Genomic DNA, 57,671 nt, shown 5'->3' with positions numbered 1-57,671 from the left:
TCTTGAACTGGCCCAACAACCTGGCCGGTATGACAAGAATGGCGCGTGACTCTCTGACAGCATTCGCCGAAATGCGCGCGTCGCGGCGTACAACGCAGGATGCGACTCCTTCTACAGAAGGAAACTCCAATACCGGTTTAGACAGCCTGATAAAAACCGGATCGTCTATGTTGAACGATCCCCTCGCCGCATTTCAATCGCTTAGAGAGGCATTCCCAAAGCTTTATTCCAATACGATCAATCTTAAACAATTCCGCGACGCGGAAGACGCAGAGATGACATGCTATCAGGCAATTACAGCTGCCAAAATGCCCATTCACCGCATAGGAAGCGGAGGCGTTCTTGGAAGCGAAAACCTTTTCGCTGGCCAGTTGAGCGGCGGCTACCAGATCCACATGGTCAACACTGCAACGGTTCCGGTCCTGCAAACTCTTGGCCTTCAGGCGATTTCAACCCGCGACGTCCAAAGTGGAACGATTTCTACCCTTAGCCCAGTCATGCCATTCTGGATCAAGATCGACATGCTTTACGGCAAGGGCCAAACCCTAGCCTGGCGCTCCCGACATGGGGATTGGAAAACAACGAGAGGCGTTCAGGGCGTTGCAAAAGAAGCGACTTTTCAACCGACACGTTTGGTGACACCACCAGAGACGGGTCAGAGCACAAAGCCCCTCCTCTCCAAGACACCTGAGATGCGCCAGATTGGCAGAACCAATCCTTTCAACACAACACGCGGCGCAAGTGAAGCGATAGGTGGCACTCTGCGTATGCCGGGTGCCAAGATCCGTGTGCTGCCCATTCTCGCGAATGAAAAGGTACTACAGAAATTCGTAGAGGATTACATGGATGTGCCGGATCAAATGCGCGTGGAGGCCTGGGGCCGATATGTCTATCTGGTCATCGCAAATTACCAACAAATCTCGGCCGACTTGAATCCTTCGGCGACGACATCCGGCAACGAAGTCACTTTCTCGATCCCCGTCAAATATTACGACGCCACGCCCGGAAAAGACGATGCGCTGGACGATGACATGCCGACCTTCCTGCTTGCTTCCAAGATGGGACCTCAACATCTCACACAGGAGGAAAGACAGGAAAAATGGCGCAAGGGCGCCAATAGGCTGATAGGAACGGGTTTAATTTCGCCTTTTAGTTACGTCGACGATATTCGTCTGGCTGTCGCGGAAAGCGAAGTCTTCGGCGTACCGACGCTTCGTTCAAGCATTTCAACGCCGCCCTCAGGTTGGACCGCCAAAGGCCCGGACCGGGGCATCCTAGCGGAAGTCAAAGCAATCATGGTGCCTTCGCTGGGCACCGACGCGCAGGGACTGCAACATTCACTTGTTCAAGTGCGTGACAGTCCGCTTCTGCCGGAATGGGATGTCGACGGCTGGCGCAACATTGCAGGCAGTTGGGGACCGCTCATCAAAGACGATCTGGCCCGTAAGTTCGACGAAACTGGTGTCAGTCCTCGTGCAGAGGGCGCTGATCCGACTGCAGGTGATCACTTGCCTTTCGAGGGCGCAAGAAGTCTCGCATTAAACATACTCGGCGGCGAACGAGGCATAAATACCCTGTCGCTGAAGCAGTTCAGGGATGCAGGCTATCCCGACAAGGCATGTTATCAGGGTATCGTTCGTGAAACCACGCGTATTGATCGGCTCTACGACCTCAGCGAAATCGAACGCAGCCTATCAGTATCCATCGCGCGGTTTCCTACCCAACCGGTAAGCAAAATCCTCGGATTGATACCTAAGCGCACGGTCGCAACTGACCACGGAATGATCGACGAGTTTGAACCGCTTCGACCGTTCGAGATCAATGCCGATCTGGTCCGCGAAGGCGGCTGCACCTTGTTCGAGCGCGTAGGAGACGAACCGTGGACGTCAGTATCGGTCCCGGAAGGCCTGTTTGGATGGAACACAGAAAATCCGGCCGAGCTCGATCGCTTGTCGAAATCGAAACCGGAGATTGCATTCTCATATGTTTGTTCCGAACGGAACGGTGACACGCAAATCGTCCATGCGCCCCGACGTCTTACCGAGGAAAACATGGCAGCCTTCCGATCCGACATTGAGAGGACCGGCCTCGTTGCGATCAAGACCCTGAACCGCGCGCGGCCAATTGATACGCTTTGTGTCGCGGACGTGGTCGACGGTATGGATAACGGCCAAATTCCAGACATTTCTACATTGGTAAGGACACTGAAATCTCAAAACGGCGACATGTCAGGCAGCTTACCGTTACTCAAGTTGGCTGGCGCATTGGAACTGGTAAGCCCGGCAACAATCATCGATTCACTTCTAAACCGACATTGGGGCAAAGCTGATAGACCGCATCCCGAAATCTGGATCCCGCGTTCAGACTTCCGGATACGCGCAGAGTCCTTCGGCCCATCAATTTCCCAGCAACTCTTTCCCGGATTGGAAACCCAGGATGGCTTCTGGCCTCCTTCCGACGCACATGAATTGCAGACAATCCGGCTCCGTGTGGGCCATATGATGCTGCTCAGGTTCGAGTTCTGGTCAGTCATCAACCTGTTCTGCGGCTCAGATGATGAAAGCTCCGATACTGCTCAGGGTTTCGGGCGCTATGGTGATTATCTAAAGGAATGCGCTGAAGACAAAATGCCCGATTGGTTTAAACCAGTCGCCGAAGGCGTCGTAAGGGAACTCGTTCCGATGAAAGGTCATGTTGGCGAATATTGGGATCTCGACATGTTGACCGACCTTAAGGAAAGTCTCCTATCTTTTTTCGATGAACTGGAAAAACAGGACATGTTCGATGACGATTTTCGCGTTTGGAAAACCGCGTGGCTCCGCACTGTAGAACGCCTGAAGCACGACTATAATCCGCACATCGGCCACAATGAGTGGCCAACTGGCCTGACCGCAGTAGAACTTCTTGGAGAACGCCTGACAGGCCTTTCGCTGGATACCGAGGATCATATCTCAGGTTAGGTCGCGGCCACGATACCAGTCGATCTCGTCTCTTATCGTGGCTTCCAGGGGCCTCAGGTCGACACCCAAAGCCCGCTGACGGGTGCTTTGTGCAACAGCACGACTCGCTAGTGTCAAAAGAACGGGAAGGCTGGGAAAGCGAGTTTCACGGCCCAATACAGACATCCCGTTTTCCAGTGCGTATAACACCATCGCTCCCATTGCCAAACCTCGCCATCGTGGAGGAGATTCCACCTGTCCCAGATTGGCAATCATTTGGGTCAAATCATGTACAGAAATGTTATGGCCGCTCAACCAAACCGGCATACCAAATATGCCAGCGTCGAGCGTGCGCAAGGTCGCCTCGGCCGCATCGCGAACGTCCATGACGTTTATAATATCCGGAAAGCTCGCCGGCATTTTCCCATACAGCACCGAGGCGACAAAACAGTGCTCGACGATCCGCAGGTTACCAGGTCCCAATAGTGAAGTCGGATTGACGATTATCATCGGATCGCCTCGCTTGGCGGCTTTTTTTGCGAGTCTCTCAAGCTCGAGTTTCATTCTGAAGTAGGGATGACTGGCGAAGATAAACCGAAGCCGCCGGTCGTTATTTTCGGCCATCAAGTATCGCGTCAGAAATGATCCGATGTAGACGACAACCGATCCACTGGCTCGGGCTGCGAAAATCAAGCTCTCCATTCGATCCTTGGCAGCTGTCAGCCTTTGCGAATGGCTCTGCCTGGCGTCATGCAGGTCCAGAGCATAGGGCGCGGCGGCATCTATTATCAATTCATGCCCCCGAACGAGGTGCCGCATCGCGCCGGTTTCGCAATCGTTGCAAATTACCCGTTCGACCGAGAGGTTCTGCAATCCGGCACGTCTGCCACCGGTTCGTGTGACAGCAGAAACAACCCAACCACGCTCGAGCAAACCTGCACATAATGCCGCCCCGAAATGACCGCCCCCGCCCAGAACAACTGCGCGCCGCATCCGTGATCAGGCCGAGTTCGGGTAAGACGATAGTATCTCGTCTGCCTCGTTGAGAACCGCAAAAGGCTGCGGTGCGCGTATCTTAGCTCTGGCTTCCCTAAGCCTAACTAGGGCCTCTTCTTCGCACGTCCCTCCCGCTTGAGCGCGGCAAAGGCTGACGGAGCTGCGCAACTCAAAGAATGCCATCGAATTTGACCGGGCAAGCGCGTGCGCTTCGTTCAGCAGATCGACAGCGCTTTGATCATCGTCACCCATCAATGTTTCCGCCTTGAGACGCAGCAACTCTGGCAGGTATAATGTATCAAGCTCTGACCCACAGGTTTGGATAGCCTCGTTCAACATCGAAAAGGCCTGCTCTCTAGCTCCGGCCGCAATCAGGGCTTCGGCATGGTAAGTCCGTATAAGAGACATCGGCGTGCGCTGACCGATGGCGTCAAAGAAAGCCAGGGCTCCATCGAACTTGGCAAATCCTTCTTCGGGTCGTCCCGTATGACATAGCACCCAGCTCTTGCCGACTTCTCCAACCGCCTGCCAATAAGGATAGCATTGCTCAACGGCCTTTGCGATCACCTGATCCGCCAATGCCTCGGTCGCTTCTAGTTCGCCAAGCATCTGGAAACCGCTCATGGCAAATGCCAGTGTCCTGATTTCAACCTGTCGGTCTCCAAGTTCCTTCGTCAGCGCTGCACTGCGCTGGCTATACTCGAGAGATTTTTCGAAATCTCCCCGAAGGGCATGAATCCACAGCAAGTAAATCAGCGCATAAGAGCCAAGGTCATCTCCATAAACCTGCAAGGAATAGCCATGCAGCGCTGGAGAATAATAGCCCAGCGCCCTTTCAAGAGCTGCTTCGGCCTCATCCAGTGATCCTTCGAAGATATGCAGCAGTCCATTGGTAAAATGACTCCCCATCGCAAACAGCGGAACGTCACTTTCGCCGAACAAGCGAATAGATTCCTCTGCCAGCTCGCGCGTTTTTTCCCGCTCCCCACGTGATGCGGCCACAACCGATACGCCATAAAGAGAGGAGACAAGCAGTGGAATCTCGCCAATTTCAGCACTGAGGTGGCGAGCACGATCAAAGGCTTCTCCAACTTCCGGCGCGGCAAAACCGACAGTGGCCAACAGAGACTGACCAAGCAAGGCGTTCACGGTCGCCTCGAACCGCGTTGTTATCTCACCGACAGGTGCCTTTTTCAGTAAGTCCAATGCAGAACGGAAATGATTATTAGCTTCGATCTGAGCTGCGCGCGACGTTGCATTCTGGCCCGCTTCAATCAGCTTTCCCACGGCTTCCAAGTGCATTTCAGCGCCAGCTAGATGACGCGCCAAAGTTTCCGGTTCAATGATTGCTTCATGCTGGTTTTCTTCCGCCAGAATGTCCGCAATCCGGGCGTGCAATTTCTTTCGTTCGCTGCGCAAGAGCGACCCATATGCGGCGTCCTGTATCAACGCATGGCGAAAGATGTATGAATCCGGATCGTTCTTGACGGGCTCAAGAATCCGGTCGTCCGTAAGTTGTCGGATTAACTGCGCAAGCGTGTCCGGATCCTTCTTGGCAACAGCCGAAAGCGTTGAACCTCGGAACTTCCGACCGATCGTCGCAGCGATCTGCGCGATCGACTTTGCTGCAGTATTCCGATCGAGACGCGCCATAAGCGACGCTTCAAGCGTTTCCGGCACCCTGATGGCACCACCGATTTCATTGCCCTCCAAAACAGCCACCGTTTGGGTCAGTTCTTCGACAAACAGGGGCACGCCATCGGCCTTCGCGATAATGTCGCGCAACCTCGCCTCCGGGATGGAGTGGGTGCCATCCGCCAAACGAGCAATCTCGATGCTTTCGCCAAGCGACAAGCGGTTGAGCCCGACATGTGTAAGCCAAGGCAGAGCTGGCCAGTTCAACTCAAACTCAGGCCTGTGCGTCGTGACCAGCATGACAGGGAGTTTCGGAGGATCCGTCACCAGTCGTGAGAGAAATTCTAACGTCGTCGGATCGGCCCAGTGGATATCTTCAATTTCGATCAACACGGGTCCCGCACCTGCACGCTTCTTCAGCATTTCGTTCAGCAACGCAAACATCGCGAGCTTTTGCTGCGCCGCATTCAATGCCAGAGGCGTCTCGGTATCCTGCACGCCAAACTGCGCCGCCAGTAATGCAGATGCATTACTGATCTCGATATCTTTCAGGTCGGGCCAGTCTTTGATGCGCTGACGGGTCTGCGCGGCGCTTTCAGCACCCACGATACCGATAGACCTGGCAATCTCCGCCAAAAATGGATGCAACGCGCTGTTTGTCTTGAAACTTACGCAGAAATAGCGAAACCGGCGCATCTCTTCATTGGCAACCATGGCGCGCTGGGCAAAGGCAGAAAGCAACCAAGACTTACCCAAGCCCGCTTCACCAGACACGGTCACGATCTGCATCGAACCCGTAAGCGCCTTTTCCCATTGCACCTGCAACAGTTCCAGTTCGTCCCGGCGTCCCACAAAGTGATGATCGCTTCCAAGTCCGGTTACACGATCCGACTCGTCTTTCGCCGCCGTAACTGTCCAGGCCTCTACCGGTTGGTCGTACCCTTTCAATTTATGCGCGCCACGACCGTCGAGATCGAAGGCGGATTTAACAAGGTTCATCGTGGATTCAGCGATAACCACTGTCCCGGGCTTCGCTATGTCCTGAAGTCGCGCCGCGAGGTTCGGCGTTTCGCCAGCTACGGCGTTGGGGTCTGAACCACCGGTCACGTCACCGATGACCACCCGGCCCGTTGCAATGGCGATCCGGCAATTCAGCGAAACGCCCGGCGCAAACTTTGCATCCGGTACTGCAGTCGCCAGTTCAAGCCCGGCCCGCACCGCACGTTCGGCATCGTTCTCATGGACGTTGGGATGGCCAAATACCAGCATGCAGCCATCGCCATATTGAGCAAGCATCCTGCCGCCCCAGCGGTTGGCTATCTGCGAACAAAGCTCGTGATAAGCCTGCTGCACGGACGCAAGATCTTCTGCATCCATTTTCTGGCTAATCACTGTGGAATCCACCAAATCGCAGAAAAGAAAACTCAACTGTCGCCGTTCAGCGCGTGATGTCACCGAGCCGGACTGGCCGCCTGATCGTAATGACTCAATCCCCTTCTGGAGCCGTTTCCGCTGCCCCAAAGACAATCCAAGCTCACGCAGGTCTTCCTCGGTCAGGTCAACCAGCAACTCCATGTCGATATCCGCGTTCTGAAGAATGTCGAAGCATTCGGCGGCATTTATCGATTGCAGCCAGTCGTATAGTTTCCCCGCAAACGTAGTGCTCATTGCAATTTCCGTTCTTGCATGCCGAAGTTTCTCGCCTTCAGGCCTCAGACAACCATTCCCAACTCGCTATCAAACTAAACTGCCCGGATACCCGCGATCCGGCAAATTCACAGGTATGATCAATGCGATCTCGACAAAGACCAACAGGCCAGGCTCGACAGGAAAGCCTTGTCCCGGGATTGGGGAAGATGCCCGAACGTCAAATCAAACTCATGCTGCGCGGCTCCGGCCATCCCTCGCGCTGCTGATCGCGCCCTGTTCAGACAACCAAGGTCGATGATCTTCTCTCGAACCCAACCTATTTCATCCTCCGCCAACTCCGATCTCTTTCTGGAAAGAAATGTCACAAGCCGATGTAGCTCGTCGCCCCGTAAAAGATTAAGAAGGTCGATCAACATTAGCGTCCGTTTTCCCTCCAGCAGGTCCCCGCAGGCTTCCTTGCCATAGATCGCTTCGGCTTCGATGTTCAGCGTATCGTCACTGATCTGAAAGGCTGCGCCAACGAAAAAGCCAAAGCGCATGAAAGCATCCTCGGCAATCGACGATCTCGACCCCAGCAACGCTCCCGCCCGGCATGGAAAGATTGTCGCCAGCCAGCATGTCTTCTTGAGCACCATCACGAGGTAATCCTCGGGGGCCAGTTTCAGCGTATTGTCGTGCCGCCATGCGAGTTCCATAGCCTGACCTTCAGCGGTTTCACGGGCCATGCGTTCCATATCTTCGATAAGTTTCAGACCCATCCACGGTCCGATCCGGGGAAAAACATGGATCAAAGGTCGAAGACTCGAAAGCGCCAAAGCATCGCCAACGTTCAATGCAATTGGTATTCCGTGCTTCATGTGAAGCGTCGGCTGACCCCGGCGGGTTTCGCTTTCGTCTTCGATGTCATCGTGGATCAGTAAGGCGTTGTGCAGCAATTCAATACTGACGGCGACCTTGAGTGAATCTTCAAGAGAAGCGCCGAACAAGCGAGCCGTCGCGATACATATGCTGGGCCGCATCATCTTTCCGCCTCGCAACGGGTAATCCGCCGCTGGACCGTAAAGGTAGTGATCTGATTCAGGCGTCGGCAAGTAATGCGCCATGAGATCGCGAGTCATGGCGCCGTATTCTTCCAATGTTTCCTGGATGGCCGGCGCGCTCATTTCAATCCCCACCAACCGTCACGGTCAGTGAACCGGCTGGCTCATCCGCCCCCTGCTCTAGAAGTATACCATAGTATGTCCCGTGTTTCGCATCACTCGGGACGTCGATGTGGACGCAATACCCCGGTTCAACGCTAACACTTCGAATTTCCTCTCCGTCCGGGCCGGCGCCGCGCAGAGGCAAAGCGTTAAGTGTTCCTGTCACCGAGCGGTATAACCGGGCGCGAGCCGTCACTGAACAAGATGCTCGGACCTGCACACCGACGCCAACGTCGTCTCGAAGGCTAGCAGTTGTTTCGGGCGCACTGGCCACTTTTGGCTGATCTCTTTCGGTGGCCGCGACCAACAATTCTACCCAGACCGAGCCAATATCCGAGTATGTGCGAATCAGGCGCTCCAAGATTTCAGGCATGCCCCGCAATTGGCCGCCTCTATCCGGGCTGGCGAAGCGTGCAGCGGTTGCTTTTCCTTCCTCGATCTGGCGGTTTATCACATCGTACCCGGCCCGCACACTCTCGGAAACGCCATCCCAAAGCGGACCCGGTCTCCATGATGACCCGTTCGACGGCTCAGCTTCTTCGGCATTACCACTCTGGAAGCTTCGCCAGACTTTTTCGTCTCCAAATACGTCCTGTTTCCGACCATCGCTTTGCCGGAACGCATTGAAAATGTTTCTGTGCGGGTCGGTTCGATCAAGGGTCGGACGTCGGAGGAACTCGTCCACATGGCCGCTCAGGGAGTCCGTTATGCCATTTTCATCATGGGTGGTCATATCCGACAATCTCCTCAAGCGGCGGGTGCAAAGACATGGCATGGGCGGCGAGACGTCCCGACATCACAGCCGCTTCGACGCACCCAGCCTGATGCCCGCAACGGGTCCAGTCCCCGGCAACAGTCACGTTATCAAAATGTTGATCCAATGGCGAAATTCTATACTTTAGACTGCCCGGCAGGGACAGAATGTAACGATCGGTCGGATTGATATTTGCCGTCCAGAATTGCGACGAGAAACGTACAGGCCCATCGGACGATTTGTCAGGCCCGGACAAAAGCGACCAGTCAAACCCGTCCTTCCGCACGGCACCCGGCCAAAAATGCGCGACATCCTTGTCGAGGAAGCGAATGGCATTTTCTTTCACTCTGTCCCGAGCAGAAGACAGAGGGTTATCCGACGTGGGGATCTCACTGTCGGGCAGGACGGAACAGAAATACGCAATCGCTTTCGGATCGACTTCCCAATCTTCCAGCGCGATCAGTTGTGGCATGTCGGCCCAGGTATCAAAAGGTTCGACATAACCCGAAATGTTCGGCGACGGCTTTGACCACCCCAGTTCGTCAACCGGCTTGTCCAGCCAGATCTGAAATGCCTGCGTGGCGACAGTTTTGACCTCTTCGACCATACGGCGCCATGGTGGCGACGCCGCGATCAATTCGGCAGCGACGTTAGGCACTTCGCCCAAACCCACTGCAAGTACAAGGAAATCGAAATCTTTCCCTATCTTCAGCGTCCGTGTCCCGGCCGAATGTTCATCCCAACGGGACTCCGCATCCCAGCCACTTTTTTTCAGCTTGTCGCCGCCCGTGAGCTGGGAAAAATCCGGTTCAGAGGGCCAGCTTGGCAGACCCTTCACATTGACGAGCGGCTCGTAATCCAGGCCGCGTTTGACCTTCGCCTGCACATTGAAAATGGCCTGCCCTACCAGCTTTCCCGAACCATCAAGCTTCAGGTCTTCCAGACGATGAAAGAATTCGAACTTTACCCCGCGCCGCTTCAGCACCTCGTAAAATGGCGCAAAGACGATATCCCCCATACCGGCCTGCATCTTCCAGAAAAGGGCGCCTCGATAGGTAAAGAACATGCGTAACGCACCGCGCAATGCCTGCCCCGCAGCAAGTCGCGGTCTGTCGATGTCCCCATCCTCATAAGCAAAAAGCAGGTCATAGGAGGCTCTGACAAAAGCGCTGTTGACGGAAAGCTCCGATGCGCCGTGCAAACGCAACCATTCTCGCCAATCCAGATCGTCGATGGCATCGAACCCGCGCGGGTTAAAGATCAGCCCGTCACGAAGGATACCGCGTATGATCGCTAGCACCACATCGGCGATTTCCCAAACGCGACGCAATTCCGGGTCTAAGGCTGTGAGTTGCTCTATCTGGCTATGGATAACGACCGACAATTTTGTCATCAGTGATTGAGCCGCATGCAAATCGTCGTCTGGCTTCCATGACTGAGGTCGGCGATCGAATATGCGTCTCAAGATATCCAGCGCCTCGGCAATCACCACTCCGATGGCAAGCTGTCCATAAGAAGCAAGACGCTCTGCGGATTTCAATGGTTCAGCCACGACTCCCCGTGCCGTACTGCGTGCAAGAGCTGCCACGGCACTGACGAGATCACTACCGCCTTTCACTTCTGCCTGCGGCACGCGGTCTTGCACTGAAGTGATCAACGTTCTCAGCAACAAAACGCAACGTGTAAGATAGGCAGGAATGGAAAAAGGATCGGCCGTTTTCAGCGGATCGCCAGGATTGCCGGACGCAGGCGGAAAAAGAGCCATCCAGTTGGCCCACCCATCGGCCAGATCCTCGGTCACACCAACGTAGTTATCCGGCTTGAAGGCCTGATCCCATGTGGCGATCGGGCAGATCTCGGGATTCCTGCCAAGTTCTTCGTAGCAGGCTCGCATCATGCCAAAGGCATTCTCGTAAAAGCCCATCCAGAGATGAAGCCCGTGTTCCTCAATCCGCTGCGACGGCAAAGCCCGACCGGACGCACCTTTGCCACCCAGCCGCCAGCCCTGCTGGTAGATGGTAACTTCGAACTCTCCGTTGCGTTGTGGCTGGGTCAATTCGAAAGCCGTTGCGACAGCCGCACAGCCTCCCCCCACTATACAGACTTTCTTAGTGCTCATTTCCCGTCACCCGAAGCCAGTCGCTCTCAGGTTGACCGCTAAATTGCATTCACGCAACGAATCTCTTGGCTAGACACGCGAAAGACCACTGTTCTCGCAGCAGAAAAGCGCAAATCAGGCAACGTTTCCTACGCATTTTCCGGTGCCTCCAGATAAGTCCGAACCGCCTGCTGAACATGCCGAAACCGGTCGCCGCCCAGGTGTTTCCCACCATACCAGCGCGTCACCACCACGACATGATCGTGCAAACCGGCGGTCTCCAACTGCCGCAGAATCACCAATCCGGCGCCACTTTCGCCGTCGTCATTCTTAAGTTGCGCACCGTCACCGGTGAGCAATCCCCATGTATTGTGGGTCGCCTTCGCGAATTTCTTTCGGCGTGTCAGTTCGCGAACAAATGCACGCGCTGCCTCTGCGGTATCGGCGGGACCACCCGACACGGCATACCTGGAACCCTGGTCGGACAGAATGTTTTCAAGGACAAGCATACTTGGCGGATTAAAAGCTTCGACGTGAAGAATCAACAAGCCGGTCCAAGCTGGCGAGAGCCCTGATACTCCAGTAACCGCGACAATCGGGGCCTTGCAGCGTTGGCTTTACTGACACATAAAAGAGCCAAGAAATCCAGCTCAGAAGGATACCAGAGACCATGACCATCGAAGCGCCTGAAACCAAGGTGGTGGACAGCTATCGCATTGCATGTGACGGCGGCGAAGGTGCCCTCGGTCATCCACGTGTCTGGTTGAGCATCCCGCGGGATACAGGCTGGGTCGAATGCCCCTATTGCGATTGCAAGTTCATCCACATGGAGCATCAAGCTAAAGCAGGCTAAACCTGTTCCGCTAGATTTATTCCAGTCATTTCAGACTGTCACTTACAAAAAAGGCGCCCAAACTGGGCGCCTTTTCTTTCAAGCAATATGCTCGATCAGTTCTTGGCCTTGTCGACCATCTTGCCTGCGGAAATCCACGGCATCATGGCCCGCAGCTTTTCACCGATCTGTTCGATTTGGTGTTCATCATTCAGGCGGCGCGTTGCCTTGAACATGGGCTGACCAACAGCGTTTTCCTGCATGAAATCACGGACGAATTTGCCGTTCTGAATGTCGGTCAGAACCGCCTTCATGCGTGCCTTTGTTTCGTCGTAAGGAAGAATACGCGGACCCGAGACATATTCGCCGTATTCGGCAGTGTTCGAGATCGAGTAGTTCATGTTGGCGATGCCACCTTCGTAGATCAGGTCGACGATCAGCTTCACTTCGTGCAGACACTCGAAATAGGCCATTTCGGGCTCGTACCCGGCTTCGACCAGCGTTTCGAAGCCCATGCGGATCAGCTCGACCAGACCACCGCAGAGAACGGCCTGCTCGCCGAACAGGTCGGTTTCACATTCCTGGCGGAAATTGGTTTCGATGATACCGGAACGACCACCGCCAATGGCGGAACAGTAGGACAGGCCCAGTTCCAGCGCCTTGCCGGAGGCATCGTTGTGTACGGCCACGAGACAGGGAACACCGCCGCCTTTGGTGTATTCGCCGCGCACCGTGTGACCCGGGCCCTTTGGTGCCATCATGATGACATCGACACCGGGCTTGGGCTCGATGAGACCGAAATGCACGTTCAGACCATGTGCAAATGCGATTGCCGAACCTTCCTTGAGGTTGTCATGCACGTATTTCTTGTAGGTCTCGGCCTGCAGTTCATCGGGCATGGTAAACATGATCAGGTCGCACCATGCCGCTGCTTCGGCGATCCCCATAACCGTAAGACCTTCACCCTCAGCCTTCTTTGCCGAAGGCGAACCTTCGCGGAGAGCGACGACAAGATTCTTGGCGCCAGAGTCGCGCAGGTTCAGCGCATGGGCATGGCCCTGCGACCCGTAACCCAGAATGGCAACTTTCTTGTCCTTGATCAGGTTAATATCGCAATCACGATCATAATACACACGCATCGGTAGCTCCTTTTCCGCAGCGTCTCAGATGTCGCCCTGTCTACGCCGCCGATATCGTTGTTGCGATATCAGTTTCCTTGAGTATTTAAGAGCAAGAGGAAGTATCATTCGTAGATCATTAGATTTTCGGTATATTCATGCTAGATGACATCGACCGCCGCATTCTCCGCCAGTTCCAGGCTGAACCGAGTCTTTCTGTCTCCGAACTGGCAGACAGGGCGCGAGTAACGCCTGCAATGTGTTGGCGACGGCTCGAAAAGATGGAAAGCAACGGGATCATCCTTGGCCAGGAAGCAATCATCGACTGGGCGGCTCTTGACTATACGGTCGAAGTAAGCCTTCGATTCACCTTGGAAAAAGCGGAACCTCGCGCGTTTGACGAATTTCTTGCAGAGGCACGGAAGGTCCCGGAAGTTCTCGAGATCCAGACTTTTTTGGGTCGGGTCGACGTCAGACTCTCTGTGATCGCAAAAGATCTGGCTCATTATCAGTCGTTGTATCGTGACAGGATTCTCACCCTGCCCCATGTCGCCGACATAGAAGCCCTTATGCATATCGCGCGGATCAAATCCGACAAGGTTCTGCCAGTATGACGGAAATTGACGATATCGATCGCAAACTGCTGAGTGCGCTGGTTCAGGACGCCACGCAAACCGCGAGCGCGTTGGGTCGCAAATTCGGCCTTTCGCAACCGGCAACGTGGCGGCGCATTCGCCGGCTGGAAGACGCTGGCATCCTGAAGGGGCGCCAGCTTCGCCTCAACGCCGAGGCGCTTGGTTTTGGCGTCACTGTTTTCGTGGGCATCAAACTCGCCCGCAAGGCACAGCCCAGTCTTGCCGATTTCGAAAGAGCGGTCAGCGCGATTCCCGAGGTGCAGACAGTCGAGCACGTGCTCGGTCTCTACGATTTCCGTCTTCGGGTCGTGGCCCGCGATCTGTCTGACTTCGAGCGCATCCTCAGGCGCAGGATAATGACACTTCCCGGTGCCGGCGATCTTGAGGCGAATGTTCTGCTGAGCGAAGAAAGGCTGCCCGGCCCCCTCGGGTGATCACAGAGGTTTTGCCAATCGTCTCGCTGATCGCTATCAGATGAGGCAGGTTCAGAAAGGACATTCCATGCCAGCTTTGCTTGAGACTGTAGATCCTGACGGATTGGAAGAATTCTCGGTCGTTTTTACGGACCGATCGCTGAACCACATGTCCATGAAATTCCAGAAAGTCATGCGGGATCTTTCCGATGGGCTGAAGGAAGTCTATCAGGCCGACGGCGTGGCTATCGTCCCCGGTGGCGGTACGTATGCAATGGAAGCCGTGGCGCGCCAGTTCGTACGGGGGCAGGACGTGCTGGTTGTGCGCAATGGATGGTTTTCCTATCGCTGGAGCCAGATCATCGAAACAGGTGGCCTGACATCTTCGGCCACGGTCATGAAGGCGCGGCCGGTTGGCAACGTTTCCCCCTCACCTTTCGCACCAGCCCCGATCGATGAGGTTGTTGAAACGATACACAGGGAAAAGCCCTCGGTTGTCTTCGCGCCTCATGTGGAAACTTCGGCAGGTGTCATCCTGCCGGACGATTATGTCTCGTCACTCGCGGATGCCGCGCATGAGGTCGGTGCACTGGTGGTGCTGGATTGCATTGCGTCCGGCTGTGCGTGGGTAGACATGAAATCAACAGGCGTCGACGTATTGATCAGCGCGCCGCAAAAGGGGTGGAGTTCATCTCCTTCGGCGGGTCTCGTGATGATGTCTGCAGAGGCACTGGCACGGCTGGAAGAGACAAGATCCGACAGCTTTGCCATTGATCTCAAAAAGTGGCGGCAGATCATGGCCGCCTATGAAAACGGCGGGCACGCCTATCATGCCACGATGCCGACTGACGCGCTCTGCGATTTTCGGGACACCATGATGGAATCGCGTGGCTATGGTTTCGACCGTCTGCGGGAAGCGCAGTGGAAACTGGGCGAAGGCGTTCGCGCTATGCTCGCTGACAAAGGCCTTGTCTCTGTGGCAGCCGATGGATTTGGCGCGCCGGGTGTCGTCGTCAGCTACACCGACTCGCCCGACATACAATCCGGACGCGCCTTCGCCGCGAAGGGAATGCAGATCGCCGCCGGTGTGCCGCTTCAATGCGACGAGCCCGAAAACTTCCAGACCTTCAGACTTGGCCTCTTTGGTCTCGACAAGCTTTACGATGTCGATGCTACTCTGGCCCGGCTCAAGAAGGTTCTCGACCAGGTGATCTAAGCAACGCCAAGCCCCATGCGCATAAGCATGTGCCGGATCTGGGGGAGTGCATAAAGGGCGCTTAACCCGGCGGCCCTGACATCCCGCAGAGCTCGGGCATCCGCCATTGATGCCCGGTTCAGCAGATCGATCCCTTGAACGCGCAACCGGATATCGCTCATGCGTGCCTTGTCGTAGGCCGTTAGCATGTCGGCACATCCAAGATCGTCCGGGTATTTCTCGGCCAGTTCCGTCAGGCAGCGCAAATCGGCAAGTGACATGTTAAGTCCCTGAGCGCCGATGGGCGGAACGACATGGGCGGCCTCGGCCATCAGGGCGACTCGTTCTGCCTGCATGGTTTCTGCGTGCTGACTCGTAATTGGCCAAAGCGCCCGGCCGGTGGCCAGATGAATTTCACCCATCAGACCGCAGGCTCTTTCATTCACGGCAACTTCAAAGGCATCGTCAGAAAGCGCATGCAGTTCCTGCGCCTTTGGTCCGGTCTCCATCCAGACGACAGCAGAGGATGGTTTTCCTTCGTGATCCGGCAGTGGGACCAGTGTAAAAGGTCCGCCGCTTCGATGGATTTCGGTCGAAACGCTTTCGTGTGGCAGAGTGTGCGTCACAGCAAAGGCCAGCGCCTTCTGGCCATAGTGCCTTTTAGTAATAGCAATTCCCGCGGCCTCACGGGTAAACGAATTTCGTCCATCGGCAGCAATGACAAGACGCGTGGAAACCTTTGAACCGTCGCTTAATCCGACACGCGCTTCGCCGGATCGGGTAAAGAGCGAATTCGTACTGACTCCGGGTCGGAAACTGACGGAAGGCAGATCCGCAAACTGGGAAAGGAATTCTCGCCGCAGCAACCAGTTCGGCAGATTCCATCCGAATGGCTGATCAGAAATCTCGTCAGCTCGAAATTCCCGGACCACTCTCGGCTCGGAAGCCTCACCGCCGGCATCGACAATTCGCATGACGCGCAGTGGCATGGCATGAGGGGCCAAACACTGCCACAGCCCGAATTTCTCAAGCAAAGCTTTGGCAGGTTGCAGGATCGCCGTGGTGCGAAGGTCTGAGCCCGACGCATCGCGCGACGTTATCGGTGGAGCCGGATCGACGCATATCACGTCATAGCCCATTGCCCCGAAAACGGCTGCAGCGGTCAAGCCAGCGATACCTCCACCCGAAACGAGAACGTCGCTTTGTTCCGGCATGGCTATCCTCTCTCCATGTTATCGAGACGGCTTTCACCGTTGCTATGTCACATTAGATAAGTCTGGCAACGAATGATGCCAGATCGTCGGTATGGTGATGTATGTGGTCCGCCTCCAGACGATCAGGTGCAACGTGAACAGTTTGCATGCCCATCGCATGCGGCGCCACAAGATTGCGGGCATCATCTTCGAACATCGCCGCCCGCGCTGGGTTCAGACCGTCGAGAGCAAACACCATTTCAAAGGCCTCGCGTTCAGGTTTTGGAAGAAACTGCGCATGCTCGACGCCATAGATACCATCGAATACCTCGCTCAGGCCGCGCGCCTTTAGTACGTTTTCCGCGTATGGCCGTGTACCGTTTGTGTACACGATGCGCCTTCCGGGTAATGCGGCAATTGCTGCTGCTAAGGCTTGGTCTTCTTCGAGACAATCAAAGGAGATTTCATGCACCTTGGTCAGATACGGCCCTGGATCGACCCCGTGAACCCTCATAAGCCCTGCAAGAGTGGTTCCGTAGGTGCGCCAGTATTCCGAGCGCAACTTGTCAGCCTCCTCAGCGTCCACGGAAAGCGTATCCATGACATATTTGGTCATGTGGACTTCGATCTGGTCAAAGAGGCGCGCAGAGGGCGGATAAAGAGTGTTGTCGAGATCAAAGACCCAAGTCTCGACATGGCTGAATGACGTTTTGATCATTGGGAGGCTCTAGCTCAGCACCAACGGGTTTTCAACGGCAGGCTTGATCCGGTCACGGCGCCGCGAGTAGACACTAGGGATGAAATCTTCCGGTGGCCACATGAAAGAAACCAAACCGGCGCAGACGGATGCGTACAGCCTGATCCTCGAAGCGATTGACATGGGTGACTACAAGCCCGGCGATCGGCTGGTCGAGAGCGACCTTGCAGAGCGGCTGGGCGTCTCGCGCACACCCGTCCGCGAAGCCTTGCAGCGGCTCGAAACGCAATCACTCTTGGCCCGAGACGGCCGTTCGCTCATCGTGGCTTCACTGGATCACAACCAGATGGCCGAACTCTATGTCGTGCGCCGCGAATTGGAAGGCTTGGCCGCCCGCCTTGCTGCCCGCCACGCGAATGAAGAAGAGATTACAGTTCTGCGTGAGATGGTAGAGGCGGACGACGCCCTGATCCACGACCCGCCTGCGCTTGCACGGTCCAACCGGCGCTTTCACAAGCAGATACAGCTTGCCTCGCACAACAGATATTTGGTGCAACAACTGGATCTGGTGCACCGGACGATGGCCTTGATGGCGACAACTTCCTTGGCAGCGGAAGGTCGCGGTGAAATCGCTCAGGCGGAACATCGCAAAATTGTAGCGGCAATAGAAAAACGCGATGAGGATTCCGCGGAACATGCCTTACAGAACCATATCTCGGTCGCCTTCAAAACAAGATTGAAACAGGATGCCGACAGGCGCGGTTGACGATCAAACACATTCGTCAGCCAAGACAACGCCGTGCTGGGTCTTGTCCCAATAATACGGCGCCACCATCAGCTCTACCAATGCCTTGATCGCGGCGACTGTACCTAATGGAAAATACAACAGCATCGCTGGCACCCATATCATCAGAAAACGCCTGTCGGATTTCGATACAGCAAGCATTGCGATGATGAACCCCATCAACTCGATGCAGAAAAAGAACAGCATCACGCCTAGGAGATACTCATAGGGTGCGAATCCCTCCAAGGGGTGCGGAATGCCAAATAGAAAGAGCCAGAAGGTCCAGATGAAAGGGGCCAACAGGAACTGGCTGAGAGTGCCGAGAAAGAACGCCTGAAAGCTTAGGAACTTGAGGGGACCAATGTCGCGGTAGAGCTTCAAAGGACGCCGCATGTGAACGACATATGTGACCATGAATCCCTTTAGCCATCGCGATCTCTGTTTTATCCATGGCCAGACCCGGCAGTTCGCTTCCTCATAGGTCACGGTATCGATCATTTCCGTGCGGTATCCGCACCGGGAAAGCCGTACGCCAAGATCAGCATCTTCGGTCACGTTGTGAGCGTCCCATCCTCCAAGCTCTTCCAGCTTGTCCCTGCGAAAAAAAAGTGTTGTACCGCCGAGCGGAACGATCAGACCGAGGCGTGCGAGTCCCGGCAGGATGACACGAAACCAGGCGGCGTATTCGATAGTAAAGCAGCGTGAAATCCAGTTGGTCCGTGGATTGTAATAATCCAGCACCCCCTGAAGACAGACAACATCATCGGGCGCCGATGCAAACCTTTCGACGACGCGCTCGATTTGGTCAAAAGCCGGTGCATCCTCGGCATCCCAAACTCCCACGATTTCGCCCCCGCAGAAGTCCAGCGCATAGTTCATCGCGCGTGGCTTCGTTTTGATGCCGCCGATTGCGGGAACCTCCACGACACGCATCCATCTGGGCAAGGTTGTTTCGGCCAGTGTACGCCGGGTCACATCATCCCGTTCTTCCAGGACCAAAAGCACCTCAAGAACCGCCTTTGGGTACGTCAGACGACTAAGCCGGGCCACCAGCGTTTTTACGATTTCTTTTTCCCGATAAAGGGGAACAAGGACTGAAACTTTTGGTTTGCGCAGGTTCTCTGCCTGCACCACGGTCCGGCCACGCGGCACGGCAAGAAGGTCGTTGTCAGTCATATGAGCTATGAACGCCGTGAACCTGAGACAAGCAAACAGAACGAGAGCAGAAAGCGCGACAAGAGTGGCCAAGAAATATCCGAGTGTCGGAAAGTTATAGAAGCCTGTTCCGACAGCCACGAGGAGAAGAGGTAAAATCAGGCGCGCGCTCCAATGCCAGCTCCGGCAACTGAATTCAGCCGCAACCCGTTCATTGGCTTCGAGGGCCAGGTGGCGCCCGAACAACAAGCCGATAGTTCTTGTAATATCGTCGGATTCGCCAAGCGCCGGTGCGAGAGATCCGAAATTCGCTTCAAGACTGCCGCGAAGGTCATCGAATCGATCAGGGCGTTCCGTGGCAATCAGGACGCGTTCGCCGTCATTCTTCCAAGGCAGAAGACGGTTTCGAACCCAGAAACGCGGCGGTCGAGACTTGCACAGTTCCGTGTCTATTGGTTCTTTATCAAAGTCCGCTTTAGGCAGCGCGAACTGCTGCGCAAGGCCTTTTTCGACATCCTGCGTCTTCGCGATGCCTTCGGCGACAAGGATTTCACCCAAGGGTGCGTTGATTGTTGTCTGAAGCTGAAGCGCGGCTACCAGTTGCGAAGAGGTGATCGATCCGTTTTCGACCAAGTGGCGGCCAATTGGCATCCGTTCGGCAGTATTGGCACCACCATCGTGAACCAAGGGACCTCTTTCCATGGGTAACCTGCCTCCCGAGCCGGATAGGGCAGAGTTGGCTGGTTAACCTTAAAGAGAGGTAAATTTTTCCTTGGTTATCCGTCGGTATTTCTCTCAGGCGGACGCGCGTTCTTTCATTGCCTCCGCGAACCTTTCGAAAAGATAGAAGCTGTCCTGCGGCCCCGGACTTGCCTCGGGGTGGTATTGAACGGACCAGACCGGTCGATCAGTCATGCGAATACCGCAGTTGGAACCATCGAACAGCGAACGATGAGTCTCACGAACGCCATTCGGTAGCGTCTGGGCATCAACAGCAAAACCATGGTTCATGGAGGTGATTTCCACCTTACCGGTTTCAAGATCCTTTACGGGGTGGTTGGCACCATGATGACCGTGGTTCATTTTGACCGTCTTGGCACCGAGTGCGAGCGCCAGCATCTGGTGCCCAAGGCAAATGCCGAACACTGGAAGTTCCGTTTTTCCGATCACTTCCTGAATCATGGGTACGGCGTACTCACCGGTCGCCGCAGGATCCCCGGGCCCATTGGACAGGAACAATCCATCAGGATTGTGCGCAAGTACGTCTTCCGCTGTCGCCGAAGCCGGGAGAACCGTCACGTCACAGCCAACACTGGCAAGGCAGCGCAGGATGTTGCGTTTTGCGCCATAGTCGACGGCAACGACTTTGTACTTCGGGTCTGTTTGCGCGGCGTAGCCTTCCGGCCATGCCCAACGCATTTCATTCCAACGGTAGGACTGCGCGCAGGTCACATCCTTCGCCAGATCCATGCCCTCCAGCCCGCGGAAAGCGCGCGCGGCAGCAACAAGAGCCTCAATGTCGAAGTTGCCTTCGGGATCGTGCGCCAGTGCAACGTGCGGTGCTCCTTGCTGGCGGATCGCGCGGGTCAGACGTCTCGTGTCAACGCCCCCCATTGCAATCCGACCGCGTCTTTCAAGCCAGACTTTCAGTTCGTCAGCGCTTCTCCAGTTGCTAGCGACTGTTGGGTCCCACTTGACGATCATGCCTGCGGCGACCGGATCGCCGGTTTCGTCATCATCCGGGTTCACGCCCACATTACCGATATGCGGGAAGGTAAAAGTCACGATCTGACCTGCATAAGAAGGGTCAGTCATGATTTCCTGGTACCCGGTCATCGCCGTGTTAAAGCAAAGCTCGGCCACTGTCTGACCGACTGCTCCGAAACCGACACCGTAAAAGATTGTCCCATCGGCAAGTGCGAGACATGCAGTAGGCTTCGCGGGGGCTGTGGCGACCATGATACGACTCCGATTTCGGCAAATTCATGGAGTACTATGAGGCGGCGCAGCCGTGGTCAACCCGCAGTCGCCGTGCCGGGTTAAAGTTAAGGAAAAAGTTACGTCGCGAAAGCGATATTGTCAGAACTACACGCTTTTAGTAAAGTGAGAGACTTCATGATCCATGGGGATGGGACAAAAGATGGACTTGCGGTCTAGGGTGAATGATGCCCTGAAACAGGCAATGCGGGACAAGGCAGCGACCCGGCTTTCTACGCTCCGGCTCATTAACGCGGCGATCAAAGATCAAGACATTGCCGCGCGGAGCGATGACAGCGAAGCTAATGGGGTCGGCGACGCGGAAGTGCTTTCAATCCTCGGAAAGATGATGAAGCAACGCCATGAAAGCGCGATTGCTTACGAGGAAGGCGGCCGCCTCGATCTGTCTGACCGTGAACTGGCAGAGATGAAGGTTATCGAAGAATTCCTGCCACCGCAGCTTGACGAAGGTCAGATGACCCAGGCCGTGGATAAGGCCATTGATACCACCGGAGCAGAAAGCATCCGGGACATGGGTAAGGTCATGGCGGAATTGAAATCCCGCTACACGGGTCAGATGGATTTCGGAAAAGTAGGTCCGTTGGTTAAGGACCGGCTCTGCTCGGGGTGAGATAAACCCAAACAAGCGCCATATGTCTAGGCTCTGCTCGGCAGGATCCGGCATAGGTCATCGAAAAGCGCCCGACGTTCGTCTTCGGACAGAAACGCACCGATTTCCACTTCTCGGCCCGCTCCCTTTAGCGTCACGTAGTATGGTACCGGGCCGTCCTTTCCATGCATCTGCGGGCGGGCCCAGTACCGGTTGCATTCCCACTCTTTAACGTCCTTTTTGGGCGTGTGTCTTTCGAGACGTACCAAGTCATCTGTAAGCGTCAGGATTTCCAGAATCCGCGCGTTCTTTCGGTTCTTTCCAATCGCGAACCATATTCCGAAAACGGCTGCTGCAAGGAATGGAAGCAATAGCCAAAGCAGTACGCTTCCCAACAATGCTAAAAGCGGCAAAAGAAGCATCCCGCAGGTAGCGCCGATGAATATGACGAACCCCCTTGGCTGCAGGCTTTGATGCGGCCAAAGCTTGAGGGTCCGGACGGGTTCTTCCTGACTTTCCCATTGGTATGGCATCGAGAGCGCCTTGTCTGAATGCATAGGGCCAGTTCAGTTCTCTTGGCCGATAAAACCTGAACTTTCGATGGCCGAATATGAAAAAAAGCCCCGGCAAATGCCGGGGCTCCTGATTTTTTGTGCGTCCCCAGCGCTTAGTGCGCGTGGTGCTTGTCCCAGTCTTCCTGCTTCGGAAGAATCTCGAACGTATGCTCGGGCGGCGGGCTCGGCAGAGTCCATTCCAGCGTATCCGCATATTCGTTCCACGGGTTGGCTTCGGTCACCTTGGCGCCTGCCCGCAGGCTGTAGATGATGACGCCGAAGAAAAAGAGGAACGACGCGAAGGACAGGAAAGCACCCCAGCTCGACCAAGCGTTCCAGTAGGCAAACGCCTCGGGATAGTCGATATAGCGGCGCGGCATGCCCTGACGGCCAAGGAAGTGCTGCGGGAAGAAAGTCAGGTTGGCACCGATGAACATCGTCCAGAAGTGCACCTTACCTGCCCATTCCGGGTACATGCGTCCGGTCATCTTGGGGAAATAGAAGTAGATACCCGCAAAGATCGCGAACACGGCACCAAGGCTCATAACGTAGTGGAAGTGCGCCACGACATAGTAGGTGTCGTGATAATAACGGTCGACAGCAGCCTGGCTGAGCACGATCCCGGTCACACCGCCAACGGTGAAGAGGAACAGGAAGCCGAACGCCCAGAGCATTGGAGTCTTGAACTCGATGGAACCGCCCCACATGGTGGCAATCCAGCTGAACACCTTGACCCCTGTTGGCACCGCAATGACCATCGTCGCAAGCATGAAATAGGCCTGCTGATGAAGCGACATACCGACAGTGTACATGTGGTGCGCCCAGACAACGAAGCCCAGCGCGCCGATCGCGATCAGAGCCCAGACCATCGGCAGGTAACCGAACACCGGCTTCCGGCTGAACGTTGCGATCACGTGGCTGATGATACCAAATCCGGGAAGGATGATGATGTACACCTCGGGGTGACCGAAGAACCAGAGAATGTGCTGGTACAGAATCGGGTCACCGCCACCGGCCGGATCGAAGAAGGTGAAGCCAAAGTTACGATCCATCAGCAGCATGGTGATCGCGCCCGCCAGAACCGGCAGCGACAGAAGGATCAGCCAAGCCGTTACAAAGATCGACCAGGCGAACAGCGGCACCTTGAACAGGGTCATGCCGGGGGCACGCATGTTCAGGAAGGTGGTGATGATGTTGATCGCACCAAGAATCGAAGACGCACCGGAAAGGTGAACCGCGAAGATGGCGAAGTCCATCGCCATACCGCCTTCACGGACAGAGAGCGGGGGATAAAGCACCCAGCCCACGCCAGCACCAAGCTGATCGTTGCCACCCGGCGACAGAACCGAACAGACCGCAAGGCTTGTACCGGCAACATACATCCAGAAGGAGAGGTTATTCATCCGCGGGAATGCCATGTCCGGCGCGCCGATTTGCAGCGGCATGAAATAGTTGCCGAATCCGCCGAAGAGCGCAGGAATCACCACGAAGAACATCATCAGGATGCCGTGGCCCGTAATCAGAACGTTCCAGAGATGACCGTTCGGCGTACATTCGCGCGCCGCATCACTGAACAGACGTGCGCCTTCGAGACACATGTGCTGAACGCCGGGCTCCAAAAGCTCGAGCCGCATGAAAACGGTAAAGCCTACTGAAATGAAACCAACAATTGCGGCCACTATGAGGTAGAGTACCCCGATGTCCTTGTGGTTTGTGGACATGAACCAGCGCGTGAAAAACCCGCGTGTGTCCTCGTGTTCGTGGCCGTGAATGGCTGCGTCTGCCATCGGGCACCTCCTGGTTAGCTATGGGCTATGGGCGCGCAGCCCTGTTCCGGCCGCTTGCATATTCATGCAGGTTTTAGAATGACCTGACTGGTGCTTCAATGGCGTAAATCGTCCCAGAGTAAGATATATTGACGCGCCCCCTTGATGGGTTTTGCCGCTTGACCCGCTCGTCACGACCAATAGAAACGGGTTGAGACACGTGATTTCTTGCAGGGGAAAACGAGATGGCCGATTATCAGGACGACAATATCTTTGCAAAAATCCTGCGGGACGAGCTGCCGGCGACACGCGTTTTCGAAGATGACGACACGCTTGTTTTCATGGATATCATACCAAGGGCTGATGGTCATTGTCTTGTCATACCAAAGACCCCCTGCCGGAATGTTCTCGACGCCAGCCCTGAACAACTGGCCAGCGTTATGAACACCGTTCAAAAAGTCAGCAAGGCCGTGATGAAGGGATTGGATGCCGAAGGCGTGACCATTCAGCAGTTCAATGAGGCGCCCGGCGGACAGGAAGTATTTCATCTCCACTTTCATATCCTGCCCCGCCGTCAGGGCGACGTACTGCGTCCTCCGGGCCAGATGGGAGATCTGGATCAGATTGCGGCGGTTGCAGACAAGATCCGCAAGGCTCTGGACTAGCCCGTCTTTCTGGGCAGATTTCTTCCGACCGGGTAGCTCCTGTGCGCATGCTCGCATGAACCGTGATCCGAGAAGCCGTTTAGGACGGCACATTCCCCCGCATGCTCCGCTTCGAGATGAGGATGCGTGCATGCATTCGAAATCCGCTCAAGTTCCGCCTCCAGCTTCTGCAGCTCTTCAATACGCTCACGCAGAAGATCGCGCTGGCGCAATGCGATTTCATGGGCCTTTGAAAGCGCCGGTCCACTCTGTTCCTGCAAGGAAATCAATTCAGATACATCTTCCAGCGGCAAACCCAGCTGACGGGTATGCCTGATGAACTTCAGCAGCTTCAGTGTATGTTCATCATAGCGCCGCTGGTTGCCGGATGAACGCTCGGGCTGCGGGAGAAGACCCCGATCTTCGTAATATCTGATCGTCGGAACCTTCACCCCTGTTCGGCGGGAAAGCTGGCCTATCGAAAACATTCGGATCACCTCTTGAACCTCTAGTTACTAGAGCAATTACCTTGAGCCTGCACAAGTACCAGGACCCGAAATGCCACACGATCATTCTGACCATCACCATCACCACCACCACATCGATCCCGATGCTGGCGACGCCAAGGTCGCTTGGGCCATCGCGGTAAACATGCTTCTGACGCTTGCTCAGGTAGTTGGCGGGATACTTTCCGGCTCCCTCGCGCTGATTGCCGACGCATTGCACAACTTCTCGGATGCGATCTCGCTCATCATCGCATTCGTGGCCCGCAAGATTGCGCGCCGTCCGGCAGACACGAATATGAGCTTTGGCTACGGACGCGCCGAAGTCGTGGCCGCTCTCATCAATTATACAACGCTTGTCGTTATTGCACTCTACCTCGGGTACGAGGGGGTCATGCGTGCGTTGGATCCGCAGCCCATTGCTGGTTGGATGGTCGTCTCGATTGCATCCATTGCACTTGTCATCGATCTGGTGACCGCTGCGCTAACCTACAGATTGTCAAAGGAAAGCATGAACATCAGAGCGGCTTTCCTCCATAACCTTGCGGATGCTCTCGGCTCGGTCGCCGTCATCATCGCCGGTTTTGCTGTTATCGTGTTGGGCTGGGACTGGGTTGACCCCGTTGTAACGCTGATGATCGCGGGATACATCCTGTGGCATGTCTACGCGGAAATCGGTGGTGTCATCAGGGTGCTGATGCTGGGTAGCCCGCCCGGCATCCATACTGAAGAAGTTATTGAAGCAATTTTGAAGACGCCCGGCGTCGAAGGTATCCATCACCTGCATCTCTGGCAGATGGAGGAGTCAGAAACCGCGCTTCAAGCCCATGTGCTCATCGCCGAGTCCGATCTGATCAAGCAAACACGGATCAAGCAGGACATCAAGCAACTCTTGCTCGACACGTTTAGTATCAGTCATACGACTCTTGAGTTCGAATACGGTGACCTGATCTGCGAGAATCCGAAACTCATCGGTCACTAAGACACTTCGGAAGTTGACATCTCCATACTTTGACACAAGTTCTCAGTAACATAGAAAGCTAAAAACCGCTCCGGTTACCCGGAGCGGTAGAAGGTATTGAAATGGGTACGGGCGGAAAAATAGCCCTGAAATTGTCACTGAAATGATCGCCACTCACGAAAGGAACGATAAAATATTGTTAACCTGACGGCATATTTTTGCCATGACCCAAATGGGTCAAAAGCCGTTTACCAAAGTTGTTTCGAACAAGTTTAAGCCGCAGCCCGCAACTCATAGGGATATTGCATCATTCGGGACTCACCCAAAAGTTACCAATCAGAGGCCACGACGCGGGAACGAGTCGTCGCTGCGATCTATGAGTCTGTCATAAGGCCGGACTTTTATGATTCGTTCATGGATGCTTGGGGAGACCATATTCAGGCGGTGCTTGAGGATCAGGAAGCACTCAAGGACGGCAGTGAACCACCAAGCACGATCGACCTGGACGTTGATCCGGAACTCGAAGCGCACTTCGCCCGCGCTTACAATATTCTCGAACAGCTTGGCCGGGTCGCGCCCCCCAAGGCAAATGTCAGTGATCAAGTTGCCGCGTCTCCAGTTTTCTCCCTCCTTTTCGATTCAGAAGGCAAGTCGGTGGCGGCGAGTCATGTTGCAAAGCAGCTGCTGGGCCGGGCCATTGAACTGGACGATATGCTCGCCGAGCTGACCCCTGTTTCCGTGGAACTTGTGCAACAACTTTTCGCATCGGCGCGACTGAAGCGCGCCGCAGTTCCTCCCGTTGTTCTTTCGAGCGCATTGACACCGCGGCATCTCATGGCGCGTATCGTGCCCGTTCCGACCGAGCACGGCACACCCACTTTGCTTGTTGCAATCGAGGGCCTCGAATTTCAGTGGAGCGACTCTGCTGGCGACATGCTTGTCAGTTCCTTTGGCCTATCCCGGGCAGAAGTGGAACTTGTCAGAAATCTCTTGGGCGGCAACAACCTAAAGCAGATCGCCGAACAAACCGGCAGGTCCGAACACACGGTTCGCAATCAAGCCAAATCCGTCCTTTCAAAGACCGGGGCTCCCAGTCAGGTGGATCTCATTCGCCTTGTCGTCTTCCTGATCAATACGAACGACGCTCAGGTAAAGAACAGAAGCATCAACATTGATCTGCCCTTCGAACTCCTGGAGATGGAATCCACCGGCATGACGATGCAGCTCTTCCGGATCGGAAGCAGCTCTGCTCGCCCGGTGATCTTCTTTCACGGCATGATAGACGGACCAGCCCCGCTCAAACGGCATGCGGCGGAATTCATGGACCGGAACTTTCAGGTTCTAATGCCGGTGCGCGCGGGTTTCGGAAAATCGACGCCCGTTGATCGTATCGATCAGGCCGTCGATATCGCCTACCTTCATACCAAGGAACTCATCGAAAAGTTCGAACTCGACCGGCCCGTCATTATGAGCCACTTGGGTGGCAGTCTATATGCACATACTGTTGCCACTCGGCTGGGCGACCTCGTTGCCGGCACGCTAAGCGTTTCCGGCAATGCTCCCATCACTCGTCTGAGCCAGTTCCGTAGCATGCCGCCAAGGCAGCGCGTCGTCGCCTACACCGCACGTTTTGCCCCCGCCTTACTGCCGACCGTCCTGCGTGCAGGTATTGCGCAAATCGACGGGAAAGAGGTGACAGAATTCATGAACTCCCTTTTTGCCCCCGGCACATGGGACAACGGTATTATTAAAAAATACCAACTTGCCGACCTGCTGCAATCTGGCTTTAGGTTCACAGTTGAACAGGGACAGGCCGGTTTTGAAACCGACAGCTATTTTGTCGTTCGGGACTGGGGCGGCCAGCTCGGTAAAAATAAGACCCGCAGCATCTTCCTGAATGGCGAAATCGACCCCGTAGTATCCGCACAAAGCGTGGTTGATACCATGAAAGGACGGGAAAACGTCGAGGTTCGTATCGTTCCCGGCGCCGGGCAGCTCATGTTTTACGATCAGCCTAATCTTGTGCTCGACGTACTAGACGAGCTTTTCGACGGCCGCTGACTATTCAGCGTCGCGTCAAACCTCGGCGTTATGAGTTTCAAAAACTTCCTTGAAACACCGCATAAGCGCAACATCGAGATCCTCCATCGTCACTGGCATACCCAGATCAACGAGACTGGTAACCCCGTGCTCTGCGATTCCACAGGGCACGATCCCCGAGAAATGCGAAAGATCGGGGTCTACATTGATCGAGATGCCATGGAAACTGACCCATTTCCTTAAGCGTATCCCGATGGCCGCAATCTTGTCTTCCTGCACCAATCCATCGAAACCCTTAGGCCTGTCGGGCCTTTCGACCCATACGCCAACACGTCCTTCACGGATATGCCCTGTAATATTGAACTCCTGAAGGGCCCGGATAACCCAGTCCTCGAGTTGCTGAACAAATCGCCGTACATCCCGGCCGCGCCGTCCGACATCGAGCATCACGTAAATTACGCGCTGGCCGGGTCCGTGATATGTGTATTGCCCGCCGCGTCGCGTCGGAATCACAGGAAAACGGTCCGGCTCCTTGAGATCCTTCGGGTTCGCACTTGTTCCTGCTGTGTAGAGCGGCGGATGCTCAAGCAGCCAGATACACTCCCCAGCGGTACCCGAGGCGATGGCACCCGCCCGCGCCTCCATAAAGTCCAGCGCGTCCTGATAAGGGACAAGCTCTTCTGAGATGATCCATTCCATCGCTAGAATGTATACTGAGGGAATGATCGCGAAAAGAGCAGTTCGCTGTTCGAGAACGATCTCACGCGCTGGAAAAAATCATGGTCACAACGTGCAGCCTGAGCTGTGCGGAGTTGCTCGATCACAGTTTACTAACTAGCAAATTGATCCACGTAATCTCCGCCCAGACCAACCCTCTCATAGTGCTCTCGACTCACGTCGATCTTGGAAAAGACGTTTTCATAGCCAATCGTCTTCCCAAACGGATCAGCATAGTTGTCGGTCACATCAAGCACCGCGGTCTCGATCCCACGCGTTGAGGTAGCAAAAAGCTTGGACCTCTTCGCGTGTTACGCCGGTCGCGTTTACGGACCAGCCCTATTGAACAAAGGTCGCTGCGACTCCAATGCCGCGAGAACCGCCGATAACGACTACCAACTTCATTCAGCACTCCGATAAAAATTCAAGCACGGCCTCTCGACGCGGCATGGGCACGACGGCCCCATAACCCTGTGTCGACAAAGCTGCAGCGGCATTGGCATAGTTTGCAGCTTCGAAAGGGTCGTCGCCTGCAAGAATGCGGGCAAGGAATGCGCCGTCAAACGTATCACCCGCCGCCGTGGCGTCGACCGCCTTTACCCGACGACCGATGATACGGCGCCGTTCTTCTGTGGTCGCAACAAGAGTGCCCTCCTCGCCAAGAGTCAGGGCAACGGTTTCCGCACCGAGATCAAGGTAGAAATCCGTAATCGCGTCAGGGTCATCCAGTCCTGTCAGCTGCCGCGCATCATCAAGACCGGGCAATGCTATATCGCACATCGCCATAGCTGCATGGGTAACTGCCCGCGCGCGGGCAATCGGCCAGAGCTTGAGCCGCAGGTTGTTATCGTAGGACACCCTCCCCCCTGCAGATCTCACGATATCGATCGCTTCGAAAACCGCGTCCGCCGCCGTCTGCGAAATCGCCTGACTAATACCCGAGACATGCAGGATCTTTGCCGATTTGAGAGCAGAAACAGGTAAGTCCGCTGGTCCCATACGGGAACTGGCAGAGCCCTCACGGAAATAACTGAACTGATGTCCGTCGGGGCCGTGGGTCACGAAATAGACACCTGTATGCGCATCTTTAACCTGCCGAACCGTCTTGGTGTCGACTCCCTCTTCGGCCCACAGATTTATGAAACTGTCCCCAAAGGTATCCGCACCGACATGGGTCACATAACCGACGCTGGCGCCTTGTCGGGCAGCAGCGATGGCACAGTTGGATGTGTCACCGCCATGTCCAGGCAGATAGGTGCCATCTTGCCGTTGGTTGAACTCCAGCAGCGGCTCTCCGAGACATAGTAGTTCTGGTGCCATATCGCCTTCTCTATGGTTAGCCACGCCCGAAAAGCGAAGCGCGGGTTCGTTTCTACTAATGGCGCAGGGCTGGTCTGCGATCGGAGTTTACGGATGCTGAACCTGCGATTGCCAACGCACGCGACAGCTGAATCAGCTCTAAGCTACCGGATGAGATACGCCAGTATTTCTCAAGACCTTTCTTCGTGGATCCCGTTTCGATGATCAGCCGGCCTGCTCCGCCTCGCGCTCATCTATCTCTCGCGCCGTCTCCAGCACCGCTTCGGCATGCCCGATGGGTACAAGAACACAGCCATCGATATCCCCCACAATCAGATCACCGGGGCGCAAAATACGCTTGAGTCCACTTTTCGAACATCGGGCATTTTGTATGCCGTCAGGTGTGGACCAAAGTCTCGGAGAGAAGACCCGTATGAGATCCATTTCGCGCCTTAAATCTTAGAAAGAAATGGTCTCCGAAGCCCTACGGAACTTGATCATCTCGGATGACTTGGACCTCGGAAGCCAACTTTCCGAAGCGCGAATCGCCTCGAAACTTCAGGTCAGTTGCCCGCCTGTACGCAAAGCGATAAACCGTCGCGAGATGGAAGGCCTGCTTGTTTTCGAACCGCAGCTCGGCAGCTTTGTTTTTTTTCCGTCGATCCAAAGGAACTTTCCAAACTCTGCGACGCGCAGCGCTCCTTGGAATCCGCCGCCGTTGCCAACGAAATGTTGATAAAGCACTCTCAATCCTGACGGCAAATATCGGTCAGAACGAAGCTTCGTAATGGAAAGTGGCCACCGGCGACCCGACGTGACCAGCCTGTAACGGTTATCTTGCTCTGCTGTCAGAACAAGTTTCGGCTGATCGTTCTGATATGTCGGCGCATCTCACTCGCAGCGCGCGCAGGATCACGGGATTCGATTGCGGCGTAGATGGCAGCATGTTCATCGCAATAGATTATGCGCTGCTCGGGATCAAAGGTACGGCGTTTGATTTCGACCCAGTTTTCCCGCATCCGGATCGCGTTCAGAATATCGTGCAATGTCGTCAGGAAATCATTCCGGGTGCTTTCGAAAATGCGTTTATGGAACTCCCCGTCCCATGCCTCGAAGGTCCCGGATTCCATCGACGCTACCGCCAGATCATGCGCGTTTCGTATCGCCACAAGGTCGGCGGGCCGAGCGTTGGCTGCCGATACAGCGGCAGCCTTTGGCTCGACGATCATACGTACTTCCATGATGTCGCGAGGGCTTGTCCCGGCAATCCGCCGAAGGACGCTCATTAACTCCTGATCGTCATCATGTTCCGGAAGGACCGCGATCTCCGGCCCGTTCATAGAACCTGTCCAATCGGCATGTGGTCGGGTGTATCGCCACCAAAAATGTTCCGGCTGCGCACAGCCAGATGCAGCTTCATGGCCTCTGCCGCTGCTTCGGGATTTCTGGCTTTAAGCGCATCAAGGATCGACCGATGCTGCGCAATACTCTCGATTCTCCGCGCTTCGCTGAACCCATTCTTGCGAATTGCCGCCACGGTCGACCGCCGCCGAACGATACACGAAATTTCGTTCAGGTTCCTGAGCAGCTCATTCCGTGTAGCTGCAAAGATGGCTTCGTGAAACGCCATGTCCAATTTCTCGAACTTCTCCCGATCCTCCATCTCGATCGACTTCTGATGTATCTCTTCCATCGCCTCGAGCTCGTTGTCGGAACCCATCGTCGCGGCACTGGCCGCAGCCTGAGGTTCGATTATCAGACGCATATTCATGATATCGAAGGGACTGATTTCATTGAGACTGCGGATGATATCAGACAGATCGCTGCTACCCAGTACGGCTGTTTCGTTGATGACGGTGCTCCGGCCGACATGCCGCGTCAGTATGCCTTGTTCGGAAAGCTCGGAGATCGCCCGGCGCACCGTATTCCGCGCAACTCCATACTCCTGAGCCAGCTCTCTCTCGTTCGGTAATTTCTGATCTGCACCCCACTCTGCCTCTGCGATACGCGCCCGCAGCGACTGGGTAATATCTTTGGACTTCACACGCGACATTCAGGTCCTCTTCTAGGTTCTGAACCAATGGCGTGTCCGGCTCAGATTCTGGAACTTTTCAAGGCTGATAACATTCTGGCCAACAACAGGAACAGGGACTGTCCTGACCGAAAAAGCGGAAATCGTTGCAGTCGAGTTTAAAAACTTCCTGATCCAATACTTACTAAATTTCACCAAGGCAACAAAATAGGGTTTACAGATCAAAAATATTGAACCAATAAATGGATCGGTTCACTTTGGGAGGAGTGCCGGATGAAACTCGCCACATTTGAAATTCAATCTGAAAGGCGGGTTGGGCTTGTTGATCCTGATGGCAGTACAGTGCGCCCGTTCGACCTCACCCTTGAGGAAGCCGCGCAAGGTGTGGCTGTTCTCATCGGTAGGAGCGAGATGCCCCGGCAGATGGAGCCAATCCCATTAAGCCAGGTGAAACTTTGCGCTCCTATCCCGCGTCCATCACGCAACATCTTCTGCGTCGGCAAGAACTACCACGCGCATGCAGAGGAATTCGCCAACAGCGGTTTCGACTCAAGCGCCGCCAATTCTGTGGTCCCAAAAGACCCGATTATCTTCTCCAAGGTGCCGGAAACAGTTGTCGGACCGGGTGCCGAGGTGCGGCTTGACCCAAACGTATCTACCTCCATCGACTACGAGGCCGAACTTGGCGTGATCATTGGCAAAGGCGGGCGCGGCATTTCCGCTAATGAGGCGATGGACCACGTTTGGGGCTATACCATCATCAACGATGTCACCGCCCGCGATCTGCAGGGCAAATACAGTCAATGGCTGATCGGTAAATCTCAGGACACGTTCTGCCCGATGGGACCGTGGGTCGTGACGGCAGATGAGGTCGATCTCGACTCCATGCGGGTACGATGCGCCATCAACGGCGAAATGCGACAGGACGCCTCCGTCAGGGATCTCATTTTCGACATCCCGACACTGATTGAAACCATCTCTGCTGGCGCGAGCCTGAAACCGGGCGATGTGATCGCGACCGGAACACCCGAAGGCGTGGGCATCGGCTTCAAACCACCGAAATATCTCGTGGACGGAGACCTCATGCGGGTCGAAATTGACCAGATCGGCTATCTCGAAAACCCGGTACGGGCATCATGAACAACCGCTTCACCCTTGTTTCGGACGATGCTGGTGACGGGGATCCAGTCGTGATGATTCATGGGTTGGGCGGATCGTCGAACACATTCGAAGCTCTGATGCCTGAGCTGACAACATACCGCTGCGTCAGACCGGACATGCCGGGGGCTGCTCGAACCGGGCTTCCGCACGCCCGGCTGACCCTCGATGTGATTGTCGATCTCGTAGCCGACTGGATTCAAGCCACCGGCTTGGAACGCTGCCACCTGCTTGGACATTCCATGGGAACGCTCGTCTGTCAGAAACTGGCCGAAACCCGTTCTGAACTGGTCGCCTCGATGGTGCTCTTCGGCGCGTTGACGGAACCGCCGGATGCGGCCCGCAAAGGGCTGCTCGACCGGGCCGCTGGCGTTCGGAAAAATGGGATGGATGGGATCGCCGACCAGATTTCAAAAGCGACGCTGGCGCCCGAGACCCACCGCAATAACCCGGTCGCCGCTGCATTCGTGCGTGAATCCCTGATGCGGCAGCCGCCCGAGGGATATGCACAGAACTGCGAGGCCCTCTCCGGCGCGAAAGCAGCACTCTGGCCCAAGATCAAAACGCCGGTTCTGCTGATTACCGGAGAACATGATCCGGTCGCTCCGGTCAGCATGGCCCGGTTGCTTAACGAAAATATCGAGGGCTCCGAAATTCGCATCGTACCAGGATGCGGCCACTGGACCCCGATTGAACGGCCAACTGATTGTGCGAACGCAACGCGAGAGTTCCTGCAACGTCACAGGATCTGACGCGCGCGACACAAGGGAGGCGGCCAGTTTTGGGAGGAACACATGGCTGAAACGGATTGGAACGGAAACAGCGAGATTGTTTTCACGAATGTGCGCGTGCTCGATGCGACGGGCGAAAATCCTTATACCGGCGAGGTCGTCGTAAAAGGTAACCGTATCTCGCGCATTTCCCGAGGCGGCGCCCGGTTTGGCGGTTCTTCCTACGGGGGTGCCAAGGTAATCGACGGGATGGGCGCGACGCTGATGCCCGGCATGATCGATGCACATCTTCACCTGAGCTGGAACAACGCGCCGGGCATCGACCCGATCCAGATGATGGAACTGGAAGAACACATGCTGGTCACCATGGAAATGGCCAAGCTCGTTCTCGATGCTGGTTTCACCGCAGGCAGGGGGGCAGCCGCTGCAAAACCGAGGCTCGATGTCGTGGCCAAACGCTTTATCAATGAAGGCCGTTTTCCCGGGCCACGCTATCTGTCGGCGGGCCCCGAGATCACCACAGTCGGCGGCCTCGGCGATGCCGCGCCAAGCCACATTCCGCACGAAGGATTAAACCTTGGACTGGTTGTCTCAGGTCCGGAGGAAGTTCGCCGGACCGTCCGGACGCTGATCAAATATGGTGTCGACAGCATCAAGCTGAACCTCAGCGGTGAAGCGATCACCGGAATGGGCGCTGAAGAAACGCCCATGTCCGAGGAGGAAGTCGCAATGGCCGTGCAGGAAGCCCGCTGTCGCCACAAGACACTATCGGCCCATGCCCGTTCCTCGGGGTCAGTCAAGCAATGCATCCGCCACGGGATCACGAACATCTACCATGCCTCCTTCGCCGACGAGGAAAGCCTCGACATGCTCGAAGCGGCCAAGGACAGGCACTTTGTCGCGCCGGGCATCGCATGGCTGATCAATACCGCACGCTATGCCGAAGAATGGGGGATCAAACCCGGATCGCCGATCGCGATGGAATACGAACGCGAATTGGAGATGTGCATCGATACGATGAAAAAGATGCACCGCCGCGGCATCCGCATCTGCATCGGCGGGGATTACGGCTTTGCCTGGACCCCCCAGGGCACCAACGCCAAGGACATCGAGACCTTCGTCGATATGCTGGGCTTCAGTCCCATGGAAGCGATTCAGGCCGGCACCAAGTATGGCGGCCAGATCATGCAGATGGGAGATGAGCTTGGCTTGATCAAGGAAGGCTACCTTGCCGATCTCATCCTCATCGACGGAGATCCAATTTCCGACGTCCGCATCCTTCAGGATCAGAAACGCATCCTTGCGATTATGAAAGACGGCAAGTTTCACAAGGCGCCTCAGGCACAGGAACAAAGGCGTCGACTGATCGCATGAGCGAAACCAGTAATCTCCGCGACGAGCTGTCCAGCCCGCCGAAGGGGCCAACCCGGAAGCAGATCTGGGTCGGTTTCGGCGTCCTTGTCGGACTGGTGCTCATATGGATGATCGTCGCCCAATGGCCGGATTGGCTTGACGCAATACTGATCTCTAAAAAGGCCTTTCTCAGCGCGATCCTCAACGGGCTGACGCTGGCGGGTCTCTACTTTCTCGTCGCGAGCGGCTTTACCCTGATCTTCGGGCTAATGCGCAACGTGAACCTCGCACATGGCTCTCTCTACCTTCTTGGCGCCTATGTCGGGTATGAAATCGCGACGCGTACAGGCAACTGGTTTATCGGAGTCGGCGGCGCCTTTATCGCCATCGCCCTCGTGGGTCTGATCATGCAGATACTGGTCTTTCGCCGTCTCGAAGGCGACGATCTGCGCCAGACACTGGTCAGCATCGGCATTTCCATCGTGGCAGCCGATCTCATGCTGGCCGTTTGGTCTGGCGGCACCTATCAAATTCTGACGCCCGAATGGATCAGCGGTGCGATCAAACTGCCGGTTGTCACGGCAGAGCGGTCGAACGGCACCCTCGTGTTTCTTAAGTACCCCCTGTATCGGTTGATCGTCCTCGGCGTGGCTGTGGCAATCGGCGTGGCGCTTTGGCTGACTCTTAACAAGACCCGCATCGGCATGATGATCCGCGCCGGTGTCGATGACCGCGAGATGCTCTCGGCCTCGGGCGTGAACGTCCACTATGTCTTTGCAGGCGTTTTCGCACTTGGCGCCGGACTGGCGGGGCTGGCGGGTGTTATCGGCGGATCTGCTCTCTCTGTCGCGCCCGGCGAAGACATCCGTTACCTGCTGGCAAGCCTTGTAGTCGTCATCGTCGGCGGCATGGGATCTATCACCGGCGCCGCGATTGGCGCGCTGCTCATCGGGCTCGCGGAACAGATCGGCCTCGTCTATTTCCCGACATACGGCGTCGTCCTGACCTTCGTGATCATGGTCGTTACACTGGCAATCCGCCCCGAAGGAATTATGGGGAAACGGCTGTGAGTTTGATCGAAACCCTTCGCGATGAAAACCAGTCCGGGCCCGCTTTTATCCGGCATATCGGCGCGGGCAACATCATTCTGGCCGTCCTTTTGATCCTATACCCGGCCGTCGCCTCTGACTTTTTCCTGACCCAGATCGGCGGTTATACCCTGATTTTCGGGATGATCGCGCTCTCGCTGATGCTGCTGGCGGGATATGGCGGCATGGTCAGCCTCGCGCAGATCACGGTTGTCGGGGTCGCCGGGTACAGCGTCGCGATTTTCGGTGAAAACAGTTCTGACGTGATGGGTTTTGGCTGGCCATGGTGGATCTATGTTCCAGTCGCGGTTCTTTTCGCAGCCACAGCGTCTGCCCTGATCGGGCTGATCGCCGTGAGAACCGAGGGCATCTATACGATCATGATCACCCTCGCCGTTGCCACGGCGGCTTTCTACTTTGCCCAGCAAAACTATACTCTATTCAACGGCTTTCCGGGCTACGCGGGTCTGCGCGCCCCCGAGGTATTCGGCGTCAACTGGCGCGATCCATTGCCCTTCTATTACCTCTGCCTTGGCACGGCTTCGCTCTGCTACGCGGCAGTTCTCTATGGCGCTCAATCGACCTTTGGTCTCACGCTTCAGGCGACTCGCGACAACCAGCGCAGGATGCGCGCCATCGGCTATAACACGACAGCGCACAAGGTCTTTGCCTGGTTTCTCTCCGGCGCGATTGCTGGGTTAGCCGGAGTGTTGCTCGTCTGGTTCCAGGGTCGTATCAGCCCCGGCACCATCGGGGTCGGCGCGGCGGTCAATGTTCTCATCATCGCCGTCATCGGGGGATTGCGACATCCCATCGGGCCGTTCCTCGGCGCGATCCTTGTCGTTATGATGCAGACCTTTGCCATCGATATCGTGGGTGCGGAACGCTTCAACACCCTGATCGGCCTCGTTTTCCTGGGCGTGGTCTTGTTATCGCCTGACGGCATGCTCGGCCTCTGGGAGAAGGCGAAACCCTATTTGAAACAGAACTCATTACGACCGGACCCCTGAGGAGAGGGTTCCGGAAAGACGATCCAATTCAAACTTCCAGGGAGGAAAAAGACATGAGGATCACAAAACGCAACCTGCTCGCGCTGACGCTGTCCACGGCGCTCACGCTTCCGGGCATCGCGCTTGCACAAGATGGCGCGATCAAGATCGGCTTGCTGGCCACCTTCGAAGGCGCGTTTACCGTGCTCGGCGAAGACGGCGAACGCGGCGCGATGACCGCCGTCAACGAATTCGGCGGTGAAGTTGCCGGACATGAGATCGAGATCATTCGCGGCTCTTCGGATGCCTCTCCCGATAGCGCGGTGCGCGCTGCACGAAAGCTGGTCGAACAAGACGGCGTAAAGGTGCTCGTCGGGCCTCTTTCCGGGGACGAAGGCATTGCCGTCAAGGACTACGCCAAGACGCAACCCGATGTGACCTTCATCAACGGGTCGTCCGCCGCGCAGGACACGACGTTCCGGGATCCGGCCGACAACTTCTTCCGCTTCTCGACAGATGGCGCGCAGTGGATGGCCGGCTTGGGCACCTATGTCTATAATGAAAAGGGCTACCAGTCCGTCGCAACCGTAGCCGAGGATTACTCCTTCCCTTACACGCAGGTCTTTGGCTTTATGGCTGAATTCTGCAATGCAGGCGGCACCGTTCCCTCCAAGTCGTGGGTGCCAATCGGGAACAAGGACTACTCGTCGGTCATTGCCGCTATCCCTGATGATGTAGATGCGATCTATGTCGCGCTGGGCGGTGCCGATGCGGTGAACTTCCTCAGCCAGTACCAGCAGGCCGGGGGCGAGGCTCCGCTAATCGGCGGGTCCATTACGGTTGACCAGACTGTGCTGACCTCCGAAGGACGCCTGCGTGATATCCTGATCGGAACGCCGGCGGCCGGTCCCACAGCCGATACCAATGACAGCGAAGCGTGGCTTTCCTTCGTCGAAGAGTACAAGAAAACTGATGGCGCGTTCCCGTCGCCCTCGCTCTTTGCGCATGGGTACTACATCGGGATGAAAGCAGCCCTGCTGGCGCTTGAGGAAACGGGCGGTGATCTCTCCGACCCGACAGCCTACCGCGAAGCCCTTGCCAATCTCGAATTCGAGACCCCGACCGGCAAGGTCTCACTCGATGAAAATCGCAACGCGATTGCCGACATCTACCTGACCGAAGTGGTCGAGGGACCGGATGGCAACCTCGTGAACAAGCTCATCCAGACCACGCCGCAGGTCAATCAGACCCTCGGCATCGACAAGGAAGAGTTCAGGGCGCTCGGCGCGGTCAGCCGCGAAAACCCAAGCTGCCCCTGATGTTTCGGACTGGCGCCTGATATGGCATTGCTAAGTGAAAACACCCCTCTGTCCAGCACCGGCTCTTATGCGCTGGAGCTGGATGGCGTGGCACGTCATTTCGGTGCCCTCGTGGCGCTGTCCGATATCAATATGAAGATCGCCGCAGGTGAACGCCGCGCGGTTCTGGGATCGAATGGAGCCGGAAAAACGACTCTATTCAATGCGATTACAGGGGATTTCGACTGTACGTTCGGGCGGATCCGCTTTTTCGGCGAAGACATCACATCAATCCCTGCACACGACAGGATTCGGCGCGGTTTGCGCCGGACCTACCAGATTTCACAGCTCTTCGACGGGCTGACAATTCTCCAAAGCGTTTATCTCGCTTGTCGTGGCGTCTCGCGCCGCCGGTTCTCGTTGCTCCGGCCCCGCGATACGGACGCCAATATGGAACAGGCCCGGTCGATCCTCATGGCCGTTCATCTATACGACGACGCCGATCTTCAGGTCGCGACACTATCTCATGGTCGCAAGCGGCAGCTTGAAATCGCCTTTGCTCTGGCAGGCGCGCCCCGTTTCATCCTGTTCGATGAACCGGCGGCCGGTCTTTCGCCAACCGAAAGGCGTGATCTCGTCGCCATACTCGGCGCCCTGCCATCGCATATCGGATACGTCATCATCGAACACGATCTCGACGTGGCGCTGCGCGTCTCGGAGTATGTTTCGATGATGCATAATGGCCGCGTCTTCAAGGAAGGCACGCCGGAAGAAATCGAAAATGACGCCGAAGTTCAGGCTATCTACCTAGGAGACGGTCATGGCTGAACGTCGCGGTAAGGCCGTTCTTCAGGTGGAAGATCTGCAAGTCTATTATGGCGAAAGCCATGCGCTGCAAGGTGTCGGCTTTACGCTCGAAACCGGCGTTCTTTCCATCGTCGGGCGTAATGGCATGGGTAAAACGACCCTGTGCAACACTATCACAGGGCTGAAAAAGGCCGAAAGCGGATCGATCCGCGCGATGGGCCGCGAAATTTCCCACCTCGAACCACATGAAATTCACCGGCTCGGCATCGGATATGTTCCGCAGGGACGCCGGGTATGGCCAAGCCTGACGGTCGACGAACATCTGCGACTCGCGGCCAAGACCACGCGCGACGCCAGCTGGAGCCCGGAGCGGATTTATCAGACATTTCCCCGGCTGGCCGAACGGCGCAACAACGGCGGCGCCCAGCTTTCGGGCGGGGAACAGCAAATGCTTGCAATCTCCCGCGCATTACTGTCCGACCCGAAACTGATGATCATGGATGAACCGACCGAAGGTCTGGCCCCGGTGATCGTGGATCAGGTGCGTGACATGCTGGTCCGTCTCGCCACCGAAGATGAAATGGCGATCCTCGTCATCGAACAGAACATTGGCGTTGCCACGTCCGTTTCCGACCGGGTCGGGATCATGGTGAACGGTCGGATCAACCGTATCATGGATGCAAAAGCACTGGCTGCGGATCGGGATTTGCAACAACGCCTGCTTGGCGTGGGACGCCACAGCGAAGATGAAATGCCCGAGCCGTCTCCCGGCGAACAGGCTGTCGTCGCCGAGCAGATGGCCGAGGTCTACAGGGTCAATCGCAGCGGAGATCAGAAGGTCTCTGACTTCCACCCGGTGACTCAAATGCCGAACCGTTGGAATGTGCCCAACGCGACCGTGGTGGACAGCAAACCCACGCCCAAGCCAATACCTGAGAACGTGTTTCATATCCCTTATGCGGAACGGGTTGGTCGGACCGTGCTAGTGGTGGGTACATTCGACACTAAAGCCCGCGAATTGAACTACATGGCGGATCGGATCAAGGCGCTCGGCTTACCGGTCAAGACAGTCGACCTGTCGACATCCGGCAAGCCGTCCCGCGCGGACGTCACCCCTGCGCAGATCGCCATCATGGCACGTGGCGGCACCCAATCCGTGATGACAGGAGATCGCGGGCAGTCGGTCAGCGCCATGGCCAAGGCATTCGAAACCTGGATCGCGCGGGAACGCGGTATCGGCGGCATTCTTTCAGCGGGCGGTTCGGGGGGTACAAGCCTGGCTACCGCCGGTATGCGGGCGCTGCCCTTTGGAATCCCCAAGATCATGGTTTCCACGGTCGCAGCCGGCGACGTCGCGCAATATGTCGGATCCTCCGATATCATGATGATGCATTCCGTCGCAGACGTTCAGGGGCTGAACCGTATTACGCAAAAGGTTCTGGGCAATGCAGCGCGCGCGATGGCAGGAATGGCGACCGATCTACCGTCGTCCCGTGCCGATAAGACCCTCACTTCAGAGGCGAAACCAACCGTTGCTCTGACGATGTTTGGCGTCACGACTCCTCTAATACAGAGGCTTACAAGCCAGTTAGAGCCTGATTTCGATTGCCTCACTTTTCATGCGACGGGTATCGGCGGTCGCTCGATGGAATCCCTTGTCGACAACGGCGACATAGAAACCGTACTCGATCTTACCACAACCGAGGTTGCCGACATGCTGGTTGGCGGCGTGTTCCGAGCCACCGAGGATCGTTTCGGCGCGATCATCCGCACCAGTGTTCCCTATGTCGGATCAGTCGGCGCCCTCGACATGGTAAACTTCGGGCCGCGCAACACGCTGCCGGAAAGGTTCTCCTCGCGGAAATTCGTGATCCACAATGATAGCGTCACCCTGATGCGCACGACCGCCCAGGAATGCAGGCAAATCGGGGAGTGGATCGCCCAGCGCCTCAACCAGATGCAGGGACCTATGACATTCCTGCTACCCGAAGGCGGCATTTCCGCGCTCGACGCGCCGGGTCAGCCATTCCACGACCCCGAGGCCCGCGAAGCCCTGTTCAATGCGATTGAGAGCAACGTGAACCAGGGAAGCAACCGCCGGGTTACCCGCATCAACGCTCACATCAACTCCGAAGAATTCGCAAACGCGGTTCTGGACGCCATGCCTGTTCTTCACTCTGCCAGAAAAAGGAATGCCTGATGTCGCACCATGACCGAGCGGCGCTTGTCGCCAAATTCCAAGAAATGCGGAAAGCGGGTATTCCCATTGTCGGTGGCGGGGCGGGCACCGGACTCTCCGCAAAATGCGAAGAAGAAGGCGGCATCGATCTGATCGTCATCTACAACTCCGGAAGGTATCGCATGGCCGGGCGCGGTTCGCTGGCCGGAATGATGGCCTACGGCAATGCGAACGATATCGTCATGGAAATGGCGAGCGAGGTCCTGCCCGTGGTCAAGCACACGCCGGTGCTCGCTGGCGTGAACGGGACCGACCCGTTCTGTCTCTTCTCAAGCTTTCTCGACGACCTCAAGCGCGTCGGGTTCGCAGGCGTTCAGAACTTTCCGACCGTCGGGCTGATCGACGGGATGTTCCGCGCAAACCTCGAGGAAACCGGCATGTCCTACCAGCTCGAAGTCGACATGATCGCAGCGGCTCATGAAAAGGGTCTTTTCACCACGCCCTACGTGTTTTCCGAAGAAGACGCCCGCGCTATGACCCGCGCCGGCGCGGACATCATAGTCTGCCATCTGGGCCTGACCACGGGGGGCAGCATCGGCGCGGAAACTGCCACGACACTCAAACAGGTGCCAGAAATCGTCGATCGCTGGGCCAAGGCCGCGATGGAAATCCGCGAGGACGTGCTGGTGCTGGTGCACGGCGGCCCGGTCGCCGAACCCGACGACGCGGCCTATGTGCTGCGCCACGCCGAACACTGCCACGGCTTCTACGGCGCGTCTTCGATGGAGAGGCTTCCGACAGAACGCGCGCTCACCGACCAGACCCGCAAATTCAAATCAATCAGGTTCTCGTAACTCGACCGCATAGGAGAAATCGAAATGTCCTCGGATCTAATTGGCGCACTCCTGTTGTGGATCATCGTCGCCGCGATCGTGATAACGGTTGCGGTCTACATCCTCCGATGGCTCTATCGGCGGTCGACCAAGGATACGGCCTTTGTTCGCACGGGTTTCATGGGCGAAAAGGTCGTGGTGAACGGCGGCGCCTTTGTCATACCGGTCCTTCATGAGATTACGCCTGTGAACATGGGGGTCCTGCGCATCAGCGTGGTTCGCGAAAACGATCACGCCCTGATCACAAAGAACCGGATGCGTGTCGATCTGAATGCGGAATTCTTCGTTCGCGTCGGCGCATCGAAAGATCAGGTCGCCGCCGCCGCCCAGTCGCTTGGTCGCAGAACGCTGGACCGTGCCGGACTTACCGAACTTCTCGAAGGCAAATTTTCCGCCGCCATGCGTTCTGTCGCGGCGCAACGCTCGCTCGAAGAGCTGCATGAAAACCGCCATGACTATGCCGAAGCCGTCCGAGCCCTTGCCGAAGGCACCGTTTCAGCCAACGGGCTTGAACTTGAAAACGTGTCCATCGTCGATCTCGACCAGACTGGGCTGGAATACTTCGATCCGTCCAACAGCTTTGACGCCGAGGGCCTGACCCAACTGACCGAAACCATCGAAACCCGCCGCAAGCTCCGGAACGAGATCGAACAGCGCACCCTAGTCGAAATCCGGAACCAGAATCTCGACACCCAGCGCAAGGTTCTCGAAATTGACCGCGAGACCGAATACGCCCAGCTTGCGCAAGAGCAGGAAATCGAAACCCGCCGCGCTGCACAGAAAACCGAACTGGTCCGCGAACGGGCCATGCGCGATCAGGAAGCGGAACAGGCAAGGCTGCAATCCAGCGAAGCTGTCGAAATCGCCCGCGTTATGCAGGAACGCCGTCTTACACAGGAACGGATAGAGAAAGAGGAAGAAGCCCAGAAGCTCGATCTGAAACGCCGCCGCGCGCTGGACGAGGCCGATCTCAAGATGCGCGAACTGACGGAGAAGGAAGCCATCGCGCTGGAACTTGCCCTTGAAGAGGCACGCATTGCCCGCGCGGAAACGCAGGAAAGGCTCAATATCGCACGGCAAAGCGCGCTTGAACTCGCCGAACAGGACCGCAAAATTGCCCTGACGATCAAGGCACAGGAACTGGCCAAAGCGGAAAGCGCCCGCCGTCGCGCCGAAATCGTCGCCAATCAAGGAGCCGAGGCCGAAAAACTTGCCCAGGATCGCGCGCTAGACGAATTGCGCATCGCCCGCGAACGGCATCTTGAATCCCTTCAGGTCGCCAAACGTCAGGCTGTTCAAGAAGCGGAGATTGCCTCGGACGAGGAAATCGAACGCGCCCGTCTGACCGCAGAACGCGGCGTGAAAGAGGCCCAGCTTCTCACCGATCAGGAGTTGCGCCAGATCGCGGTTGAACTCGATCTCAAGGTCGATCTCGCCCGTGAGGACCGGGCCATCGCACTGGCGAAGAAAAGCGAGGAACGCAGCATCGCCGTCGCCGCCGCCGAGACCCAGCGCGGTAAGGCCATCCAGGCCGAGGAACAGGCCTTTACCATGCGCGAACGCGAGATCGCCGAGCGTCGCAAGATGACCGACATGATCGCCGCCCATCGCGAAGCTGAACGCGAAGCTCTGGCCCTTACCGCCAAGGCGCAGGCCGAGATGGAAGCGGCCAAGTCGACAGCCGAAGCCCGCCGCATCGCCGCTGCGGCTGCTGCTGAGGCCGAAAAGATCCTCGCCGCTGCTGCTGCCGAGAAATTCGGCGTGGATGCCGAAGGCGCGCGTCAACTCAACGAGGCCGAAAACGTTCTGTCCGAAGACGCCCGCGCCGGCCGTCTCCGCGCGGCCCTGCTGGACCGTCTCGAAGGCATCGTTCGCGAAAGCGTCCGGCCTATGGAAAAGATCGACGGGATCAAGATCCTGCATGTGGACGGGATGAACGGCGGTGGCGCGTCAGGCGGCAAGAACGTCACCGACGAGGTGATCGACAGCGCCCTGCGCTACCGCGTGCAGGCTCCGATGATCGACAACCTGATGAAGGAAATCGGCATCGAAGGCAGCTCCATGGGTCGGATGACGGACGTCCTTCGCAACGCCAAAGATATCGCCAGCCTTTCCAAGGGCGACAAGGCGTCGGTCCAGACCGTTGAAAAAGAGGATCGCGACGATGACTAGAGTCTATATATCTACCGTTCTGCCAGCTCCCGTAACCTCGGTCTGGCGGATCGTGCGCAATTTCAACGGTTTGCCGGATTGGACACCTTTCGTCACCGCAAGCCGCATCGAAGGCGGCATGCATCCGGATCAGATCGGCTGCATCCGGAACTTTCAGCTTGGAAACGGCGACACCATACGCGAGCAGCTTCTGGCCCTTTCCGATTACGATATGAGCTGCACCTATTCCATTCTCGAGAGCGGCATGGGCGTGCGCGACTATATCGCGACTCTTGCCCTCATCCCCGTAACCGACGGCAACCGGACCTTTGCCTCGTGGGAGGCGAATTTCGATTGTGATCCACAGGCCGAATCCGGTCTGATCGACCAGATCGGGCAGGGCGTCTTCCAGACCGCCTTCGACGCACTGAATAAACGTTTCAGTTGAAACGGAAACCGTACGCCTGATGGATACGGTCCGCGAAAGCACGGTCATCGACGCACCGGTCGGTGCGGTCTGGGCGTTACTACGCGATTTCAACAGCCACGACCGCTGGCATCCGGCAATCGCCAGCAGCCGGATCGAAGATGGCCTGGCATCGCAAACCGTCGGTGGCGTCCGCTATTTCTCCCTGACCGATGGCAGCATCCTGCGTGAACAACTGATTTCCTGTTCCGACCGTGACATGTCGCTGCGCTACTGCCTTCTCGATTCACCATTGCCGCTCATGGGCTATGTCGCGGAAATGTGCCTGCGGCCGGTCACCGACGGCGACAGGACACTGCTTGAATGGTCAAGCACCTTCGACCCGCCGGCGCCTGAAAGAAATCGCCTGATCGCCTTGGTAAGAGATGAGATCTACCGGGCCGGGTTCTCCGCTTTGCACGACTGGTTCTCGGGTGCGCCGCAGCCTGTCAAACCGGTGGCCCCGTCGAAACCGCCCTCGGTCCCGCCAAAAAACAGCAGCCAAACACCAATGGGAATCGTCATTCAAAGACACGGCGGACCCGACGTACTGTCGTTTCAACCAATCGAACTTCCGCCTGTTGGTCCAAACGAAGTCCGTCTGCATCAAACATATGTTGGCGTCAATTTCATCGACATCCACTGTCGAACCGGCCATTTCGACCTAATCGACCCGCCCGGCATTCCCGGCATGGAAGCGGTCGGCATTGTGACGAATGTCGGGACGGAGGTCTCTGATTTGCGTCCCGGCGACCGTGTCGGCTATGCTTGTGCGCCGGTGGGCGCCTATTGTACGGACCGGGTCATGCCGGAATCGATGCTCGTCAGACTGCCTGACAGGCTGAGCGACGATCAGGCAGCCGGAACGCTCCTAAAAGGCATGACGGCGAGTTTTCTTTTGTATGACGTGCAGCCCGTCGGTCCTGATGACATAGTCCTCATCCACGCTGCTTCAGGCGGCGTTGGTCAACTGCTGGTTCAATGGGCAACAGCGCTGGGCGCGCGGGTAATCGCAACAGCTTCTTCCGCGGAAAAGCTCGAAATGGCCCTGTCCAACGGGGCTGACTGCACCATCAATTACCGGCAGGAAGACTTCGTCGCAGCCACGCTTGACCTGACCGACGGCTTGGGTGCCAACGTTATCTTTGACGGTGTCGGGCAAAGCACGCTTCAAGGCTCATTAGAGGCAGCGGCAATCCGGGGCCACGTCGTAAGCTTTGGCGAAGCCTCCGGTCCTCCCGGACACCATGACCTCGGGCGTATGTCGTCCAAGTCGCTTCGCTTTTCCAGACCCAATTACGGGCATTACGTCGGAAGCGCTGCGCAGGTGGAGAGATACTCGCGGCTGCTCTTCGAAGCGATCTCAAGCGGAAAGCTCCGCATTCCTTCACCCGAGATCTATCCGCTGTCCAAGGCGGCCGACGCGCAAAGCGCGCTCGAAGCGCGCAGCCTTACGTGGTCTGCTGTTCTGGATACGAGCGGTTAAACCGCCGCGGCCAAGGCAAGTCATCCTTTTCGAGAGGCCGAGGTCGTGAGGTCTGCACGAATCTTGCACGAACAGTATATTATGTGAGCGCTCAAATAAATTTACTCTTGTCGCACCCCTGTTCAGGGGTCTACGCTCTGTTCCAACCGCCCTCCCGATTGTCTCGAGATCGGGCATGCGAAGCCAATTGCCCGAGCCAACGGAAATCCGCCAATGACAATTCAGTCGCCGACCCCCTCGCCCCTGCTCGACCACTGCCCCGAGACGCTGTCCAAGGCGGCCTATACGGATATTGACTGGTACAACAAGGAACTTGCGACAATCTGGTCGAACAACTGGGTCATGGTCGGCCGCAACGCGGATTTCCCGGCGGGCAGCGTCACCCGGCGGTCCCTTGGCAGCGCCGATGCGCTCGTAGTATCGGATGCCAATGGCGAACTGAGCGCTTTCCATAACGTCTGCCGTCACCGCGGCGCAGCGCTGTGTACGGCCCAGCAAGAGTCATTCGGCGGCAAGCTGATCAGATGCCCCTATCACGCGTGGTCCTACGCTACGGACGGCCGCCTGATCTCGACCGGCTTTGGCCAACCCACCGCCGATTTCAACAAATCGGAACACAGCTTGTTCCCCGTCTCCCTGATGGAATGGAACGGTTTTGTCTTCCTGTCCCTCTCGAAAGATCCAGGACCGCTCTCTCCGGACATGGGACTGAACGCGCTCGACAACTGGCCAATGAATGACCTCGTCTGCGGCCACGTTTTTGAAAAGGAACTGGACTGCAACTGGAAGATCTTCTGGGAAAACTACAACGAATGCCTCCATTGTCCGGGCATCCACCCCGAGCTGAGCGATCTTGTCCCCGTCTACCGCGAAGGCGTGATGTCCGAAGCCGAGCGCAAAAACAAATTGGGCGGGGCCGAACTGTCTCCCCTCAAGGAAGGCGCGCAGACATGGACGGCAAACGGTCAGCCCTGCGGCCCCGAATTCCCCAACCTCACCACGACGGAACGCAGAACTGCGCATAACTTCGTGACGCTCTACCCCTCGGCCTTCATCGTCGCGCATGTTGACTACGTGCGCTCGGTAACCCTCACTCCGTTAGGGCCCGAAAAGACGAAACTTCGCGCGGAATGGCTATTCCTGCCCGAAGCCATGGCCGCACCCGGTTTCGATCTGAAAAACGTCACAGAATTTGCGACGCTGGTCATGGAACAGGATGGAGCAGCCTGTGAATTGAACCAGAAAGGCATCGCCTCGCCCGCCTACGAGAGAGGCCGGCTCATGCCCGAAGAATTTGACATTCACAACTTCCACAAATGGGTGCTTGCAGAAATGGGTGACTGACCTGTTAGGCAGTCGCGATTTCCTCCGCATACTCGGGCAGCAGAGCTTTCAAACATTCAAGCGATGCCGCCAGCGATTTTTCATTATCAGTATTGGCCGGAAACAGGTGCAGGTTCTGCCAGTATCCGTCTGTCAACGTGTCGATCCAGTCGGCGACATTTGCCGCGCGGACCGGGTCATCCGGCAGCAGGTCCATACAGGCCTCCCGGATCGCCCCACCCCGGTTCTCATCATATTCCCGGGTGATCTCACTGTATTGCGGAACAAAAGCCTGCTCGCCCCAGAACGCGTACCAGATCGAAAGCGTCTGCTGGTTGCAGATCTTCGGGTCGAAATCGGCCCGGATCAGCGCCACCAGCCGGGAAACCGGATCCTCCGGGGCCGCATCGACAGCCGCGCTCCAATGCGCCTCGTAAGATTGGTAAAGATCCCGTAGGGCCTCGGTCAGCAACCCGCTCTTTGATTTGAAATAGAACACCGCGACGCCCTGCGACAGGCCAGCTTCTTTCGCAACCGTCGCCAGCGTCGTCTTAACCAACCCGTTCGTCACGATAGAGCGACAGGTCGCATCCAGCACCTGCCGGCGCCGTTTGTCGGCGTTTTCCTTGCGTTCCTTGCGCGGCCGCAATGTGTCGTCGGGCTGCATCGTCATGGGCGGGCCTCAACCTCTGTTCGTTCAACGTGTTTTCCACATCTTCTCGATGAAGTCAGTAGCACATTGCGGCATCCTGTGCAGAAAATATTTATTTGAGCGCTCAAAAAACTTTACCTACGCCTCCCGAGCGCCTAACCTCGCCGCAACCAACAGGAGAGGCCAATGGGGCAGCACGACAGATATGACGCCATCGTTGCAGGGGCCGGACACAACGGCCTGACAACCGCCTGTTATCTTGCCAAGGCCGGGATGAAAGTTCTTGTCGTCGAGAAAAACGACTGGATCGGCGGTGCTGCTGTAAGCCGCTCTCTCCACGAGGGCTGGACCTATTCCAACTGCTCTTATGTCTGTTCTTTGTTGCGCCGCGAAATCGTGCGCGACCTCGAACTCCCCCGTTTCGGGCTTCAGGTGATCCCTTACGAGGGGGGTGCCAGTTTTACGCGCGACGGAGACTATTTCGCCTATCATTCCGATCATGACGCGCTGCGCCGGGAAATCGCCCGCCACGAACCGCGCGACGTCGATGCCTATGACCGGTTCAGCCAGACCGTCATCCGGCAGTGCCGGTTCATCCGGCCCTTTCTGCTTCGTTCCGCCCCCGATCCAACCTCTTTCAAGGTACGCGACCTGCAGGAGCTGCTTTATCTGGTCAAACGCGCCCATGGTCTGGGGGCCAAGGAGCTGGCCGAGACCCTCCGTTTCTGGACCATGTCTATCGGCGACTTTCTCGACGAACACTTTGAAAACGACCTGATCAAAGCGCATCTTGCCGGATCGGGTATTATCGGCACCGGTCTTGGCGTCTACTCGCCCGGTACCGCCTATGTTCTTTTGCATCATTACATGGGTGATGTTGACGGTGCGATCGGTGCCTGGGGTTTTGCACGCGGCGGGATGGGCGCGATCAGCAAGGCGCTGGGCGACTGTTTCGAAGAGGCAGACGGCAAGATTGTCACCGGCTCGGGTGTAGACCGTTTTCTGGTCGAAGGCGGCAAGATCATTGGGGTGGCGCTGGAAAACGGCGACGAATATCGCGCACCGATCGTAGCCTCGAACATGGATGTAAAACGCACTTTCCTTGAACACACCGACGCCAAGGACCTACCCGAAGATTTCACACGCGCCGTCAAACGCTTTAAGATCCGCGGCTCGAGCGGCAAGCTGAACATCGCGCTGGACGCCCTGCCGGAATTTCCCGCCGCGCCCAAGAATGCCAGTTTCCTGCGCGGCGACCTGCACTGCTCGACCTCGCTTGAAGAGCTCGAACGCGCCTATGACGACTGGAAAGAAGGCCAGTGGTCGTCCAATCCCTATTTCGACATGCTGATCCCCAGCCAGATCGACCCGACGATGGCCCCACCGGGCAAGCACATGATGACCGTTTTCGTGCAATACGCGCCTTATGACCTTCTGGCCGACGGCAAGCGCAGCGCCGAAAACTGGACCGAAGAGCGCAAGAAGGCCTTCGCCGACTGTGTCTTTGACAAGATCGAAGAGGCCTGCCCCGACATTCGCCAGCGCGTAGTCCACGCCGAGATCAGGACACCAAGAGACATCGAGAGGGAGGTCGGCTTGACCGAAGGCAATATCTTTCAGGGCGAACTCACCTTTGATCAGCTGCTGTTCAACCGGCCGGTGCCCGGCTATGCGAATTACGCGACACCAATCGACGGCATGTACCTCGTCGGATCTTCCGCTCACCCCGGTGGCGGCGTGATGGCAGCGCCCGGTGCTAATGCCGCACGTGAAATCCTGCGCAAGCTTGGCAAGACCACCTCGAACGTGGCGGCTGCGGCATGAGTGAAAAGTTCGATGCAATCGTGATCGGTGCGGGTCACAACGGGCTTTCCGCCGCGGCTTCTCTTGCAGCGCGTGGCAAGTCGGTCTGCGTTCTTGAACGTGCCGATCATATCGGTGGAATGGCTTCCGACCGGATGGCGCACCTTCTCTACAATCCGCTGCCGCGCGGTGTTCAGGCTCAAACACGCAAAATAGACACTGTTTCCATGTCCCCCGACGGCAAGCACGTCGTTCTGCGCGATGGCATTGCCAGCTACGCCTCCGGCGAGGCTCACCCCGATGCAACCGACTTCAAAACCCTTCACGACCGTCTGGTTACCTATGCCGCCCTGCTCAACTCGCTCGCTGAATCCGCCCCGCCAGGTCTCGATCAAGGACTGACCTCGCTTGCCGGCCTCCGCGAAATGTCACGTCTGGCCAAGCTTGGGATCGGCGTGAAACGTCTGGGCACACCCGAGATGCGAGAGTTCCTCCGTATACTCCTGACCAATGTCTATGACCTGCTGCTTGACGAAATGCCCGATGGCCCCCTGCCCGGCGCGTTGGCATCTGACGCGGTGCGCGGTGCCTTTGCAGGTCCCAGATCGCCCGGTACCGTGCTGACGCTGATGTACCGGTTGCGCAACGGCGGGTCTGTCTCGCTTCCCGCCGGCGGGATGGGAACCATCGCCAATGCCTATGCAGATGCCGCCCGTAAGGCAGGGGCCGACATCCGCTGTGGCGTCGGCGTCACGGGCGTCATTGTCGAAGACGACGTCGTGCTTGGTGTCACCACATCCGACGGCGGACAACTGCTCGCCCCGGCGGTGCTGTCAAGCGCAGGTCCAATGCAGACGATGCAGATGGCCGGCATACCCTCTTTCGATATCGAGGCCGTGCGCCGGGCCCGGAACCTTCGCGCCAAGGGGACAACGTCCAAGCTCAATATAGCGTTGAAAGGTCGCCCGGAATTCACCGGTCTTACCAAGGAACAGGCAAAATCGAGACTTTTGATCGCCCCCTCAGTCGCGGAGGTCGAACGCGCCTTCAACCCGGCAAAATACGGCGAACTGCCCAGCGCACCGTCTCTTGAGATGGTGATGCCGGATGGGCAGGACCGCCTCTCTGTGATCGTCAGCCATGTGCCCCTAGATCTCAAATCCGGATGGACCGAAAAGGCGCGCGGCACGCTCACCGAAACCGTGATTGCCGCCATCGAAGCCTATGCCCCGGGCCTGCGTGATCAGATCGCCTCGACCGACCTCCTGACACCTGCCGATATCGCCCAACTGACCGGCGCGCCGGGCGGCCACTGGCACCACGCTGAAATGGGACTCGACCAGATGCTCACCACAAGACCGACGGTTGGAATGGCCCGTTACCGCTTTGGCGTGCGGGGCCTCTATCTCTGCGGCGCCTCGGCCCATCCAGGCGGCGATGTCACCGGCATGCCGGGGCGCAACAGCGCCGCGCAGGTACTTCTCGACGGGGTGGCATGATGGACGGACGCATAGATACCGACAGCATCGCCGCCGTCCCGACGGGGCTTATCCCCGGGCCGGTACAATCGCGCCTCGAAAAGATCAGCACGGCGAAAAGCTGGGGCAACTGGGCCGGGTATGTCTCGCCGCTGGTGCTGGACACGGTGGAGTTCGAATATTTCGCGATCCGTAATCAAACGACGCTCTTCGATGTCTCTCCGATGCACAAGTATCGCGTTACCGGACCCGAAGCCCAAGCTATGCTCAACCGCATGGTCACCCGTGACATTCGCAAGATCAAGCCGGGCCGCGTCGGATACGCGCTCTGGTGCGATGAAGAGGGCATGGTGATCGACGATGGCACCCTTTTCCGCTTCTCCGAAACCGATTTTAGGCTTTGCTGCCAGGAATCCATGCATGGCTGGCTGCTCGATGCCGCATGGGGGTTCGACGTCACCATCGAAGACGAAAGCCATTCCATCGGTGGCCTGTCGCTTCAGGGTCCGACATCCTTTTCGCTGCTCGATGCGGCCGGTCTTTCCGCCGTCGCTGACATGAAGCCTTTCGATCTGAGAGAGATCGAACCCGGTCTCTGGATCTCCCGGACCGGTTTTACCGGCGATCTTGGGTATGAACTCTGGACCGACTGGCAAAAGACCGGCGCGCTCTGGGACCGTCTCTGGGAACAAAAGCAACCCTGGGGCCTGCGCGCCATCGGCTCCCAAGCGCTTGACATGGTCCGGATCGAGGCGGGCTTCATGGCGGCCAAGGTCGATTTCCAACCGGTTCTGAGGGCCTCACGGCTTGGTCGCGGGCGCTCGCCGCTCGAACTTGGTTTCGACAGGCTGGTTGATTTCACCAAGGGACACTTCAATGGCCGCCGCGCCCTTTTGAAACAAAAGGAATCCGGCCTGCGCCATCATCTGGTCAAACTTGAAATCGGCGGTTTCAAACCCGCCGACGGTTCTTTGATTTATCACCGAAAGAAACGCGAGGTCGGACATGTGACCTCTGCTATCTGGTCCCCCACCGCCAAGCGCAACATCGCGCTGGCCGAGTTGAAAGCCCCCTATGGCGGTGAAAAAATTAACGATCTCTGGGCCGAGGTCTATGTAAACGAAGAAGGCATCTGGGACAAACGTCTTGTCCCCGTGACCGTGGTCACCGATCCCTTCTTCAAGAACGACCGGGCGCGGGCCACCCCGCCCCGGCCTTTCTGAACGAACCAAAGGAATATGAACGTGAGCGATACGATTGCACCCCAACTGAGTAACGAACCGAACATGGAGACGCTCCATGAATGGGACCGTCTGCACCAGATCCACCCCTGGGCGGCCATGGACGACTATCAAGGCTATGACAACATGTTCGTCGACACGGCCGACGGCATCTATCTGTGGGACGGAAACGGCAAACGATTTATCGACGGCCCCGGCGGCATGTGGTGCGTCCAGATCGGTTATGGCCGTGACGAAATGGCGGATGCCATCGCTCAGCAGGTGAAGAAACTGCCCTATACCTCGCCCTTTACCAATACGACGGAACCTTCCTCGATCCTGTCAAAGCGGCTCGCCGAAATGGCGCCCGGCGATCTCAACAACGTGTTCTTTACCACCGGCGGCTCGACAGCAGTGGATACCGCGCTGCGCACCATGCATTTCATGAACAACCGCCTCGGGCGGCACGACAAGAAGATCGTGATCGCGCGGGAAAAGGGCTATCACGGCTCGACCTACCTTGCGCATTCCGTTACCGGCAAAGAACGCGACAAGAACCGTTTCGACGTTGAAAGCCGCCTTGTCCGCTTCCTCCCCGATGTGAACCCCTATCGCCGCCCCGACGGGATGAGCGTCGAGGAATGGTGCGATGAAAAAGTTGCTGATCTTGAAAAGATGATCGCCGAAGTCGGACCCGAGAATGTCGGCGCCTTCATTGCGGAACCGATCCTGTCCTCGGGTGGGGTCATCGTCCCGCCGCCCGGTTACCACAAGCGCACCTTCGACATCTGCCGCGAACATGACATCCTCTATATCTCGGATGAGGTCGTGACCGGTTTCGGACGTCTCGGTCACTGGTTCTGCTCCGAGGAAGTCTTTGGCATCCAACCCGACATGATAACCTGCGCCAAGGGCCTGACCTCGGGCTACCTGCCGCTCGGTGCCTGTATCATCTCGGATCGCGTCATGGAGCGCTGCGCCTCTCCCGACGATCCGGCGCTTTTCTCCAACGGTTACACCTATTCTGCGCACCCGGTCAGCTGCGTCGCGGCGCTGACAAACATCGAAATCATGGAACGCGAAAACATCCTTGAACACGTGCGCGAGATCACGCCCTATTTTCAGGAACGCCTCCGCGCGCTCAAGAAATTCCCGATCGTCGGCGATGCACGGGGCATGGGCCTTCTGGGCTGCATCGAAGGCAAAGGAAAGACGCTCGAGGAAGAGCGCGAACTTGGCGCCATGATCGACGCTGCTTGCGAAGAACTGGGCCTTCTGGTCCGTCCACTGATCAATATGGCGGTGTTTTCTCCGCCCCTCGTGATCACCCGGGCGCAAATCGACGAAATGTTCGACCTGCTTGAAAAGGCGCTCGAAAAGGTGACGAGCGATCTCGCGTAGGATCCACCCCGGCATCATCGCGATTGCGCGACTCTCTGTCGGGGTGTTCTCATCCTGCTTACTGCCGCGCCAAGGTGGATAAATTTTGTTTGAGCGCTCAGTAAAACGTTGAGTCACGACACGATAGCCCATAGCCTGAAAGCCATGGAAAAGGCGCGCGCGGTCCGCCGCGCGGGTCAAAAATAACAAATCAACAGGGAGCTACCCATGAACATCCTAACCAAGACGGCAACGTCCGTTGCAGCGGTTCTGGCACTCACGGCAGGAACTGTTCACGCTGCCGACCCGGATCTCGTTGTTTTTGACTGGGCCGGATACGAAGACCCGGAATTCTACACCAGCTACAACGAAGCCCACGGCGACGCGCCGACCTTCTCCTTCTTCGGAGACGAGGAAGAAGCCTTTCAAAAACTGCGGTCTGGCTTTCAGGCAGATGCGGCGCACCCCTGTGCACAATCCGTACCGAAATGGATCGAAGCCGGCCTTCTCCAGCCGCTCGACACTTCCAGGATCACCTACTGGGACGATCTGGATCCCGCCTTCCGCGATCTCGAAGCCTTCCAGAAAGACGGTGAGTACTACTTTGTCCCGATCGACTGGGGCAACACGGGACTAACCTACAACACCGAATTGCAGGACGAGGAAGACGTTTCCTCGCTGCAGGCCTTCGCCGATCCCGCGAACCAGGGCCGCGTGTCCATCGGCGATAACGTCGATGATGCCTATGCGCTGGGCTTCCTCGCAACCGGCGTCAAGGACTGGGCAAACGCTACCGACGAAGAGTTCAAGGCCGCATCCGATTTCCTACGCAAGGTTCACCAGAACGTGCGCTCCTACTGGGACTCCGGCTCATCCCTCGCGCAGCTGATGCAAAGCGGCGAAGTCTATCTTGCATGGGCTTGGAATGAGACCTTCTCGACCATGTCCGGCGAAGGCCATCCCATCGCCATGAAGCGTGACACCAAGGAAGGCGCTTCAAGCTGGGTCTGCGGCTATGTTCACCTCAAGGACGCGCCCGGCTCTGATGAAAAGTTTTATGATTTCATCAACGCATGGCTCGAACCCAAGACCGCCGATTATATCGTCAACGCCTGGGGCTATGGCCATTCCAATATGGTTGAAATGGGCAAGATGAGCGAAGAGGACCTCTCTGCCGTTGGTCTCAACACCAGCGAAAAGCTGCGTGACAATACGCTTTGGCAGGGTCCGGTTCCGGCAGAACTGCGGGAAAAGATGATCGCGGAATTCGAACTGATCAAGGCCGGCTTCTAAGCAAAACCCCTGGCCCGAAACTCGGGCCATCGAGACACTTTTCGCCAGCCCCGGCTCAACCCGCCGGGGCTGGATTTTTTTTAGCCTGACTGATTTCGGTTCCGCCTCGCGTGCAACTACGTGCACCAAAGAAAAACCGGTATCATCCCTGCAAGCCTTTGACGGGAGAAAGAGATGCTTGAGTTACGACCCAACTGCGAATGGTGTAACAAGTCACTGCCGCCCGACGCCACCGATGCGCGGATTTGCAGTTACGAATGCACCTACTGCGCCGAATGCGTCGAAACCGTACTGTTCAACGTCTGCGCGACCTGCGGCGGCGGGCTCGTCCCACGTCCGATCCGGCCCCGGTATGCCCATCGCGAACACCCAAAGCTCGGCCTCGCTGTTCATCCCGCCAGCACGAAACGCGTTCACTCGAAATGGCGCGATCAAGACGTCAGCGAGATCAGCCTCAAACTCAGGGACATCCCGCCGGCCAAACGCTGATTTATCTTGGTCGACGGGCGCGCAGATGGTGCGGACAATGCTCACCGCTGGCCAAAACCTTGTTCATGGCCGTCCATGTGCCAATCTGACCGGCGATGAACGCTTCACCGAACCGTGTCTCGAGCCGCGCCCGCTCGGGCCCGGTGAGATAGGCGTACTCTTCTTCCGCCACTTCCTTGTACCACGGGTTCCGGTTCAACAGGGAAATCTCTTCGAACCCCGCCGCCTGAAGCGCCTTGTCGTAGCGGTCGGGCGAGGCCATCGCGAAATCCAGATCCTCGGCCGTGATATAGGCCTTCATGTCCGCCGACGGTTCTCCGTCATGCGAAATCAGCCAGTCCGACGCGGCAAACCAGCCGCCCGGGCGCAGAATGCGGAATACTTCGGCTGAAAGCGCCTCCTTGTCCGGGATATGGATGATCGAATCCTTGGAATAAACAACGTCAAAGCTCTCCTCGGCAAAATCGAACGGGCCCGGCGTGACCTCGCGGATTTTAACTCGGTCAGCTACGCCTGCGGCATCGACCCGGCGTCGCGCCGCCGCGCAGACATCGCGTTCCACATCGATCCCGACAACCTCTGCCGCGCCGCATTCCGTGGCCAGCAACACGGAAATCGCGCCTGAACCGCAACCAATATCCAGCACGCGCTTGCCGTTCAGATCCAGGCCCTGAACCACGCGCAGCGCCTCCTCCGCACCGCCCGGCGAAAGGTATCCCTCTCCCCAAAGGTCTTCGAGGAAATCGATATGGAGATCGTCGTAAAGAAGCTCGCTGTCGCTCATGCTTTCCTGCCCATCCGTTCGAGATAAAGATCGAGAAACCGCTTGGTAAAGGCTTCCATCCCGGCCAGCGGACCGGGTTCGTAATAGCGGGAATTCACCCCCTGCTGGTTCTTTTCGATGATGAACTTGTCGGCCTTTGTGGTGACGTCCCACAACCATGCAAGCCGCTCGGGGTCATAATCGCGACCTTCTTCCGCATCCTCGCGCACCAGCCAGATGATTTCCTGTATCGAATTCTGCGTATCGACCGG

General features: G+C 56.9%; 51 protein-coding genes (2 of these 51 cut by a window edge). 30 read left to right on the top strand and 21 right to left on the bottom strand.

The window, feature by feature from the left end:
• On the top strand, positions 1–2,960 hold the 3' portion of the coding sequence (locus MF268_RS17915; protein ID WP_238372228.1) for an acetoacetate decarboxylase family protein. 622 nt of this gene lie to the left of the window's left edge; 2,960 of the gene's 3,582 nt are visible here — the last part of the coding sequence; its start codon lies off the left edge, out of view; it ends in the stop codon at positions 2,958–2,960.
• On the opposite strand, the gene MF268_RS17910 is transcribed toward MF268_RS17915, so the two are convergent.
• From MF268_RS17910 to MF268_RS17885, 6 genes are all read right to left on the bottom strand, one after another.
• Positions 2,952–3,932, bottom strand: a complete 981-nt coding sequence (locus tag MF268_RS17910; RefSeq protein WP_238372227.1) for an NAD-dependent epimerase/dehydratase family protein — start codon at positions 3,930–3,932, stop codon at positions 2,952–2,954. The genes MF268_RS17915 and MF268_RS17910 overlap by 9 nt on opposite strands.
• 6 nt (positions 3,933–3,938) lie before the next feature.
• Positions 3,939–7,238, bottom strand: a complete 3,300-nt coding sequence (locus MF268_RS17905) for an adenylate/guanylate cyclase domain-containing protein (RefSeq protein WP_238372226.1) — start codon at positions 7,236–7,238, stop codon at positions 3,939–3,941.
• Between the two features lie 119 nt (positions 7,239–7,357).
• On the bottom strand, positions 7,358–8,383 hold the full coding sequence (locus MF268_RS17900) for a polyprenyl synthetase family protein (RefSeq protein WP_238372225.1): 1,026 nt from the start codon (positions 8,381–8,383) through the stop codon (positions 7,358–7,360).
• 1 nt (position 8,384) lies between these two features.
• The gene (locus tag MF268_RS17895) at positions 8,385–9,155 is read right to left on the bottom strand and encodes a hypothetical protein (RefSeq protein WP_238372224.1); all 771 of its coding nucleotides are present in this window, start codon (positions 9,153–9,155) and stop codon (positions 8,385–8,387) included.
• On the bottom strand, positions 9,142–11,295 hold the full coding sequence (locus tag MF268_RS17890) for an NAD(P)-binding protein (protein ID WP_273545066.1): 2,154 nt from the start codon (positions 11,293–11,295) through the stop codon (positions 9,142–9,144). Before MF268_RS17890 ends, MF268_RS17895 begins: the two co-directional genes overlap by 14 nt.
• Before the next feature lie 128 nt (positions 11,296–11,423).
• The gene (locus MF268_RS17885; protein ID WP_238372257.1) at positions 11,424–11,783 is read right to left on the bottom strand and encodes a YigZ family protein; all 360 of its coding nucleotides are present in this window, start codon (positions 11,781–11,783) and stop codon (positions 11,424–11,426) included.
• A 161-nt stretch (positions 11,784–11,944) separates the two neighbouring features.
• Between MF268_RS17885 and MF268_RS17880 the strand changes: the two genes are divergently transcribed.
• On the top strand, positions 11,945–12,127 hold the full coding sequence (locus tag MF268_RS17880; RefSeq protein ID WP_238372222.1) for a zinc-finger domain-containing protein: 183 nt from the start codon (positions 11,945–11,947) through the stop codon (positions 12,125–12,127).
• A gap of 95 nt (positions 12,128–12,222) precedes the next feature.
• Here the strand turns inward: MF268_RS17880 and ilvC are convergent, their stop codons facing one another.
• The gene (ilvC, locus tag MF268_RS17875) at positions 12,223–13,245 is read right to left on the bottom strand and encodes a ketol-acid reductoisomerase (RefSeq protein ID WP_088631814.1); all 1,023 of its coding nucleotides are present in this window, start codon (positions 13,243–13,245) and stop codon (positions 12,223–12,225) included.
• A gap of 137 nt (positions 13,246–13,382) precedes the next feature.
• On the opposite strand from ilvC, the gene MF268_RS17870 reads away from it, so the two are divergent.
• The 3 genes from MF268_RS17870 to MF268_RS17860 all read left to right on the top strand — a co-directional run bounded on the left by MF268_RS17870 (position 13,383) and on the right by MF268_RS17860 (position 15,488).
• Positions 13,383–13,838 (top strand): Lrp/AsnC family transcriptional regulator, encoded by a 456-nt coding sequence (locus MF268_RS17870; protein ID WP_238372221.1) that lies wholly within the window; start codon positions 13,383–13,385, stop codon positions 13,836–13,838.
• The gene (locus MF268_RS17865) at positions 13,835–14,293 is read left to right on the top strand and encodes an Lrp/AsnC family transcriptional regulator (protein ID WP_238372220.1); all 459 of its coding nucleotides are present in this window, start codon (positions 13,835–13,837) and stop codon (positions 14,291–14,293) included. The genes MF268_RS17870 and MF268_RS17865 overlap by 4 nt, the downstream gene beginning before the upstream one ends.
• 67 nt (positions 14,294–14,360) lie before the next feature.
• Positions 14,361–15,488 carry an aminotransferase class V-fold PLP-dependent enzyme gene (locus MF268_RS17860; protein ID WP_238372219.1) on the top strand — a complete coding sequence of 376 codons (1,128 nt, stop codon included), beginning with the start codon at positions 14,361–14,363 and terminating at the stop codon, positions 15,486–15,488.
• Here MF268_RS17860 and MF268_RS17855 read toward each other — a convergent pair.
• Positions 15,485–16,681, bottom strand: coding sequence for a UbiH/UbiF family hydroxylase (locus tag MF268_RS17855; protein WP_238372218.1), 1,197 nt, complete (start codon positions 16,679–16,681; stop codon positions 15,485–15,487). The genes MF268_RS17860 and MF268_RS17855 overlap by 4 nt on opposite strands.
• 52 nt (positions 16,682–16,733) lie before the next feature.
• On the bottom strand, positions 16,734–17,378 hold the full coding sequence (locus tag MF268_RS17850; protein WP_238372217.1) for a pyrimidine 5'-nucleotidase: 645 nt from the start codon (positions 17,376–17,378) through the stop codon (positions 16,734–16,736).
• Positions 17,379–17,478: 100 nt separating this feature from the next.
• Between MF268_RS17850 and MF268_RS17845 the strand changes: the two genes are divergently transcribed.
• Complete coding sequence (locus tag MF268_RS17845) at positions 17,479–18,123, top strand: GntR family transcriptional regulator (protein WP_238372216.1); 645 nt, start codon at positions 17,479–17,481, stop codon at positions 18,121–18,123.
• Positions 18,124–18,126: 3 nt separating this feature from the next.
• On the opposite strand, the gene MF268_RS17840 is transcribed toward MF268_RS17845, so the two are convergent.
• Both MF268_RS17840 and carA read right to left on the bottom strand, forming a co-directional pair.
• Positions 18,127–19,998 (bottom strand): glycosyltransferase, encoded by a 1,872-nt coding sequence (locus MF268_RS17840; protein WP_238372215.1) that lies wholly within the window; start codon positions 19,996–19,998, stop codon positions 18,127–18,129.
• A 93-nt stretch (positions 19,999–20,091) separates the two neighbouring features.
• Entirely contained in the window at positions 20,092–21,255 is a 1,164-nt protein-coding gene (gene carA, locus MF268_RS17835; RefSeq protein ID WP_238372214.1) for a glutamine-hydrolyzing carbamoyl-phosphate synthase small subunit, read from the bottom strand.
• 181 nt (positions 21,256–21,436) lie between these two features.
• Here carA and MF268_RS17830 point away from each other — a divergent pair, with 181 nt between their 5' ends.
• Positions 21,437–21,904: a GatB/YqeY domain-containing protein gene (locus MF268_RS17830; RefSeq protein ID WP_238372213.1), complete on the top strand. Its 468-nt coding sequence runs from the start codon at positions 21,437–21,439 to the stop codon at positions 21,902–21,904.
• A 26-nt stretch (positions 21,905–21,930) separates the two neighbouring features.
• Here the strand turns inward: MF268_RS17830 and MF268_RS17825 are convergent, their stop codons facing one another.
• Both MF268_RS17825 and ctaD read right to left on the bottom strand, forming a co-directional pair.
• Positions 21,931–22,416 (bottom strand): DUF2244 domain-containing protein, encoded by a 486-nt coding sequence (locus MF268_RS17825; protein ID WP_238372212.1) that lies wholly within the window; start codon positions 22,414–22,416, stop codon positions 21,931–21,933.
• Between the two features lie 134 nt (positions 22,417–22,550).
• Positions 22,551–24,224, bottom strand: coding sequence for a cytochrome c oxidase subunit I (gene ctaD, locus MF268_RS17820; protein ID WP_088631806.1), 1,674 nt, complete (start codon positions 24,222–24,224; stop codon positions 22,551–22,553).
• A gap of 224 nt (positions 24,225–24,448) precedes the next feature.
• Here ctaD and MF268_RS17815 point away from each other — a divergent pair, with 224 nt between their 5' ends.
• Complete coding sequence (locus tag MF268_RS17815; RefSeq protein WP_238372211.1) at positions 24,449–24,868, top strand: HIT family protein; 420 nt, start codon at positions 24,449–24,451, stop codon at positions 24,866–24,868.
• On the opposite strand, the gene MF268_RS17810 is transcribed toward MF268_RS17815, so the two are convergent.
• A complete protein-coding gene (locus tag MF268_RS17810; protein WP_238372210.1) occupies positions 24,865–25,335 on the bottom strand; it encodes a MerR family transcriptional regulator in 471 nt (156 codons plus the stop codon). The genes MF268_RS17815 and MF268_RS17810 overlap by 4 nt on opposite strands.
• Before the next feature lie 70 nt (positions 25,336–25,405).
• On the opposite strand from MF268_RS17810, the gene MF268_RS17805 reads away from it, so the two are divergent.
• Positions 25,406–26,332 carry a cation diffusion facilitator family transporter gene (locus MF268_RS17805; protein WP_238372209.1) on the top strand — a complete coding sequence of 309 codons (927 nt, stop codon included), beginning with the start codon at positions 25,406–25,408 and terminating at the stop codon, positions 26,330–26,332.
• Positions 26,333–26,725: 393 nt separating this feature from the next.
• The gene (locus tag MF268_RS17800; protein WP_238372208.1) at positions 26,726–28,372 is read left to right on the top strand and encodes a bifunctional helix-turn-helix transcriptional regulator/alpha/beta hydrolase; all 1,647 of its coding nucleotides are present in this window, start codon (positions 26,726–26,728) and stop codon (positions 28,370–28,372) included.
• 15 nt (positions 28,373–28,387) lie between these two features.
• Here MF268_RS17800 and lipB read toward each other — a convergent pair whose 3' ends face one another.
• Both lipB and MF268_RS17790 read right to left on the bottom strand, forming a co-directional pair.
• On the bottom strand, positions 28,388–29,050 hold the full coding sequence (gene lipB / locus MF268_RS17795) for a lipoyl(octanoyl) transferase LipB (protein WP_238372207.1): 663 nt from the start codon (positions 29,048–29,050) through the stop codon (positions 28,388–28,390).
• Between the two features lie 423 nt (positions 29,051–29,473).
• Positions 29,474–30,388, bottom strand: coding sequence for a sugar kinase (locus MF268_RS17790; protein WP_238372206.1), 915 nt, complete (start codon positions 30,386–30,388; stop codon positions 29,474–29,476).
• Positions 30,389–30,836: 448 nt separating this feature from the next.
• On the opposite strand from MF268_RS17790, the gene MF268_RS25495 reads away from it, so the two are divergent.
• Positions 30,837–31,103 (top strand): GntR family transcriptional regulator, encoded by a 267-nt coding sequence (locus MF268_RS25495; protein ID WP_420485443.1) that lies wholly within the window; start codon positions 30,837–30,839, stop codon positions 31,101–31,103.
• A 112-nt stretch (positions 31,104–31,215) separates the two neighbouring features.
• On the opposite strand, the gene MF268_RS17785 is transcribed toward MF268_RS25495, so the two are convergent.
• A complete protein-coding gene (locus MF268_RS17785; protein WP_238372205.1) occupies positions 31,216–31,707 on the bottom strand; it encodes a FadR/GntR family transcriptional regulator in 492 nt (163 codons plus the stop codon).
• Positions 31,704–32,420, bottom strand: a complete 717-nt coding sequence (locus tag MF268_RS17780) for a FadR/GntR family transcriptional regulator (protein ID WP_238372204.1) — start codon at positions 32,418–32,420, stop codon at positions 31,704–31,706. Before MF268_RS17780 ends, MF268_RS17785 begins: the two co-directional genes overlap by 4 nt.
• A 252-nt stretch (positions 32,421–32,672) precedes the next feature.
• Here MF268_RS17780 and MF268_RS17775 point away from each other — a divergent pair, with 252 nt between their 5' ends.
• The 13 genes from MF268_RS17775 to MF268_RS17715 all read left to right on the top strand — a co-directional run bounded on the left by MF268_RS17775 (position 32,673) and on the right by MF268_RS17715 (position 48,342).
• Positions 32,673–33,539 (top strand): fumarylacetoacetate hydrolase family protein, encoded by an 867-nt coding sequence (locus tag MF268_RS17775; protein WP_238372203.1) that lies wholly within the window; start codon positions 32,673–32,675, stop codon positions 33,537–33,539.
• Complete coding sequence (locus tag MF268_RS17770) at positions 33,536–34,309, top strand: alpha/beta fold hydrolase (RefSeq protein ID WP_238372202.1); 774 nt, start codon at positions 33,536–33,538, stop codon at positions 34,307–34,309. Before MF268_RS17775 ends, MF268_RS17770 begins: the two co-directional genes overlap by 4 nt.
• 42 nt (positions 34,310–34,351) lie before the next feature.
• Positions 34,352–35,662 (top strand): metal-dependent hydrolase family protein, encoded by a 1,311-nt coding sequence (locus tag MF268_RS17765; RefSeq protein WP_238372201.1) that lies wholly within the window; start codon positions 34,352–34,354, stop codon positions 35,660–35,662.
• Positions 35,659–36,711: a branched-chain amino acid ABC transporter permease gene (locus tag MF268_RS17760; RefSeq protein ID WP_238372200.1), complete on the top strand. Its 1,053-nt coding sequence runs from the start codon at positions 35,659–35,661 to the stop codon at positions 36,709–36,711. Before MF268_RS17765 ends, MF268_RS17760 begins: the two co-directional genes overlap by 4 nt.
• Entirely contained in the window at positions 36,708–37,739 is a 1,032-nt protein-coding gene (locus tag MF268_RS17755; protein ID WP_238372199.1) for a branched-chain amino acid ABC transporter permease, read from the top strand. Before MF268_RS17760 ends, MF268_RS17755 begins: the two co-directional genes overlap by 4 nt.
• Before the next feature lie 53 nt (positions 37,740–37,792).
• Positions 37,793–39,037 (top strand): ABC transporter substrate-binding protein, encoded by a 1,245-nt coding sequence (locus tag MF268_RS17750; protein ID WP_238372198.1) that lies wholly within the window; start codon positions 37,793–37,795, stop codon positions 39,035–39,037.
• 21 nt (positions 39,038–39,058) lie between these two features.
• Complete coding sequence (locus tag MF268_RS17745) at positions 39,059–39,844, top strand: ABC transporter ATP-binding protein (protein WP_238372197.1); 786 nt, start codon at positions 39,059–39,061, stop codon at positions 39,842–39,844.
• The gene (locus MF268_RS17740) at positions 39,837–42,023 is read left to right on the top strand and encodes an ABC transporter permease (RefSeq protein ID WP_238372196.1); all 2,187 of its coding nucleotides are present in this window, start codon (positions 39,837–39,839) and stop codon (positions 42,021–42,023) included. The genes MF268_RS17745 and MF268_RS17740 overlap by 8 nt, the downstream gene beginning before the upstream one ends.
• Positions 42,023–42,856 carry a phosphoenolpyruvate hydrolase family protein gene (locus MF268_RS17735; RefSeq protein WP_238372195.1) on the top strand — a complete coding sequence of 278 codons (834 nt, stop codon included), beginning with the start codon at positions 42,023–42,025 and terminating at the stop codon, positions 42,854–42,856. The genes MF268_RS17740 and MF268_RS17735 overlap by 1 nt, the downstream gene beginning before the upstream one ends.
• A gap of 24 nt (positions 42,857–42,880) precedes the next feature.
• Entirely contained in the window at positions 42,881–45,067 is a 2,187-nt protein-coding gene (locus tag MF268_RS17730) for a flotillin family protein (protein ID WP_238372194.1), read from the top strand.
• The gene (locus MF268_RS17725; protein ID WP_238372193.1) at positions 45,060–45,494 is read left to right on the top strand and encodes an SRPBCC family protein; all 435 of its coding nucleotides are present in this window, start codon (positions 45,060–45,062) and stop codon (positions 45,492–45,494) included. Before MF268_RS17730 ends, MF268_RS17725 begins: the two co-directional genes overlap by 8 nt.
• A gap of 19 nt (positions 45,495–45,513) precedes the next feature.
• On the top strand, positions 45,514–46,998 hold the full coding sequence (locus MF268_RS17720) for a zinc-binding dehydrogenase (RefSeq protein WP_238372192.1): 1,485 nt from the start codon (positions 45,514–45,516) through the stop codon (positions 46,996–46,998).
• Positions 46,999–47,211: 213 nt separating this feature from the next.
• On the top strand, positions 47,212–48,342 hold the full coding sequence (locus MF268_RS17715; protein WP_238372191.1) for an aromatic ring-hydroxylating oxygenase subunit alpha: 1,131 nt from the start codon (positions 47,212–47,214) through the stop codon (positions 48,340–48,342).
• A 4-nt stretch (positions 48,343–48,346) separates the two neighbouring features.
• Here MF268_RS17715 and MF268_RS17710 read toward each other — a convergent pair whose 3' ends face one another.
• Positions 48,347–48,994: a TetR family transcriptional regulator C-terminal domain-containing protein gene (locus MF268_RS17710; RefSeq protein ID WP_238372190.1), complete on the bottom strand. Its 648-nt coding sequence runs from the start codon at positions 48,992–48,994 to the stop codon at positions 48,347–48,349.
• 165 nt (positions 48,995–49,159) lie between these two features.
• On the opposite strand from MF268_RS17710, the gene MF268_RS17705 reads away from it, so the two are divergent.
• The 6 genes from MF268_RS17705 to MF268_RS17680 all read left to right on the top strand — a co-directional run bounded on the left by MF268_RS17705 (position 49,160) and on the right by MF268_RS17680 (position 56,636).
• On the top strand, positions 49,160–50,797 hold the full coding sequence (locus MF268_RS17705; protein WP_238372189.1) for a phytoene desaturase family protein: 1,638 nt from the start codon (positions 49,160–49,162) through the stop codon (positions 50,795–50,797).
• Positions 50,794–52,275 carry a phytoene desaturase family protein gene (locus MF268_RS17700; RefSeq protein WP_238372188.1) on the top strand — a complete coding sequence of 494 codons (1,482 nt, stop codon included), beginning with the start codon at positions 50,794–50,796 and terminating at the stop codon, positions 52,273–52,275. The genes MF268_RS17705 and MF268_RS17700 overlap by 4 nt, the downstream gene beginning before the upstream one ends.
• Positions 52,272–53,477, top strand: a complete 1,206-nt coding sequence (locus tag MF268_RS17695) for an aminomethyl transferase family protein (protein WP_238372187.1) — start codon at positions 52,272–52,274, stop codon at positions 53,475–53,477. The genes MF268_RS17700 and MF268_RS17695 overlap by 4 nt, the downstream gene beginning before the upstream one ends.
• Before the next feature lie 63 nt (positions 53,478–53,540).
• On the top strand, positions 53,541–54,875 hold the full coding sequence (locus MF268_RS17690) for an aminotransferase (protein WP_238372256.1): 1,335 nt from the start codon (positions 53,541–53,543) through the stop codon (positions 54,873–54,875).
• A 207-nt stretch (positions 54,876–55,082) separates the two neighbouring features.
• Entirely contained in the window at positions 55,083–56,147 is a 1,065-nt protein-coding gene (locus MF268_RS17685; protein ID WP_238372186.1) for an extracellular solute-binding protein, read from the top strand.
• Between the two features lie 174 nt (positions 56,148–56,321).
• Positions 56,322–56,636 (top strand): DUF1272 domain-containing protein, encoded by a 315-nt coding sequence (locus MF268_RS17680; RefSeq protein ID WP_238372185.1) that lies wholly within the window; start codon positions 56,322–56,324, stop codon positions 56,634–56,636.
• Position 56,637: 1 nt separating this feature from the next.
• On the opposite strand, the gene MF268_RS17675 is transcribed toward MF268_RS17680, so the two are convergent.
• A complete protein-coding gene (locus MF268_RS17675; protein WP_238372184.1) occupies positions 56,638–57,420 on the bottom strand; it encodes a methyltransferase domain-containing protein in 783 nt (260 codons plus the stop codon).
• Positions 57,417–57,671, bottom strand: the end of a protein-coding gene (locus MF268_RS17670; protein ID WP_238372183.1) for an aromatic ring-hydroxylating oxygenase subunit alpha. 972 nt of this gene lie beyond the right edge of the window; 255 of the gene's 1,227 nt are visible here — the last part of the coding sequence; the start codon falls outside the window, past its right edge; it ends in the stop codon at positions 57,417–57,419. The genes MF268_RS17675 and MF268_RS17670 overlap by 4 nt, the downstream gene beginning before the upstream one ends.

Source organism: Heliomarina baculiformis (assembly GCF_019966545.1).
In the GTDB taxonomy this organism is placed as follows: domain Bacteria; phylum Pseudomonadota; class Alphaproteobacteria; order Rhodobacterales; family Rhodobacteraceae; genus Heliomarina; species Heliomarina baculiformis.
Note: the sequence above shows the minus strand (reverse complement) of the source record. Positions and strands in the feature narration are given on the sequence as shown.

Coding starts and splice junctions, on each gene's coding strand:
- MF268_RS17910 (WP_238372227.1), bottom strand. CDS start 3,932: ATGCGGCGCGCAGTTGTTCTGGGCGGGGGCGGTCATTTCGGGGCGGCA.
- MF268_RS17905 (WP_238372226.1), bottom strand. CDS start 7,238: ATGAGCACTACGTTTGCGGGGAAACTATACGACTGGCTGCAATCGATA.
- MF268_RS17900 (WP_238372225.1), bottom strand. CDS start 8,383: ATGAGCGCGCCGGCCATCCAGGAAACATTGGAAGAATACGGCGCCATG.
- MF268_RS17895 (WP_238372224.1), bottom strand. CDS start 9,155: ATGACCACCCATGATGAAAATGGCATAACGGACTCCCTGAGCGGCCAT.
- MF268_RS17890 (WP_273545066.1), bottom strand. CDS start 11,295: ATGAGCACTAAGAAAGTCTGTATAGTGGGGGGAGGCTGTGCGGCTGTC.
- MF268_RS17885 (WP_238372257.1), bottom strand. CDS start 11,783: ATGCTTGTCCTTGAAAACATTCTGTCCGACCAGGGTTCCAGGTATGCC.
- MF268_RS17880 (WP_238372222.1), top strand. CDS start 11,945: ATGACCATCGAAGCGCCTGAAACCAAGGTGGTGGACAGCTATCGCATT.
- ilvC (WP_088631814.1), bottom strand. CDS start 13,245: ATGCGTGTGTATTATGATCGTGATTGCGATATTAACCTGATCAAGGAC.
- MF268_RS17870 (WP_238372221.1), top strand. CDS start 13,383: ATGCTAGATGACATCGACCGCCGCATTCTCCGCCAGTTCCAGGCTGAA.
- MF268_RS17865 (WP_238372220.1), top strand. CDS start 13,835: ATGACGGAAATTGACGATATCGATCGCAAACTGCTGAGTGCGCTGGTT.
- MF268_RS17860 (WP_238372219.1), top strand. CDS start 14,361: ATGCCAGCTTTGCTTGAGACTGTAGATCCTGACGGATTGGAAGAATTC.
- MF268_RS17855 (WP_238372218.1), bottom strand. CDS start 16,681: ATGCCGGAACAAAGCGACGTTCTCGTTTCGGGTGGAGGTATCGCTGGC.
- MF268_RS17850 (WP_238372217.1), bottom strand. CDS start 17,378: ATGATCAAAACGTCATTCAGCCATGTCGAGACTTGGGTCTTTGATCTC.
- MF268_RS17845 (WP_238372216.1), top strand. CDS start 17,479: ATGAAAGAAACCAAACCGGCGCAGACGGATGCGTACAGCCTGATCCTC.
- MF268_RS17840 (WP_238372215.1), bottom strand. CDS start 19,998: ATGGAAAGAGGTCCCTTGGTTCACGATGGTGGTGCCAATACTGCCGAA.
- carA (WP_238372214.1), bottom strand. CDS start 21,255: ATGGTCGCCACAGCCCCCGCGAAGCCTACTGCATGTCTCGCACTTGCC.
- MF268_RS17830 (WP_238372213.1), top strand. CDS start 21,437: ATGGACTTGCGGTCTAGGGTGAATGATGCCCTGAAACAGGCAATGCGG.
- MF268_RS17825 (WP_238372212.1), bottom strand. CDS start 22,416: ATGCCATACCAATGGGAAAGTCAGGAAGAACCCGTCCGGACCCTCAAG.
- ctaD (WP_088631806.1), bottom strand. CDS start 24,224: ATGGCAGACGCAGCCATTCACGGCCACGAACACGAGGACACACGCGGG.
- MF268_RS17815 (WP_238372211.1), top strand. CDS start 24,449: ATGGCCGATTATCAGGACGACAATATCTTTGCAAAAATCCTGCGGGAC.
- MF268_RS17810 (WP_238372210.1), bottom strand. CDS start 25,335: ATGTTTTCGATAGGCCAGCTTTCCCGCCGAACAGGGGTGAAGGTTCCG.
- MF268_RS17805 (WP_238372209.1), top strand. CDS start 25,406: ATGCCACACGATCATTCTGACCATCACCATCACCACCACCACATCGAT.
- MF268_RS17800 (WP_238372208.1), top strand. CDS start 26,726: ATGGATGCTTGGGGAGACCATATTCAGGCGGTGCTTGAGGATCAGGAA.
- lipB (WP_238372207.1), bottom strand. CDS start 29,050: ATGGAATGGATCATCTCAGAAGAGCTTGTCCCTTATCAGGACGCGCTG.
- MF268_RS17790 (WP_238372206.1), bottom strand. CDS start 30,388: ATGGCACCAGAACTACTATGTCTCGGAGAGCCGCTGCTGGAGTTCAAC.
- MF268_RS25495 (WP_420485443.1), top strand. CDS start 30,837: ATGGTCTCCGAAGCCCTACGGAACTTGATCATCTCGGATGACTTGGAC.
- MF268_RS17785 (WP_238372205.1), bottom strand. CDS start 31,707: ATGAACGGGCCGGAGATCGCGGTCCTTCCGGAACATGATGACGATCAG.
- MF268_RS17780 (WP_238372204.1), bottom strand. CDS start 32,420: ATGTCGCGTGTGAAGTCCAAAGATATTACCCAGTCGCTGCGGGCGCGT.
- MF268_RS17775 (WP_238372203.1), top strand. CDS start 32,673: ATGAAACTCGCCACATTTGAAATTCAATCTGAAAGGCGGGTTGGGCTT.
- MF268_RS17770 (WP_238372202.1), top strand. CDS start 33,536: ATGAACAACCGCTTCACCCTTGTTTCGGACGATGCTGGTGACGGGGAT.
- MF268_RS17765 (WP_238372201.1), top strand. CDS start 34,352: ATGGCTGAAACGGATTGGAACGGAAACAGCGAGATTGTTTTCACGAAT.
- MF268_RS17760 (WP_238372200.1), top strand. CDS start 35,659: ATGAGCGAAACCAGTAATCTCCGCGACGAGCTGTCCAGCCCGCCGAAG.
- MF268_RS17750 (WP_238372198.1), top strand. CDS start 37,793: ATGAGGATCACAAAACGCAACCTGCTCGCGCTGACGCTGTCCACGGCG.
- MF268_RS17745 (WP_238372197.1), top strand. CDS start 39,059: ATGGCATTGCTAAGTGAAAACACCCCTCTGTCCAGCACCGGCTCTTAT.
- MF268_RS17740 (WP_238372196.1), top strand. CDS start 39,837: ATGGCTGAACGTCGCGGTAAGGCCGTTCTTCAGGTGGAAGATCTGCAA.
- MF268_RS17735 (WP_238372195.1), top strand. CDS start 42,023: ATGTCGCACCATGACCGAGCGGCGCTTGTCGCCAAATTCCAAGAAATG.
- MF268_RS17730 (WP_238372194.1), top strand. CDS start 42,881: ATGTCCTCGGATCTAATTGGCGCACTCCTGTTGTGGATCATCGTCGCC.
- MF268_RS17725 (WP_238372193.1), top strand. CDS start 45,060: ATGACTAGAGTCTATATATCTACCGTTCTGCCAGCTCCCGTAACCTCG.
- MF268_RS17720 (WP_238372192.1), top strand. CDS start 45,514: ATGGATACGGTCCGCGAAAGCACGGTCATCGACGCACCGGTCGGTGCG.
- MF268_RS17715 (WP_238372191.1), top strand. CDS start 47,212: ATGACAATTCAGTCGCCGACCCCCTCGCCCCTGCTCGACCACTGCCCC.
- MF268_RS17710 (WP_238372190.1), bottom strand. CDS start 48,994: ATGACGATGCAGCCCGACGACACATTGCGGCCGCGCAAGGAACGCAAG.
- MF268_RS17705 (WP_238372189.1), top strand. CDS start 49,160: ATGGGGCAGCACGACAGATATGACGCCATCGTTGCAGGGGCCGGACAC.
- MF268_RS17700 (WP_238372188.1), top strand. CDS start 50,794: ATGAGTGAAAAGTTCGATGCAATCGTGATCGGTGCGGGTCACAACGGG.
- MF268_RS17695 (WP_238372187.1), top strand. CDS start 52,272: ATGATGGACGGACGCATAGATACCGACAGCATCGCCGCCGTCCCGACG.
- MF268_RS17690 (WP_238372256.1), top strand. CDS start 53,541: ATGGAGACGCTCCATGAATGGGACCGTCTGCACCAGATCCACCCCTGG.
- MF268_RS17685 (WP_238372186.1), top strand. CDS start 55,083: ATGAACATCCTAACCAAGACGGCAACGTCCGTTGCAGCGGTTCTGGCA.
- MF268_RS17680 (WP_238372185.1), top strand. CDS start 56,322: ATGCTTGAGTTACGACCCAACTGCGAATGGTGTAACAAGTCACTGCCG.
- MF268_RS17675 (WP_238372184.1), bottom strand. CDS start 57,420: ATGAGCGACAGCGAGCTTCTTTACGACGATCTCCATATCGATTTCCTC.